General features: G+C 43.0%; 41 protein-coding genes. 32 read left to right on the top strand and 9 right to left on the bottom strand.

Annotation, left to right across the window (positions count from 1 at the left end; genetic code table 11):
- The 10 genes from AM629_RS12550 to AM629_RS12510 form a co-directional block, all read left to right on the top strand.
- On the top strand, positions 1 to 1,180 hold a 1,180-nt coding region (locus AM629_RS12550; protein ID WP_235525472.1), incomplete at its 5' end, for a thioesterase domain-containing protein.
- Between the two features lie 814 nt (positions 1,181 to 1,994).
- Positions 1,995 to 3,203, top strand: a complete 1,209-nt coding sequence (locus AM629_RS12545; RefSeq protein ID WP_054479410.1) for an aspartate aminotransferase family protein — start codon at positions 1,995 to 1,997, stop codon at positions 3,201 to 3,203.
- 24 nt (positions 3,204 to 3,227) lie between these two features.
- Positions 3,228 to 4,256: an arginine N-succinyltransferase gene (astA, locus tag AM629_RS12540; RefSeq protein ID WP_235525473.1), complete on the top strand. Its 1,029-nt coding sequence runs from the start codon at positions 3,228 to 3,230 to the stop codon at positions 4,254 to 4,256.
- Positions 4,257 to 4,261: 5 nt separating this feature from the next.
- A complete protein-coding gene (gene astD, locus AM629_RS12535) occupies positions 4,262 to 5,737 on the top strand; it encodes a succinylglutamate-semialdehyde dehydrogenase (RefSeq protein ID WP_054479418.1) in 1,476 nt (491 codons plus the stop codon).
- 27 nt (positions 5,738 to 5,764) lie between these two features.
- Positions 5,765 to 7,108, top strand: a complete 1,344-nt coding sequence (gene astB / locus AM629_RS12530; protein WP_054479406.1) for an N-succinylarginine dihydrolase — start codon at positions 5,765 to 5,767, stop codon at positions 7,106 to 7,108.
- A gap of 12 nt (positions 7,109 to 7,120) precedes the next feature.
- Positions 7,121 to 8,107, top strand: coding sequence for a succinylglutamate desuccinylase (astE, locus tag AM629_RS12525; protein ID WP_054479405.1), 987 nt, complete (start codon positions 7,121 to 7,123; stop codon positions 8,105 to 8,107).
- A 97-nt stretch (positions 8,108 to 8,204) separates the two neighbouring features.
- Positions 8,205 to 9,659 (top strand): amino acid permease, encoded by a 1,455-nt coding sequence (locus AM629_RS12520; RefSeq protein ID WP_054479403.1) that lies wholly within the window; start codon positions 8,205 to 8,207, stop codon positions 9,657 to 9,659.
- Positions 9,660 to 10,249: 590 nt separating this feature from the next.
- Positions 10,250 to 10,495 carry a hypothetical protein gene (locus AM629_RS24635; protein ID WP_235525471.1) on the top strand — a complete coding sequence of 82 codons (246 nt, stop codon included), beginning with the start codon at positions 10,250 to 10,252 and terminating at the stop codon, positions 10,493 to 10,495.
- Between the two features lie 9 nt (positions 10,496 to 10,504).
- The gene (locus tag AM629_RS24630; protein WP_235525470.1) at positions 10,505 to 10,897 is read left to right on the top strand and encodes a hypothetical protein; all 393 of its coding nucleotides are present in this window, start codon (positions 10,505 to 10,507) and stop codon (positions 10,895 to 10,897) included.
- A 293-nt stretch (positions 10,898 to 11,190) separates the two neighbouring features.
- Positions 11,191 to 11,841, top strand: coding sequence for a hypothetical protein (locus tag AM629_RS12510; RefSeq protein ID WP_054479402.1), 651 nt, complete (start codon positions 11,191 to 11,193; stop codon positions 11,839 to 11,841).
- An 83-nt stretch (positions 11,842 to 11,924) separates the two neighbouring features.
- On the opposite strand, the gene AM629_RS12505 is transcribed toward AM629_RS12510, so the two are convergent.
- From AM629_RS12505 to ackA, 3 genes are all read right to left on the bottom strand, one after another.
- On the bottom strand, positions 11,925 to 12,320 hold the full coding sequence (locus tag AM629_RS12505; RefSeq protein ID WP_054479400.1) for a type II toxin-antitoxin system HicB family antitoxin: 396 nt from the start codon (positions 12,318 to 12,320) through the stop codon (positions 11,925 to 11,927).
- A gap of 322 nt (positions 12,321 to 12,642) precedes the next feature.
- Positions 12,643 to 14,769, bottom strand: coding sequence for a phosphate acetyltransferase (gene pta, locus AM629_RS12500; RefSeq protein WP_188093381.1), 2,127 nt, complete (start codon positions 14,767 to 14,769; stop codon positions 12,643 to 12,645).
- 84 nt (positions 14,770 to 14,853) lie between these two features.
- Positions 14,854 to 16,056, bottom strand: a complete 1,203-nt coding sequence (ackA, locus tag AM629_RS12495; protein ID WP_054479396.1) for an acetate kinase — start codon at positions 16,054 to 16,056, stop codon at positions 14,854 to 14,856.
- A 393-nt stretch (positions 16,057 to 16,449) separates the two neighbouring features.
- On the opposite strand from ackA, the gene yfbV reads away from it, so the two are divergent.
- Positions 16,450 to 16,905 (top strand): terminus macrodomain insulation protein YfbV, encoded by a 456-nt coding sequence (gene yfbV, locus AM629_RS12490; RefSeq protein ID WP_054479394.1) that lies wholly within the window; start codon positions 16,450 to 16,452, stop codon positions 16,903 to 16,905.
- Positions 16,906 to 17,102: 197 nt separating this feature from the next.
- Complete coding sequence (locus tag AM629_RS12485; protein WP_054479392.1) at positions 17,103 to 18,935, top strand: SLC13 family permease; 1,833 nt, start codon at positions 17,103 to 17,105, stop codon at positions 18,933 to 18,935.
- On the opposite strand, the gene yfbR is transcribed toward AM629_RS12485, so the two are convergent.
- Positions 18,932 to 19,525, bottom strand: coding sequence for a 5'-deoxynucleotidase (gene yfbR / locus AM629_RS12480; protein ID WP_054479390.1), 594 nt, complete (start codon positions 19,523 to 19,525; stop codon positions 18,932 to 18,934). The two genes, AM629_RS12485 and yfbR, sit on opposite strands and share 4 nt — an antisense overlap.
- 848 nt (positions 19,526 to 20,373) lie before the next feature.
- Positions 20,374 to 21,588, bottom strand: a complete 1,215-nt coding sequence (locus tag AM629_RS12475; RefSeq protein ID WP_054479388.1) for a pyridoxal phosphate-dependent aminotransferase — start codon at positions 21,586 to 21,588, stop codon at positions 20,374 to 20,376.
- A gap of 815 nt (positions 21,589 to 22,403) precedes the next feature.
- Between AM629_RS12475 and hexA the strand changes: the two genes are divergently transcribed.
- The 14 genes from hexA (at position 22,404) to nuoN (ending at position 39,065) form a co-directional block, all read left to right on the top strand.
- Complete coding sequence (gene hexA, locus AM629_RS12470; protein ID WP_054479387.1) at positions 22,404 to 23,333, top strand: transcriptional regulator HexA; 930 nt, start codon at positions 22,404 to 22,406, stop codon at positions 23,331 to 23,333.
- Between the two features lie 708 nt (positions 23,334 to 24,041).
- Positions 24,042 to 24,491: an NADH-quinone oxidoreductase subunit A gene (locus AM629_RS12465; RefSeq protein WP_072161882.1), complete on the top strand. Its 450-nt coding sequence runs from the start codon at positions 24,042 to 24,044 to the stop codon at positions 24,489 to 24,491.
- Between the two features lie 16 nt (positions 24,492 to 24,507).
- Complete coding sequence (locus tag AM629_RS12460; RefSeq protein ID WP_015833663.1) at positions 24,508 to 25,182, top strand: NuoB/complex I 20 kDa subunit family protein; 675 nt, start codon at positions 24,508 to 24,510, stop codon at positions 25,180 to 25,182.
- A 132-nt stretch (positions 25,183 to 25,314) separates the two neighbouring features.
- A complete protein-coding gene (nuoC, locus tag AM629_RS12455; RefSeq protein ID WP_152911999.1) occupies positions 25,315 to 27,114 on the top strand; it encodes an NADH-quinone oxidoreductase subunit C/D in 1,800 nt (599 codons plus the stop codon).
- Positions 27,115 to 27,116: 2 nt separating this feature from the next.
- Positions 27,117 to 27,665 carry an NADH-quinone oxidoreductase subunit NuoE gene (nuoE, locus tag AM629_RS12450; protein WP_054479381.1) on the top strand — a complete coding sequence of 183 codons (549 nt, stop codon included), beginning with the start codon at positions 27,117 to 27,119 and terminating at the stop codon, positions 27,663 to 27,665.
- Entirely contained in the window at positions 27,662 to 29,026 is a 1,365-nt protein-coding gene (gene nuoF, locus AM629_RS12445; protein WP_054479379.1) for an NADH-quinone oxidoreductase subunit NuoF, read from the top strand. The genes nuoE and nuoF overlap by 4 nt, the downstream gene beginning before the upstream one ends.
- A 75-nt stretch (positions 29,027 to 29,101) precedes the next feature.
- A complete protein-coding gene (gene nuoG, locus AM629_RS12440) occupies positions 29,102 to 31,825 on the top strand; it encodes an NADH-quinone oxidoreductase subunit NuoG (protein WP_152911998.1) in 2,724 nt (907 codons plus the stop codon).
- The gene (gene nuoH / locus AM629_RS12435) at positions 31,825 to 32,802 is read left to right on the top strand and encodes an NADH-quinone oxidoreductase subunit NuoH (RefSeq protein WP_054479375.1); all 978 of its coding nucleotides are present in this window, start codon (positions 31,825 to 31,827) and stop codon (positions 32,800 to 32,802) included. The genes nuoG and nuoH overlap by 1 nt, the downstream gene beginning before the upstream one ends.
- Positions 32,803 to 32,816: 14 nt before the next feature.
- Positions 32,817 to 33,359, top strand: coding sequence for an NADH-quinone oxidoreductase subunit NuoI (nuoI, locus tag AM629_RS12430; RefSeq protein WP_015833669.1), 543 nt, complete (start codon positions 32,817 to 32,819; stop codon positions 33,357 to 33,359).
- A gap of 12 nt (positions 33,360 to 33,371) precedes the next feature.
- Positions 33,372 to 33,917: an NADH-quinone oxidoreductase subunit J gene (nuoJ, locus tag AM629_RS12425; protein WP_054479373.1), complete on the top strand. Its 546-nt coding sequence runs from the start codon at positions 33,372 to 33,374 to the stop codon at positions 33,915 to 33,917.
- A complete protein-coding gene (gene nuoK / locus AM629_RS12420; RefSeq protein ID WP_015833671.1) occupies positions 33,914 to 34,216 on the top strand; it encodes an NADH-quinone oxidoreductase subunit NuoK in 303 nt (100 codons plus the stop codon). Before nuoJ ends, nuoK begins: the two co-directional genes overlap by 4 nt.
- Positions 34,213 to 36,060, top strand: a complete 1,848-nt coding sequence (gene nuoL, locus AM629_RS12415) for an NADH-quinone oxidoreductase subunit L (RefSeq protein ID WP_054479371.1) — start codon at positions 34,213 to 34,215, stop codon at positions 36,058 to 36,060. The genes nuoK and nuoL overlap by 4 nt, the downstream gene beginning before the upstream one ends.
- Before the next feature lie 20 nt (positions 36,061 to 36,080).
- On the top strand, positions 36,081 to 37,601 hold the full coding sequence (gene nuoM / locus AM629_RS12410) for an NADH-quinone oxidoreductase subunit M (protein WP_054479368.1): 1,521 nt from the start codon (positions 36,081 to 36,083) through the stop codon (positions 37,599 to 37,601).
- Positions 37,602 to 37,607: 6 nt separating this feature from the next.
- On the top strand, positions 37,608 to 39,065 hold the full coding sequence (gene nuoN / locus AM629_RS12405; RefSeq protein ID WP_054479366.1) for an NADH-quinone oxidoreductase subunit NuoN: 1,458 nt from the start codon (positions 37,608 to 37,610) through the stop codon (positions 39,063 to 39,065).
- Positions 39,066 to 39,195: 130 nt separating this feature from the next.
- Here nuoN and AM629_RS12400 read toward each other — a convergent pair whose 3' ends face one another.
- Together AM629_RS12400 and AM629_RS12395 are read right to left on the bottom strand one after the other, a co-directional pair.
- A complete protein-coding gene (locus AM629_RS12400) occupies positions 39,196 to 40,257 on the bottom strand; it encodes an alpha-xenorhabdolysin family binary toxin subunit B (RefSeq protein ID WP_054479364.1) in 1,062 nt (353 codons plus the stop codon).
- A gap of 45 nt (positions 40,258 to 40,302) precedes the next feature.
- Positions 40,303 to 41,529, bottom strand: a complete 1,227-nt coding sequence (locus AM629_RS12395; RefSeq protein ID WP_054479362.1) for an alpha-xenorhabdolysin family binary toxin subunit A — start codon at positions 41,527 to 41,529, stop codon at positions 40,303 to 40,305.
- A 1,173-nt stretch (positions 41,530 to 42,702) separates the two neighbouring features.
- Here AM629_RS12395 and menD point away from each other — a divergent pair.
- The 5 genes from menD to menE are packed head-to-tail and all read left to right on the top strand — an operon-like array spanning position 42,703 to position 48,371.
- Entirely contained in the window at positions 42,703 to 44,376 is a 1,674-nt protein-coding gene (gene menD / locus AM629_RS12390; RefSeq protein WP_054479360.1) for a 2-succinyl-5-enolpyruvyl-6-hydroxy-3-cyclohexene-1-carboxylic-acid synthase, read from the top strand.
- Positions 44,373 to 45,152, top strand: coding sequence for a 2-succinyl-6-hydroxy-2,4-cyclohexadiene-1-carboxylate synthase (gene menH / locus AM629_RS12385; protein ID WP_054479415.1), 780 nt, complete (start codon positions 44,373 to 44,375; stop codon positions 45,150 to 45,152). Before menD ends, menH begins: the two co-directional genes overlap by 4 nt.
- A gap of 2 nt (positions 45,153 to 45,154) precedes the next feature.
- On the top strand, positions 45,155 to 46,012 hold the full coding sequence (menB, locus tag AM629_RS12380; protein ID WP_054479358.1) for a 1,4-dihydroxy-2-naphthoyl-CoA synthase: 858 nt from the start codon (positions 45,155 to 45,157) through the stop codon (positions 46,010 to 46,012).
- The gene (gene menC, locus AM629_RS12375; RefSeq protein WP_054479413.1) at positions 46,012 to 46,983 is read left to right on the top strand and encodes an o-succinylbenzoate synthase; all 972 of its coding nucleotides are present in this window, start codon (positions 46,012 to 46,014) and stop codon (positions 46,981 to 46,983) included. Before menB ends, menC begins: the two co-directional genes overlap by 1 nt.
- Positions 46,971 to 48,371, top strand: a complete 1,401-nt coding sequence (menE, locus tag AM629_RS12370; RefSeq protein ID WP_054479356.1) for an o-succinylbenzoate--CoA ligase — start codon at positions 46,971 to 46,973, stop codon at positions 48,369 to 48,371. The genes menC and menE overlap by 13 nt, the downstream gene beginning before the upstream one ends.
- A 311-nt stretch (positions 48,372 to 48,682) precedes the next feature.
- On the opposite strand, the gene AM629_RS12365 is transcribed toward menE, so the two are convergent.
- On the bottom strand, positions 48,683 to 50,125 hold the full coding sequence (locus AM629_RS12365; protein WP_054479354.1) for a catalase: 1,443 nt from the start codon (positions 50,123 to 50,125) through the stop codon (positions 48,683 to 48,685).
- Between the two features lie 274 nt (positions 50,126 to 50,399).
- Between AM629_RS12365 and AM629_RS12360 the strand changes: the two genes are divergently transcribed.
- Positions 50,400 to 50,942, top strand: a complete 543-nt coding sequence (locus AM629_RS12360; protein WP_054479352.1) for a YfaZ family outer membrane protein — start codon at positions 50,400 to 50,402, stop codon at positions 50,940 to 50,942.
- Between the two features lie 56 nt (positions 50,943 to 50,998).
- Here the strand turns inward: AM629_RS12360 and tyrP are convergent, their stop codons facing one another.
- On the bottom strand, positions 50,999 to 52,204 hold the full coding sequence (tyrP, locus tag AM629_RS12355; RefSeq protein ID WP_054479351.1) for a tyrosine transporter TyrP: 1,206 nt from the start codon (positions 52,202 to 52,204) through the stop codon (positions 50,999 to 51,001).
- Positions 52,205 to 52,694 lie beyond the last annotated feature (490 nt).

Here is a 52,694-nt window from a genome sequence, read left to right as displayed (position 1 = left end):
GTTTCCATTGACGCCTAACAGTAAGCTGGATCGTCTGGCGTTGCCGGCGCCGGACGGAGAGGCGTTTGCCCGTCAGGTTTACGAGGCCCCGCAGGGAGAAACGGAAATCGCGTTGGCGGCGATTTGGTGTGAGTTGTTGGGCGTTGAGCAGGTCAGCCGGTACGATAGTTTCTTCGCTCTGGGCGGTCATTCACTGCTTGCCATGCGAATGATAAATCTTGCTGCGGGTCGGGGTTTGGTCTGTACATTGAATGCTTTATTCCAATTCCCGGTGCTGACCGAACTGGCGGCAAAAATCACATTAGATTTGCTATCTCAGCCACAAACCAGCGTCATATCGGTGCGATCTGGTGGAGCAGGATTGCCTGTGTTCTTTGTTCCTAGTGGGACGGGTGACTATTCCTATGTCTTTGGGTTGGCTCAGAGTATCCAATCAGGCTACCCGATTTATGCGCTGCCTTGGCCGTCCATCAATGAAAAACCGATGGCGACTATGGAGGAGCAGGCGGCAAGAATGATCACCTTGATGAAGGCGGTTCAACCGGAAGGACCGTACCAGTTATCGGGCTACTCTTCCGGTGGGATATTGGCTTATGCGATTGCCCAGCAGCTTTTGAATGCCGGTGAAATGGTTAATTTCCTCGGGCTGATTGATACGCCGGCTCCTCATTATTTAGGTGAGCAGATAGCGCAGCCTAAATATCAATTCTTTACTGAATTGGTCAGGCAATTAGGGGAAGGACACGCTGAAGAGATTGCGGTGTTGTACCAGCGAATTGATGAACTGAGTTTGGTGCAGTTTATTGCCGCTGCGCAGGAACTGGCGTTATATCCATCCAGTTTGTGTCCTGATTTAATCGCAGGACGTTGGGAGCAGATAGCGCATTATGCGCAAATAGTCAGGGATTATGAGCCACAGGTATTAACAATAACGTTGCATCAGTTCTATGCAATGGAATTTTGCTCACTTTCTTCTGTTATGGATGAAGAACCGGAGTCTTTAAATATAGAACCGTCGTTAGGTTGGGCACGAGTCGTCCCTGATGCTTTACTTCACTTAATAGCTATTCCGGGTAACCATTTCAGCTTATTGGAGGATAACGAGAATAAAGTCATTTTAGTTAAAGCCCTTAATATGACACTGGCAATCAACGGTAACGGGGAGGTTTTGCCATACTGATATATTAAGAAATATTGAATAATTTAGCGTTGGTGTGATAATCCGGTATATATTGCTTATACCGGATTTTTCTTGATTAAAACAGTATAAGGAAAGTGATAGTTACAAGAGAATAATTTTCTCCATATAGGACCTGATCTGTTTATCTAATTCAGATAAATCATTGAGATAAGGCATGATACGATCAATTTTTTATAAATAATCTGGCTAGGCGGTAATGCCGTTATTATTTGCAATATAAGAGGGTTTAGATATCACTAATCTTCTGAGGTGGCAGTTAATTTTGTATTAAGTGATAGTCAGATTGTTCACTTATTTTGTTATTTTATTGATAGAATTAGCTTGGTTATTACAAAATTAGAACCCGTCAAATTTTATTTCACATTCGAGTAGGTCAATTTCAAACGTTATTGATGAATAATTATTTATTTATTCTTTTCACCTATATACAGTAGGTTTAATTTATTCACTATTTATTCTTTTATTATTCACATTTAGTGCATAAGTCGTGCATAAAAATACTTTTTGGAATTTTGAACGGGATCAAAAAGTATTTTTTTTGTTTATAACTTGTGTTGACTTTGTTAAGCGCGAGCAACAGTATCTGTCCAATGACTGAGGGATTGTTTTTCGAAAATATTTATAATAATTATAATATTAACGAAATCATGTAATCTTATTTATCTTTTAAAACTTTTTAGAATTCCTTTCCCTCAGTATTTATTAATTAGTCATACCAGTACGAGCTGAAAAGTAGCGAAAGTTATATTTTTTATTTCGTTCAGACGCTCTCTATTTTAAGGGGAAATGATCCATGTTAGAAAATATTCAGAGAAGTTGGTTTGATCACTATATGGTACCTTGTTTTTCGCCTGCTAAGTTTATCCCTGTTCAGGCCAAAGGCTCGAAAGTATGGGATCAGGATGGAAAGGAATATATTGATTTTGCTGGTGGAATTGCGGTTAATTCATTAGGACATGCCCATCCTGAATTAAAGGATGCGCTAATTTCTCAGATTGAAAAAATATGGCATATAGGAAATGGTTACACGAATGAGCCAGTTCTTAAATTAGCAAAGAGACTTGTGGAAAATACTTTTGCTGATAAAGTGTTTTTCTGTAATTCAGGTGCAGAAGCTAACGAGGCAGCATTAAAGTTAGCCAGAAAATATGCTGCTGATAAGTATGGAAAAAATAAAAATGAGATTATCTCATTTAACGATTCTTTTCATGGCAGAACATTATTTACCGTTACAGTTGGAGGGCAACCAAAATATTCACAAGATTATGCACCTCTTCCTCAAGAAATTACTCATCTTCCTTATAATGACTTGTCTGCGATCAGGGAGCACATCTCTGAAAATACTTGCGCGATTATTGTTGAACCTATTATTGGGGAGGGTGGAGTTATTCCCGCAGATCCTAAATTTTTGCAGGAATTGCGTACCTTATGTGATCGCTTTCAGGCACTACTTATTTTCGATGAAATTCAAACTGGAGTAGGTCGTACCGGATATCTTTATGCTTATCAGGGGTATGGCGTGGAGCCTGATATTCTGACCAGTGCAAAAGGTCTGGGTGGGGGTTTTCCTATTGGTGCTATGTTGACGAAACAACATATTGCAGAAGCCTTTCAACCCGGCACGCATGGTACAACTTTTGGCGGTAATCCTCTGGCCGCAGCAGTCGCTAATAAAGTGCTTTCGATTGTTAATCAGACAGAATTTCTTGCCGGAGTTCAACAGCGCCATGATTATTTTATGGATAGATTATCGAAACTTAATCAGCGTTATCAAATATTCAATTGCTTGCGGGGCAAAGGGCTGCTTCTGGGGGCTGAATTGCATAAGAATTGGCAAGGTAAGGCGAAGCAGTTGACCAATATTGCAGCAGAGGAAGGGTTGATTGCATTGATTGCCGGGCCGGATGTATTGCGCTTTGCGCCTGCATTAAACATTGAATTTGCTGATATTGATGAAGGTCTGGTTCGTCTTGAAAGTGCCATTATGCGGTTTGTCGGTTAATAGCAGATTGAAGGTGACGTTATGATGCTTTTCCGAACTGTCCAGAATAGTGATTTAAAGGGGATTCAGGCTTTATCCGAACGAGCTGGTATAGGTCTGACATCTTTGCCAAATAACTTGGATCAATTACGTTCACGTATTTCACGTAGCGTTGATACTTTCGCTGGAAAACTGACCAGAGCCAAGCAGGGATTCTTTTTTGTGTTGGAAGATACCAGTGCGAATCGCGTAGTAGGCGTAAGTGCTATAGAAGCGGCGGTAGGACTGGAGGAGCCGTTTTATAACTTTCGGGTACAGAAAACGATTCGTTCATCACGTGAGTTGGGCGTTTATAAGGCTATTGAAGCGTTAACTTTAGAACAAGATCAGACGGGTAACAGTGAATTATGTACCTTGTTCCTAGACCCGGAATATCAGAAAGGAAAAAATGGCACATTTCTCTCTAAAGCGCGTTTTCTCTTTATCGCCGCATTTAGGGATCTGTTTTCTAAAGTAATATTCGCTGAAATGCGTGGCGTTGCCGATGAGCAAGGAAATTCACCTTTCTGGAACTCGCTGGGACAACATTTTTTTGGCATTCCTTTTTCTCAGGCAGATTACTTAACCGGTATTGGCTCGAAAACTTTTATTGCGGAACTCATGCCCCTGCATCCGGTTTATATATCCTTATTACCCCCCGAGGCGCAGAAGGTGATCGGGCAGGTTCATGAGAAAACTGTCCCAGCCCGTGCAATTCTTGAGAAAGAAGGTTTTTCCTATCAAGGCCATATCGATATTTTTGACGCAGGGGCTTTACTACAGGCTGAGATCGACCGGATACGCGCAGTAAAAGAGAGTCGGCTTGTTACTGTCAGCAAAGTTAAGTCAGTCATCCGCAACGATGGAGTTGCTTGCATCGTTGCCAATCAGCACTTTAGTGAATTTCGAGCGCTTTTACTGAATATTGCGTATGACTGCGAGGAGCTTTCTCTAACACCCGTTGAAATGGATGCACTTCAGATCAGTGATGGGGAGCAGGTGCGACTCGTCAGTCTCTTTCCAGAGGAAAACTAATTATGATGAATCATAAAGCACATTACATTGGGGGAAGATGGGTAGAGGGGCTGGGTGAATCGATAACCAAATTCTCTCCAATAGATCAACAGATCCTGTGGCAAGCTAACAGCGCCGATGCCTCTCAAGTCAGCGCTGCTTGTCAATCTGCCCGTGAAGTATTTTACGCTTGGTCGCATTTGCCGGTCAGTGAGCGAATTAATGTCGTCCAGAAGTTTGTCGCTTTGTTGAATGAAGATAAAGAAGCCCTCGCCCGTGTTATCAGTCAAGAAACCAGTAAACCATTATGGGAAACACGTACTGAAATACAATCCATGATAGGTAAAGCGACTATTTCCATTGAAGCATGGGAACAGCGTACAGGAGAATCGGAAATCATTATGCCGGATGGTCGGGCGTTATTGCGTCATCGTCCCCACGGTGTGATGGCGGTTTTTGGTCCGTATAATTTCCCAGGTCATTTACCCAATGGTCATATTATTCCCGCACTGATCGCGGGTAATACGCTGGTGTTTAAACCCAGTGAGCTAACACCGATGACCGCTGAAGAAACCGTCAAACTGTGGGAAAAAGCAGGTTTGCCCGCAGGGGTGCTTAATTTGGTTCAAGGTGCGCGTAATACAGGGACCGTATTGCTGGAGGATAAACAGCTCGATGGTGTGCTGTTTACAGGGAGTGCTAATACTGGCTTTCACTTTCACCGCGTGTTTGGTGGTCAGCCTGAAAAAATGTTGGCACTTGAAATGGGAGGAAATAATGCACTGATCGTTGATGCTTGTGATGATATTGATGCTGCTGTTTATACCATTGTGCAGTCAGCATTTATCTCCGCAGGTCAACGTTGCACCTGCGCCCGCAGATTGTTGGTAAAAAATGGTGCACATGGAGACGCAGTAATTAAACGTCTGGTGGAAGTGACTAAACAGATTGTGCCATCCCATTGGGATGCACAACCTCAACCTTTTATTGGCGGAGTCATTTCTCTGCAGGCTGTTCAGAATTTGTTGGAAGCGCAAGATCGGCTACAAAAACTTGGTGGGATTTCTTTGGTTTCGTTGGAGCAACTTGCCCCTCAATCAACGTTGCTGGCACCAGGGATTATTGATGTTAGTCAGGTAGTCGAGCTACCTGATGAAGAATATTTTGGTCCGCTACTGTCCCTCATGCGTTATGACACGTTTGATGAAGCGTTAACAATCGCAAATAACACCCGGTTCGGGCTGGCTGTTGGTTTAATTTCGCCAGATGCTTTCTTGTTCCAGCGTTTGTCAGAAGATGCGAGAGCCGGAATTGTGAATTGGAATAAACCGCTGACAGGGGCTTCCAGCAAAGCGCCTTTCGGTGGTATTGGCGCATCAGGAAACTTCCGGCCCAGTGCTTATTATGCTGCTGATTACTGTGCCTGGCCGATGGCATCCCTTGTTACCGATAAACTCTCTTTACCTGAAACGCTTGCTCCGGGAATTCATTTCCCTGATTAACTTAATACCATTTTTCCAGAGGTATCTATGTCTGGTTTTGAAGTAAATTTTGATGGGTTGGTCGGTCTGACCCATCATTACGCGGGGCTTTCCGTGGGTAATAAGGCATCTATCTATAATAGGGATAATGTGTCTAACCCACGTAAAGCCGCGTTGCAAGGGTTGATGAAAATGAAATCTCTGGCTGACATGGGATTCTTTCAAGGGGTGTTTCCACCACAACAACGTCCTAATATTCCCGCGTTGCGTAATTTAGGTTTTGCAGGCAGTGATGAGCAAGTACTCCAGAAAGCGGCTCAATATTCTCCTGTGTTGTTATCAAAGCTGAGTTCTGCGTCATCAATGTGGACAGCAAACGCGGCGACAGTGTCACCTTCCGCAGATAGTGCTGACCAGCGAGTGCATTTCACAGTGGCAAATTTAAATAACAAATTGCATCGTTCACTGGAAGTAGAAACGACGGCAGCCGCGTTAAAAGCCACTTTTGCGAATCAAAACTACTTTATTCATCATCGTGCTCTACCACAACATGAAGACTTTGGTGATGAAGGGGCGGCCAACCATAATCGTCTCGGTGGTGACTATAATATGCCGAGCGTGCAGGTATTTGTTTATGGGCGTAGCGTGCTGCGTGGTGGTCCGATACCCCAGCTTTACCCCGCGCGACAAACACGGGAAGCCAGTGAAGCTGTTGCACGGTTGCATCAACTTAATCCGGCCCAAACCGTCTTTGTGCAGCAAAAACCTGTCGCCATTGACAGTGGTGTTTTCCACAATGATGTCATTGCAGTGAGCAACCGCAATGTCCTCTTTCATCATCAATATGCTTACCTCAATCAGGCTCAGGCTCTTGCTGAAATTAAGGAAAAAATGGCGGCGTTGGGACATGATTTTGTCGCGATTGAAGTGCTTTCTGAGCAGGTCAGTATTAAAGATGCGGTTGATTCTTATCTCTTTAATAGCCAGTTACTGAGTAAAACTGATGGAAAAATGATGATCGTTGTTCCTGAAGAGTGCCGTCAAAATGCTGTCGTCTGGGATTATTTACAGTCACTGATTGTGCAAACCTCTTCACCCATTAATGAAGTCTGCGTTTTTGATCTTCGGGAAAGTATGCGTAATGGCGGTGGTCCAGCATGCTTACGTCTAAGAGTTGTGTTAAATGATACCGAATTCAGCGCTGTCAATCCTGCAACATTGATGAATAACCCACTTTATGATCGCCTGACTAAGTGGATAGAACAGCATTATCGCGATCAATTATGTTCCAGTGATCTGGCTGATCCTCAATTACTTCGTGAAGTTTATACCGCTCTGGATGAGCTTACGCAGATCCTGAAATTAGGATCAATCTATGAATTTCAACGCTAAATTGGAGTGGATATGGATCTGTTAACGTTATTGCTTGAAAAGAAACTTGCCGATCATTTAACGTTTCCGGAAACAATCAGTGCGAGTTGGTTGGCAGAAGGTGTACTGCAACTGATTCCCTGTGAAGGGAAAAATCGATCTCTGGTGATTTCTGCGGGTATTCATGGCAATGAAACGGCACCTATTGAAATATTAATTCAATTATTGGCACAGTTGGCTGATGGCACGCTAACATTAGAAAATAACTTATTGATCATCTTCGGTAACTTGCCCGCTATGCGTGCGGACCGACGTTATTTGCACAATGATTTGAACCGAATGTTTGGTGGTCGTTATCTAAATTTCCCACTGGGAAATGAGCGGTTGCGTGCAGCTGAACTTGAAAATGTTGTGAGTCGTTTTTTTGCTGAACCTTCGGTATCTTCTACAAATATTCGCTGGCATATTGACTTGCATACAGCGATACGGGCCTCTCATCATGAGCAATTTGCGTTATTACCCGCTCAGGGCCGTCCTTTTTCTGCTGAGTTTATGCAATGGTTGAGTGATAGTGATATTGAAGCACTGGTTTATCACAAAGAAAAAGGAGGGACTTTCAGCCACTTCCTGGGAGAAAAATTTGGCGCAGACAGTTGCACGATGGAAATTGGCAAAGTAATGCCTTTTGGTAAAAATGATTTAAAAAGATTTCAGAAAATCATTGCGGCTCTTTATAGCTTAATCGCTTATTCACAAATAACTGCACGCACTAAATCTGAGCTGAAACATTACCGAGTAGTTGATTCGATTATTAAGAGTGATGACAGTTTTCAACTTCATATACCTGCCGATACCATGAATTTCACTGAATTACCTGAGGGATTTGAAATTGCCAGCCAACGGGATCGCCATTGGAAAATAACATCCTCAGTAAACTTTATATTATTTCCTAATGCTGAGGTTGCTAATGGATTACGGGCGGGATTGTTACTTGCTCTAAATAAAAAAATAACTAAATAAAATATTACGACATTTTCTTTCTGAAGCAATGGTACTTTCTTCTTCAGAAAGAATTCAGCAGTGTGCTTCTTCGCTTTAATGACAGACGGGTATTATCATGATAAAAAATAATAAAACTCAACAAAATCTTTCGGCAGAAAATTTTACTGATTCGCAAAAGCTTCATCGAGGTCTGAGTGCACGTCATATTCAAATGATTTCTATTGGCGGTGCTATTGGTACCGGATTATTTATGGGATCGGGCAAAACTATTGCCGTATCTGGAACATCAATCGTTATTACCTATGCCGTTGTCGGTTTTTTTGTGTATATGGTGATGCGAGCTATGGGAGAATTACTGCTCACTAAATTAAATTATCGCTCTTTTGCTGATTTCGTATCTGATTATTTGGGGACGAAGGCAAGTTTTTTTCTCGGCTGGACTTACTGGATGAGTTGGATTGTATCCTGTATTGCTGATGTGGTGGTTTGTGGCGGATACATTCAATATTGGTTTCCCGGTGTTTCTCTTTGGGGGCCTGCATTTTTAACCTTGGGTTTACTTTGTACTTGTAATCTTCTTTCTGTCCGGTTATTCGGTGAAGCTGAATTCTGGTTTGCGATTATTAAAGTCATTGCGATTTTAGCGTTAATTATTGTGGGTATCGGTATGGTGATGATAGGTTGGAAATCACCAGACGGTATGACGGCATCTATTAATAATCTGACTGATCCATCAGTATTCCTGCCGAATGGTATTTTTGGTTTTTTTGCCGGTTTTCAGATAGCGATTTTTTCTTTTACCGGGGTTGAACTTGTTGGCACGATGACCGCAGAAACAAAAGATCCAGAAAAAATATTGCCGAAAGCCATTAATAAGATTCCGATGAGAATTTTTATTTTCTATATTTTTTCAATGTTAAGCATTATTGCTGTGACTTCTTGGGGACGTATTTCATCTGAAACTAGCCCTTTTGTGACGCTATTTGCCTTGGCGGGTTTGCCAGCGGCGGCTGCAATTGTTAACTTTGTTGCATTAACGTCGGCAATGTCTTCTGCTAATAGTGGGTTATATGCTTGTACACGTATGCTTTATGGGTTATCAACGGAAAGAAATGCTCACCAGAAATTTAAAATTCTTTCCCGTAATACTGCGATTCCAGTACATAGTTTGATATTTTCTTGTTTCTGTATGATAGTTGGCACATCACTTTTATTTGTCGTACCGGATGTCATGCGATTATTTACTATTGTGTCAACGGTTGCTTCTATTATGGTTATTTATAGCTGGTGTATGATATTAGTGGCCTATTTAGCTTATCGTAAACACCATCCTGAATTGCATAAACGATCAATATTTAAGATGCCTTTGGGAGTGCCGTTGACGTGGATCACTCTGATTTTTTTCATCCTTACAATAGTGATAATGGTTTTTGATCCCGATACCTTGGTGGCACTCTGTGGTACACCTTTGTGGTTTATCGCGTTAAGTATTCTATGGCGCGTGAAAAAGAAAAATGAAGCACAGGAAGAACAAGGTTATCAGATAGAGAAAGAGGGTTTTCGTCCATAATGAGGATGATTTACACCTTCATATTTAGCTGTTTTGGCATTCAAATAGGTTTTCCATGCTAAGTACATCATTAGTTTAATTCAGCACCGAATGTTCATAACTTCGGTGCTTTTTTATTGGTAATAAATTTTAAGTGAATTTATCCATGTTACCGGGAAATAAATATTCATGATAATATTTATTTGAATTATATAGATAGTCATAATTGCAATTATATGATATTTCTTATGTTATTGTGGAATAATAAATAAGCGAATTTTATTACATATGACATTGTAATAACTGAATAATTATCTATTTTATATATTATTGAAATCATCTTTTTTTATGTTTTTTTCTTGTTTTTAATTTAATTATTATGGGGATTGTTTTTTTGATTTAGTCATCTGCCTTTATTTAAGATGGTTAATGAAAAAATAAATGAATTGAATCATATAGTTTATGTTGTTAGTTTGTTTTGTAATATTTACAATTACATTATACATTAAGTCATTATATGTTGGGAAAGATCATAGATTTATTAATAACAGCTATGAAGTATTTTTTATTTGTTTGGTTGTCAAGATTATCAATAAAACAAGGAGAAAAATATGATCTTTAATAAAAAAGTTTTTCAGATTTCCCCTTTATTATTCGTTAGTAGTCAATTTAGTGTGGCATGTAATATTGACCCAAGGGTGGAAAATATAATAAAAAACTATGGATTACAAGAAACTAAATTGATGTCTATGTATAAAAAGTGCGAATTTGATGTGGTGAATACTGGAAATAGAATTATATTAACTAATAATGAATCCAGAAATAGTGATGAGCGCGCAGAACTAGCGATATATTGATATAGAGGAATGGGAATAGATGAATATAAACTATTTGATAGCAATAAGTATACAAGAGTTCCTTGTGCTAACATTCCGAATCGCTTTTTTAGAGTTTCTCCTGAATATACTTATGCGAAAAGCTATCCGATGAGAGAGGATAAAAAATTTGTTATAGAATTTAGAATGATAGAAACAGGCTGGTTGTATCATGAATTTACAACTAAACATAACTGCGAAATTAATATTGAATCAAGAGGAGAATCATATGGGCTTGGTGAAATAACTACATTTATAAAAGATGAGTCAAATTGTGAGCCTAAAGGTTATAAAATGGGGGATGAATTCAACAAGTGGTTATCAGAAAAGCCAGTTAAAATAGAGACGACAATTTCTTATGTACAATTACCAATATCGAAATAATCCTTAAATCTGTCCTGTGATTATATAATTGTTGGTTTTTTTCTTTTATGCCGTTATTATATTGTTTTACATATATTCTAATAAAATATTTTTTAATTTAATCATGCTGGAATTTGTTTTTGTTTTTTCTAATTAAATAATCTACCTTATTTAGGTCAGATAATATAACAGTGTGGATTAATACAGTAGGTTAATTAATTTTATATTATCTGCAATAAGTGTTTTTCTAAATATATAATAATGAAATCAATTTAATTAGGTACCGAAAACATAAATAGACCAAGGAGATAGATATGAATTTAAATAAAAAAGCTTTCCTTATTTCCCCGCTTTTATTAGCTATTAGTAGTGTCAGTATGGCATGTATGAAAGATCCGGAGAACATTAGAAATCAGGTAAAAGATGCAATAACGGCAAACGGATTGGCAAAAACCAAAGTAATGTCTTTATATACAAATTGTGTTCTTCGAGTTAAAGACAACACACCGAATAAATTGACACTAAAGAATGGTAAAACTGCAAATAGTGATAATGTAGAAGAAAAATCGATGTACTGGTATCGAGGAATGGAGACAAAGGAATATCAAACATTTGATAAGAATAGGAACGAGAAAATTTCTTGCGTTCAAGAAAAAAGTTTCTGTGGAATTGCGCCTCAATTCACTTACTCACAAGGTTATCTAACCAATAAAAAACCGGGTGTTGTTATTGAATTTAAGACGGAAAAGGCAGGCTGGTTATATAATGACTTTACAACTAAACATGGATGTAAGACTAAAGCTGAAGGAGGAGGAACATATGGGCTTGGTGTAACAGGAACATCGGCAAGTTGTGATTCTGCATATAAGCAAAGCGGAATAGGAAATATATTTAATGGGTGGTTATCAAGTAACAAAATACAAGCTCAGGTCGCGTATGTATTATTACAGAAAAAGAAAAAATAGGCTTCTCTGTGCTGAAACCATGCAATTATCAATCTTAAATTTGCGCAGGTAAAAATGTGAAGTGCCGCATATATGCGGCACAATTAAACTGTTTTTTGTAGTTCATTGCGTGCGGCCTGAGCTAGAAAACCACTTCTGCTACCATACTCAGGATGATCATGAACAATCGTATCAATACGATGTAATAAACGGTGTGGCAAGGTAATATTGCTCCGTTCTGCTTTGCCATCGAATTTATCCATATTGACATCGACTAAGATCCATTGACCATCAATATACTTACCCATGTTTTCAGCGAGATGTTCTTGCATTGTTCTGGCTTTCGGCAGCTCTGATTCATTTTGCGTTAATAATTCAAAATGTACCTCAATAGCGCTTTTAGCATCTTGCCAGGTTTCTTCCAGTGTATCGCCAGCAAAATAACAGCCGGGTACATCAGGAAACCAGCCGTTTGCACTGCTGTCTGTATCAATTTCAATAAAAGCGGGATATACCCGTCATCTTTCAAGTTGCTGCTTTGTTGGCTGCGTTCACTTACCCCAGTCACATCGTTATCTATGCTCCTGGGGATGCGTTCACTTGCCGCCGCACTGCAACTTGAAATCCATAGGGTATAACATATTTTTTCTCCTTAATTTGAATGTTTCGAGTTACTTCATTAGAGAACATTATATTTAATAAATTGGCATAATTTTCCAATCTTATCTCTTTCTGGAGATAAAAAGAAAATAAAAAGGCTGAATCCAGTGAGTACAGGATTCAGCCTTTATCAGTTACTAATCTGCTATGGATAAGAAGCGGTTACGCTTCTCCCTGTGCTGATTGAATCGCAGTCAGTGCGACAGTGTAAACAATATCGTCTACCAAAGCGCCACGGGACAAATCGTTCACTGGTTTGCGCATACCTTGCAGCATTGGCCCGATTGAAACCAGATCCGCAGAACGTTGTACTGCTTTGTAGGTGGTGTTACCGGTATTCAGATCAGGGAAGATGAACACGGTAGCTTGACCGGCAACCGGTGAGTTGGGTGCTTTGGATTTCGCTACATCTGCCATGATTGCGGCGTCATATTGCAATGGGCCGTCAATGATCAAATCTGGACGTTTTTCCTGCGCTAAACGAGTTGCTTCACGAACTTTTTCAACATCACTACCTGCACCAGAGTTACCGGTAGAGTAGGAGATCATGGCAACACGTGGCTCGATACCAAATGCTTTAGCTGAATCTGCCGATTGAATGGCGATTTCAGACAGTTGTTCAGCCGTTGGATCTGGGTTGATCGCACAGTCACCGTAAACCAGAACTTGTTCTGGTAGCAGCATAAAGAATACGGATGATACCAATGAGCTACCCGGTGCAGTTTTGATTAACTGCAATGGTGGGCGGATGGTGTTTGCTGTGGTGTGTACTGCACCGGAAACCAAACCGTCAACTTCGCTCTGTTCCAGCATCAGTGTACCCAGAACAACGTTATCTTCCAGTTGTTCACGTGCAACGACTTCAGTCATACCTTTGTTTTTGCGCAGTTCAACCAGACGCGGAACATAACGCTCACGTACGGCAACCGGATCAACAATTTCGATACCGGTACCCAATTCTACTCCTTGAGCAGCAGCAACACGACGGATCTCTTCGGGATCGCCCAGCAGAATACATTGCGCAATACCACGGTCAGCACAGATAGAAGCTGCTTTCACGGTACGAGGTTCATCACCTTCCGGTAGCACAATCCGCTTGCCTGCTTTGCGTGCCAGTTCTGTTAATTGATAACGGAATGCTGGTGGAGACAGACGGTGTGGGCGTTCAGAATTCGCTGTCAGGGAATCGATCCACTCTTTATTGATATGTTGGGCAACATAGTTTTGCAGCTTTTCGATACGTTCATGGTCATCTGCGGGCACTTCCAGGCTGAAACTTTGCAGGCTCAGGGAAGTTTGCCAAGTGTTGGTGTCAACCATAAAGACTGGCAGGCCCGTTCCAAAAGCGCGTTCACACAATTGTTTAATGGGTTCATCGATGGCATAACCTCCGGTCAACAGAATTGCACCGATTTCAATACCATTCATGGCAGCCAGACAGGCTGAAACCAGAACATCTGGGCGATCAGCAGAAGTGACCAGCAGGGAACCCGGACGGAAATGTTCCAACATATGTGGAATGCTACGTGCACAGAAAGTCACGGATTTCACCCGACGGGTTTTGATCGCACCTTCATTGATAATACGGGCGTTCAGGTGTTTTGCCATATCAATTGCGCGTGTTGCAATCAGGTCAAAACTCCATGGAATGCAGCCGAGAATTGGTAGCGGACTATTTTTGAATAATGTATTTGGATCGATGTTAGCAACTATTGCTTTAGAGGATTCATCGAAAATTTCTGACAGGTCAGGTCGGGTACGGCCTTGATCGTCAACTGGCGCATTCAGTTTGTTAATAATAACACCGGTGATGTTCTGGTTTTTGCTGCCACCAAATTCAGCACGAGCCAGTTCAACACGTTCTTTTAACAGTTCCTGGGAGTCATTACCCAGCGCCAGTACGAACACAATTTCAGCGTTCAGGGTTTTGGCGATTTCATAGTTCAGAGACTGAGCGAATGGATGTTTACGAGTTGGAACCAGACCTTCAATCAGGATAACTTCTGCGTCTTTGGTGTTTTCGTGGTAAAGGGCCACGATCTTTTCCATCAGCACATCTTTCTGATTCGTCGTCAGTAAGGATTCCACATAGGCCATATCCAGCGGTTCAGCGGTTTTAATGCTGGAATGAGAGCGGATGATTGTGGTGGTCTGGTCTTGTGAGCCACCGCAACGAGCTTGGGCTATGGGTTTGAAAACACTCAGGCTGACGCCTTTTTGCTCCATTGAGCGGATCACACCTAAACTAACACTGGTCAAGCCGACGCTGGTGCTGGTAGGGATCAACATAATTGTACGGGACACGGAAACCTCTTTACGGTGGCTCGTTGGTCAAAAGAGTACCGCCAGCATGGGCTGGCGGTTGGCAAAATATTACGCAGTCAGACGCGCTGCATCTTGAGCGATCACTAATTCTTCATTGGTTGGGATCACTAAAGCAAGACGGCTGTTGTCAGTAGTGATAGGACCGGATTTACCGAAACGGGCGGCCAGGTTACGTTCATGATCATATTCAAAACCTAACAGAGCCAGCTTTTTCAGTACTAATTCACGAACCAGCGCTGAGTTTTCACCGATACCACCGGTAAAGATAATTGCATCCAGATGGCCTTCCATCAATGCGGAATATGCACCAACATATTTAGCCAAACGATGGCAGTAGACATCCATAGCGCGTTTAGCATCGGCTTTGGTTTCGTAGTTATCTTCTATATAACGGCAATCGCTGGTGACTTCAGTCAGACCTAGCAGGCCAGATTCTTTGGTCAGCAGTTTGTTGATTTGTTCAACGCTCATGCCCAGAGAGTCATGCAGGTGGAAAATGATAGCCGGGTCGATATCACCGCTGCGGGTACCCATTACCAGACCTTCCAGCGGCGTTAGTCCCATAGAAGTGTCAACACATTGACCATTAACGATAGCAGAGATGGAACCACCGTTACCCAAATGGCAAACAATGACATTCAGTTCTTCAACCGGTTTGTTCAGCGTTTTTGCTGCTTCACGGGAAACGAAGAAGTGGCTGGTTCCGTGGGCGCCATAGCGACGAATACCGTGTTCTTTATATAGATTGTATGGTAATGCATACAGGTAAGCTTCTTCCGGCATTGTTTGATGGAAAGCGGTATCGAAAACGGCAACGTTTTTGTCAGTCAGGTGTGGGAACCCTTTTTTCGCTTCTTCAATGCCAATCAGGTGAGCAGGGTTGTGCAATGGTGCGAATGGAACCGCATCTTTAATCCCCTGAATAACTTCTTCATTGATGGTGACCGAAGAGGTGAATTTTTCACCACCATGAACAATACGATGACCGATTGCGGCGATTTGGGCAGAAAGTTCTGGTTTTTCAGCCAGAATAGTATTAACAATAAAGTTCAATGCTTCACTGTGGGCTGCACCAGCACCTAAAGCGGCTTCATGTTTTGCACCATCCATTTTCCACTTAATACGGGCTTCAGGTAGGTTAAAACATTCAGCTAGACCAGAAAGATATTCTTCACCGTTAGCAGGATCGATGATAGCAAATTTCAGAGAAGAGCTACCGCAATTGAGGACCAGTACCAGCTTACTTGACATGGAAATACCTATATCGTGTTTGTCAATGAGTCTTACAGATAAGACATGTGATTAATAAAACGTCAATTACTCATCAGCGTAGCGCATAATAGTGATGACATTAAATGATTAACATCATGCTAAGTGCAAAGAGCATGATGATAAGGTGTAAATTTTCAAAAAAACCTTTTTTTGCTGCCCTAATGTTAAGATATAAGGTGATTTGTTAACAAAATGAGCCTAAATGCAGTGAAAAAGGTAAAAAATGCCGCTTTACCGCTGTGTTCAGCATAAAAGTGGGTGTAGGATACCGATAGCTAGCAGTAAAGACAAAATATACTTAATCCTACAAAAAATATTTTATCATTTACAACCTTTTTTTAAAAATTATGTTTTAAATTGATCGAGGTCATGATGAACGCAATGCCTCCTGCCAGTGGCGGATGGATAAAGAAGATGCAACTGGGTCAAAAATATATGAAGACCTGGCCGATTGAGAAGCAACTGGCGCCAATGTTTCCTGAAAACCGGGTTATTAAGGCAACCCGTTTTGGTATCCAGTTTATGCCACCATTGGCTATTTTTACCCTGACGTGGCAAATCGCTTTGGGTGGTCAACTTGGCCCCGCTATCGCGACTGCACTATTTGCATGTAGTTTGCCAATACAGGGGTTATGGTGGTTGGGGAAACGGGCATCAACACCATTACCTGTGGCATTGCTGAAATGGTTTCATGAAATCCGTGATAAATTTGCCGAAGCAGGTATTGCAATGGCACCTGTGCAGCAAACGCCTACTTATCAATCTCTTGCTGAAATTCTCAAACGGGCATTTAAACAACTTGATCGGTCGTTTTTTGATGATATTTAGCTGGAAAATATCATGAGATTGGATCAGGTCGATTGGTGTTTGAAATCGGTGATTGAGAAATCAGCAGATAAAATAGCGGCTCATGGCAAAAAACAGGCATGTTGTTGATCGTAATTAGAGATTTTCCCCCAATAAAATAGTCTACTAATCAAGATGAAGTTTTCGACATATCTTCTTTTTCGTTGATAGAGGCCATTTTGAATAGTGAACTCTTGTGGGTATTGACCCTGTTATTGATAGCTATCGTTCTTTTTACCACCAATAAATTGCGTATGGATATTGTTGCGTTATTGGTGATTATTGCATTTGTCATGAGTGGAACGCTGACACTGGGTGAAGCAACCAGTGGTTTCAGTGATCCCAATGTCTTACTGATAGCGGCCTTGTTTGTTATTGGTGAGGGGTTGGTGAGAACGGGTGTCGCTTATCAAATGGGGGACTGGTTGGTAAAAGTTGCCGGAAACAGCGAAACCAAGATGTTGGTTTTATTGATGATGACTGTTGCGGGGCTTGGTGCTTTCATGAGTTCTACAGGGGTCGTCGCGATTTTCATTCCCGTTGTGCTCAGTGTTGCGGCAAGAATGCAAATTTCTCCAGGGCGGTTGATGATGCCTCTGAGTTTTGCCGGGCTTATCAGTGGAATGATGACGTTGGTAGCGACGCCGCCTAATATGGTGGTTAACAGTGAGTTAATCCGTGAAGGGCTGCCTGGTTTCAAATTTTTCTCAATTACACCTATTGGTTTTCTGATTCTGTTTGCTGGCATTAGCTATATGTTGATTGCTCGTCATTGGCTGGGAAGCAATCAGCCGGATAAGGGGCGTGACAAATGGAACCGCCGTACTTTCCGTGATCTTATCCGCGATTATAAATTATCCGGTCGTGCTCGTCGTCTGGCAATCCGGCAAGATTCCCCGTTGATTGGCTTCTCTCTGGATGAATTGAATCTGCGCGCCCGCTATGGGGCTAATGTCGTTGGTATTGAGCGTTGGCGGCGCTTCCGGCGTGTTATGGTTAACGCGACTGGGAATACAGAACTGAGAGAACGAGATGTATTGCTGATTGATATGTCAGACAGTGACGTGGATTTGCGGGAGTTTTGCAGTGAGCAATTATTGGAGCCGATGGTGCTGCGTGGAGAGTATTTTTCTGCGCAATCCCGTAATGTGGGTATGGCTGAAGTATCGCTGATCCCGGAGTCAGATTTGCTGGGTAAGTCTCTACGCGAGATGAGTTTTCGTACCTGTTATGGTTTGAATGTTGTTGGCATCCGGCGTGATGGTGAGCCGTTGTTGGGCAAACTGGTGGATGAGCCACTACAACTTGGGGATATTTTACTGGTTATTGGTGACTGGAAATTGATCAGCGTCCTGAAAACCAAAATGCGCGATTTTATTGTACTCAATCTGCCCGTTGAGATTGAGGAGGTGGCACCAGCAACATCACAGGCTCCACATGCACTTTTTAGTCTGGTGCTGATGGTTGCCATGATGTTGACTGATGAAGTACCCAATGTGATTGCCGCATTGATAGCTTGTCTGTTGATGGGAAAATTCCGCTGTATTGATATGGAAAGTGCTTACCGATCCATTCACTGGCCTAGCATAATTCTGATTGTCGGCATGATGCCATTTGCATTGGCGTTACAGAAAACGGGTGGGATTGATCTAATTGTCCGTGGTCTGATGGATATTGCCGGTGATATGGGGCCAAGGGTGATGTTGTTATGTCTGTTCGTGCTTTGTGCCATTATTGGTTTGTTTATTTCTAATACGGCAACGGCGGTATTAATGGCACCGATAGCTATTGCGGCTGCGCGTGAAATGGCTGTATCACCCATGCCATTTGCCATGATTATTGGTGTGGCAGCTTCTGCCGCATTTATGACTCCAGTTTCATCACCCGTTAATACTTTGGTTCTTGGCCCAGGTGGTTACAAATTCTCTGATTTTGTCCGTCTGGGGGTGCCATTTACCCTGTTGGTGATGGTGATAAGTGTGCTGGTTATTCCTTGGTTGTTCCCATTTTAATGTGGGATATCGAGGCTAATTTCGTCGAGTGACAGGCTAAACCCCGGTACAAAAACTTGCATAAAATAATCCATCTCTTGGCTGTGGCGATCAGCCAAGGTTTTTTCAAGCCGGGTTTTTGCCAGATTGAATTCACTGTTACCTGCCGAAAGTTCTTCCAGACATTTGAGATAAGCACACAGGGAATCGGCTTGTTTAACAATAAAAATTTCTTCTTCTGTATGCTGGCTGTCATCCAGTATTGAACGGAAATCTTCTTGCAACTCTGTTGGTAGCATTTCCAGCAATCTCTTTTGCGCGATTTTTTCTATCTTTTTGTACTCACGAGCAATATGTGGATTGTGATATTTGACTGGGGTCGGTAAATCCCCGGTGATAACTTCGCTGGCGTCGTGATACATGGCCAGCAACGCGATACGTTCAGCATTCACATTGCCGTTAAATTTGCGGTTTTTGATGATAGCTAAAGCGTGAGCGACGAAAGCAACCTGTAGACTATGCTCGGAGACATTTTCTGTACGCACATTGCGCATAAGCGGCCAACGGTTAATCAGTTTCAAACGGGAAAGGTGGGCGAAAAAGTGGCTCATAATCATCTCTTACAATGGAACATCGTTTTTGTTGTGAGTGGTTGGCAGAGATATACCTGTTATCTTTCAAGTTGCCTCTTTGTTGGCTGCACTCACTTACCCCGGTCACAGAGTTCTCTATGACATAGTTCTTTATAACATAGTTATCTATGCTCCCGGGGATTCGCTCCCTTGCCGTCGCGATCCATCTTGAAATCTATTGGGTATAAGTAAATTTTGAAGTCGCTTGTTAATTTATCCCTGACTTTAAGCAGGAAATACTCTTAGCTAACACATTAACAATATTCGTTAACTGGAGACCAGCAGTATAACATCCCCAAGATGACTGGTTAATTTACATTTACTATTACCGGAAACGTTATAATCGTAATGGAAATATTTTTTAAAAGAAATTTATTTTTCCATTCCATTTTGCATACAAATTGTATACAAATATTTCACCTAATTTACAATAGGTCACTATTACTTCAAGTACTCTTTTTTATCAAGTTTAACAAATGCAATGTTTAATTCTTTTTTGTCTTTAAAAATCCTTATATAATCACTATAAGACCCCTATAAAATAAAAAAAATTAACCTTTGTTACCGGTAAAAAATGAAAATTTACTGGCTTTATTCTGTAAAGAACTATCATCTTATGTCAGTAAAGCAAGTATTGGAAATTACTATCAAGGATCTGTATCTGGCAGGTGATGTTTTGTCAGTGAAGAAGAATTAAGCAAACTAATTTGTTGGTTGTAGAAGAAATGGGTTTTCTTCTACAACTGATAAAACTCATGGTGTGGATATGGCGTGAATAATGCTCATTATCAGTAGGACTTACGTTTTAACAAACGGCTCTGATTTTTTTACTGATGATATTTGCCAATAAATCTGGCGAATTTCTGAATCGCCATTTCCAATTCATCGAGTCTTGGCAGTGTCACTATGCGGAAGTGATCAGGTTCTGGCCAGTTAAATGCGGTTCCCTGCACTAACAAAACCTTCTCCTGTAACAAGAGGTCAAGTACCATTTTCTGATCATCGTGAACGTTAAAACGCTTAGCATCAATTTTTGGGAACATATATAAAGCCCCTTTGGGTTTCACACAGGAAACGCCGGGGATTTGATTAATTAATTCCCATGCATGGTTACGCTGCTCATATAAACGACCACCAGGTAAAATGAATTCGCTGATACTCTGATAACCACCTAAAGCGGTTTGAATCGCGTGCTGCATTGGCACATTTGCACATAAGCGCATTGATGCCAACATTTCTAAGCCTTCAATATAACTTTTAGCGTGCTTTTTCGGACCGTTTAATACCATCCAGCCTTGACGAAAACCTGCCACGCGATATGTTTTAGATAATCCGTTAAACGTTACCGTTAACAGATCTGGAGCGAGTGCAGCAATTGAATGATGCTCGGCATCGTCATATAAGATTTTGTCGTAAATCTCATCAGCAAAAATGATTAAATTATGCTGACGCGCTATTTCAACAATTTCCAATAGCAATGCTTTGCTATATACAGCACCCGTTGGATTATTGGGGTTAATAATCACAATTCCACGTGTACGGGGAGTAATTTTGTTACGGATGTCATCCAGGTCAGGAAACCAATCTGAGTTTTCATCGCACATATAATGTACGGCTTTACCGCTAGAAAGTGAAACGGCTGCGGTCCAGAGAGGATAATCAGGAGCAGGAACCAGCATTTCATCGCCGGTATTCAGTAATGCTTGCATTGCCTGAACGATTAATTCAGAAACACCATTTCCAATATAAATATCTTCAACACTCACATCCAGCATATTGCGGGCTTGATAGTGTTGCATGATGGCTTTACGCGCAGAATACAAGCCTTTTGAATCTGAATAACCCTGTGCTGTTGGTAAGTTACGGATAACATCTACCAAGATTTCATCTGGTGCTTCAAAACCAAAAGGTGCTGGATTACCAATATTTAACTTGAGGACTTTATTACCTTCTTCTTCCAGGCGTTTAGCTTCTTTGAGCACAGGTCCGCGGATGTCATAACAAACATTATCGAGTTTGCTGGATTTTTTAACTGTTAGCATTGAGAATTTTACCTTAAATCTTGGTAGAAAATGGGGTTCGTTAGCATATAGTGTGTAACATTTAATGTACTCTTCCCGCCTGACGTTTTGAAGGTGTGTTGATATATTTGGTTAAAATGATTGTGTTAGTAAGGATGTGGTTGTTTTAGTGTCTTTTTATGCTCATTAAGTTGGATTTAAATTCTTTATTTTTAAGTATTATTGGATTTATGTTCTTTGATGTTGTTGTTTTTTAGTGTGGAAATGAGATGTTTTTAACGTTAAAGCAGTGTGTCTGGCGATTACGGGGAGAAAATGCGCATAGCTCAATTTGCCAATAAAAATCATTATGTTTGTATAATTTATTCTTATGTATAAGATTTGGCTTGAATTGGCAATTCAGTACTATATATTTTAGAAAGTTCGAACAATATTTTTGAGCATTTCTGGAAACTAGTTGTAAATTTATCTGAATAGGATTATTAAACATTAACAATATTGAAGATTTTTACTTTATATTTAGTTTTTCTGATATAACTTATGTTATTCTTTGACGTGAGTCAGAAAACAAAATAATCAAACTAGAAATCACATATAGGGTGTTGTAAATAGGGATTGTCCTCAGTTCTATTTAGGAATCCGAGTAACTTTTGCTAAGAAGAGGAGAAAATAAAACCCACAATGGGTTCAATAGGTAAAAAAACAGCAGTAAATCTTTGCCCTATTTAATAGAGTAGAGTACTGTCTAATCATCGATGTTATTTAATTTGATAGTGCTTACGTAAAAACACCAGGTTAGTTAGTAATTAAAATCAAAAAAAAGTGATGAATAAACAATGATAAATGCAAATCGTCCGATAATGAATCTCGATCTCGATCTGCTAAGAACTTTTGTTGCTGTTGCTGATTTAAATACTTTTGCAGCAGCAGCAGCAGCAGTATGCAGAACGCAATCGGCTGTAAGTCAGCAAATGCAACGTTTGGAGCAGTTGGTAGGTAGAGAGTTGTTTGCCCGCCATGGCCGTAATAAGCTTCTTACAGAACATGGTCTTCAACTTCTTGGTTATGCAAGACAAATTCTGCGCGCTAATGATGATGCCAGCGCATCATTGACCTATAGCGATGCAGAAGGTGAGTTGAGAATCGGGGCATCCGATGACACTGTGGATACACTGCTCCCTTTTCTGTTAAATCGTATTGCTTCTGTTTATCCGCGTATGGCAATAGATGTTCGTATAAAACGAACTCAATTTATTGAAAGTATGTTGGATAACCATGAGATCGATTTGGCACTGACCACCGCGAAGATCAGTCACCACCCAAGGACTGTTTTGCGCTCAACCCCAGTATTATGGCATTGCGCTCCAGATTTCCAGCTACAGCCAAACGAACCTATTCCGCTGGTTGTGATGGATGAAACTAACCCATTTCGCCAGTTAGCATTAGATACGCTGGATGAAGTGGGAGTGTCGTGGCGGATTGCTTATGAAGCGGCTTCTTTGTCTGCGGTTCGCACAGCAGTCAATGCGGAAGTGGGGATTACTGCCCGTCCTTTAGAAATGCAAAATGCTGATCTGCGTATTCTAGGTGAGAGTGAAGGACTTCCTCGTTTGCCTGAAACCCAGTTCTCTCTATATAGACATAGTAATGAACAAAATGAATCTGTTCTGACTGTTTTTAGTGCAATAGAGAATAAGAAAACACCATACACGATATCTAGTCTTGCTGAAGAGCCTTCTGATGGTGACGATAATATCGATGAGTAATATCTGAAACATTCACCCTTAGCTAATACCTCCATTATGGATGATCAGGAGGTATTAGCATCTCAAATATATTTATAAGTAATTATCAACTAAACACACCTTATTTTACCGTTATGCTAATTGCTGAATATACGGTAGCTTTTTTCCTAATTTCCTTATGATTTGGTTAACAAATTGTTACTTTGTTAACAAGGTAATAATTTGTTTAATTGATAAAATAAGAATTTCTATAGTTAATTAGAGCATTTCTCTTATCGATGTATAAGAAAATATAATTTCTTCAGATTTGAATGAATTATCATCAGCATTCAAAATTTTTTCTGCTAAATTGTGTACTTGATCAAAGAAATATTCCCTATGAGACAGTGGAAAGGCAGGTTTTTCCTGAGATAATGATGTAGTAAAAGCGAGTTATCGGTTAAACTAGTTTCCGCTGCTGTTTATGTGTCAACTGACTGACACGTTTTAGCAGCTTGGTAGCACAATCCGTTAAGATCAAGTTTGCTGTTTGTAAATAAATGTTAGATTAATTTTGTCATAACAGACAAAATATTGTTGAGAGGAGTAAAAACCAAGAAGATCCACTCCATCAATCATTGATTAGTAGTGTTTCAGATTTGGTTGTTACCCCTTCCCTTGAATCGATGTGGTGCAACACTGCCAGACAAAAGAGCAGACATTTTTGACACCACTTTTGATGAGTAAGCAATGAGTATGTCAACATCCACTGAACTCTTTGCCCATCACTGGGCATTCGCGGTATTTCTTTTAGGTGCTTTCGGTCTGTGTGCTTTGATGCTGTTAGGGGCGTTTTTCTTGGGCGGGAAAGCTAAAGCCCGGGCAAAACACATCCCTTATGAATCAGGTATTGATTCTGTCGGCAGTGCTCGTCTCCGCATGTCGGCAAAGTTCTATCTGGTCGCCATGTTTTTCGTCATCTTCGATGTTGAAGCTCTGTTCTTATATGCATGGTCAGTCTCCATTAAAGAGAGTGGCTGGTTAGGCTTTATCGAAGCAAGTATTTTCATTTTGGTGTTACTGGCAGGCTTGTTCTATCTGGTACGTATCGGTGCGCTGAATTGGACGCCATCCCGATCAAGTCGCCAGGTAAATAAACCAAGTGTTGTAATTAACACTAATAACAGTCATCCGCAGTAATAGCGAGGCATTAAAGATGGATTATACGCTCACCCGCATAGATCCGAACGGTGAGAATGACCGTTATCCCCTGCAAAAACAGGAAATTGTCGCTGATCCACTAGAACAACATGTCCACCGTAGTGTTTACATGGGCAAACTGGAGCATGCTCTGCATGATTTGGTGAATTGGGGGCGTAAAAACTCCCTGTGGCCCTACAACTTCGGTCTTTCCTGTTGTTATGTGGAAATGGCGACATCATTCACTGCTGTTCATGACGTTGCCCGTTTTGGGGCTGAAGTTTTACGTGCATCGCCTCGTCAGGCAGATTTTATGGTGGTAGCTGGAACCTGCTTTACCAAAATGGCTCCGGTTATTCAGCGCCTTTATGACCAGATGCTTGAACCGAAGTGGGTTATCTCCATGGGAGCATGTGCTAACTCTGGTGGTATGTACGATATCTACTCTGTGGTGCAAGGAGTCGATAAATTCATCCCCGTTGATGTTTATATCCCTGGTTGTCCTCCCCGCCCTGAAGCTTATATGCAAGCTCTGTTGTTGTTACAGGAGTCTATCGGTAAAGAGCGCCGTCCATTGTCGTGGGTAGTGGGAGATCAAGGGGTTTACCGTGCCAATATGCAGTCAGAAAGAGAACGTAAGCACGGGGAACGTATTGCAGTGAAAAATCTGCGTACACCGGATGAAGTTTAAAAATCTGCTTTTTAGGCAGTAGGCGTTATTGGTACATGACAGACAAAACAGCCTAATGAATGTGACCAGAGCAATGTGTTGCGATACTAATCCTGATCAAAACAAACACTGATCAAAGCGTTGTGGTGAAAAATGATGATAGATCAGATAGCGCAAGAAAGCGCCCGGCCTGCGTGGCAAACTCATGACCATCTTGATGATCCGGTAGTGAGCGAACTGCGTAACCATTTTGGCCCGGATGCCTTTACTGTTCAGCCAACTCGTACCGGTATACCGGTTGTCTGGGTGAAGCGTGAACAATTACTGGAAGTAATGACTTACCTGAAGAAGCTGCCTAAACCTTATGTCATGCTATTTGATTTGCATGGCATGGATGAACGTCAGCGTACTCACCGCCAGGGTCTGCCAGATGCAGACTTTTCTGTGTTTTATCACCTGCTTTCTATTGAGCGTAATCGCGACATCATGTTGAAGGTTGCGCTCAGTGAGAAAGACCTGAATCTCCCGACTGCAACGCCTCTATTCCCAAATGCCAATTGGTATGAGCGCGAAACATGGGAAATGTTTGGGATTGTCTTTAATGGTCATCCGAACTTACGCCGCATTATGATGCCACCAACTTGGGAAGGGCATCCGTTGCGTAAGGATTATCCGGCTCGTGCGACAGAGTTCAATCCTTTCGAGCTGACCAGGCAGAAAGAAGATCTGGAAATGGAAGCATTGACTTTCAAACCAGAAGAATGGGGGATGAAACGCGGTACTGAGAATGAGGATTTCATGTTCCTTAACCTTGGGCCTAACCATCCTTCTTCTCATGGTGCATTCCGTATTATTCTTCAGTTGGATGGTGAAGAGATTGTCGATTGTGTACCTGATGTTGGTTACCATCATCGCGGTGCGGAAAAAATGGGTGAGCGTCAGTCTTGGCACAGCTATATCCCTTATACCGACCGCATTGAATACCTTGGTGGCTGCGTCAATGAAATGCCTTATGTACTCGCGGTGGAAAAACTGGCTGGTATTGAAGTGCCGGACCGGGTGAAAACCATTCGTGTCATGTTATCGGAGCTATTCCGTATTAACAGTCACCTGTTGTATATCTCGACTTTTATCCAGGATGTTGGCGGGATGACGCCAGTGTTCTTTGCCTTTACTGACCGACAGAAAGTTTATGATCTGGTGGAGGCTATTACAGGCTTCCGTATGCATCCGGCATGGTTCCGCATTGGTGGTGTTGCTCATGACTTGCCGCGGGGTTGGGATAGATTGTTGCGCGATTTGCTGGACTGGCTACCTAAACGTCTTGATTCCTATGTGAAGGCGGCACTGAAGAACAGCATCCTGAAAGGCCGTTCTATAGGCGTTGCTGCCTATAATTCTAAACAAGCTCTTGATTGGGGTACGACTGGAGCAGGCTTACGGGCAACGGGGGTTGCGTTTGATGTGCGTAAATGGCGCCCATACTCCGGTTATGAAAACTTTGATTTTGAAGTGCCAATTGGTAATAACGGTGATTGCTATGACCGTGTGATGTTGAAAGTAGAGGAAGTGCGTCAGAGCCTACGTATTCTGAGGCAGTGTCTGGACAATATGCCTGAAGGCCCATTCAAAGCAGATCACCCACTAACGACTCCACCACCAAAAGAACGTACTTTGCAGCATATTGAAACCATGATTAATCACTTCTTACAAGTGTCATGGGGGCCGGTAATGCCAGCAAATGAGTCTTTCCAGATGATTGAAGCAACCAAGGGTATCAACAGTTACTATCTGACCAGTGACGGCAGTACCATGAGTTATCGTACTCGTATCCGTACACCGAGTTATCCGCATTTGCAGCAGATTCCTTCGGTAATCCGCGGTGGTTTGGTCTCTGACCTGATCGTGTATCTGGGCAGTATCGATTTTGTTATGTCTGATGTGGATCGCTAACTATGCAAAGAGAAATTAACGCGAATGAGCAACAGGCGCGCCTTGATGTGGTTAACGTGACAGTGTCTCAGGCAAAAGCAGATTTTGTGCTGAGTACCGAAGAGCACGATGCTATTGAGCAGGAAAAACACCACTATGAAGATCCGCGCGCTGCTTCTATAGAAGCACTGAAAATTGTGCAGAAGCATCGTGGTTGGGTGCCGGATGGTGCCATTTATGCGATTGCTGATGTTCTTGGTATTCCAGCCAGTGATGTTGAAGGTGTGGCAACGTTCTACAGTCAGATTTATCGCCAGCCAGTGGGCCGTCATATTATCCGTTATTGTGACAGTGTGGTTTGCCATATTACTGGTTATCAGGATGTTCAAGCTGCAATTGAAAGACATTTGAATATCTGTCCAGGGCAAACTACACAAGACGGGCGTTTTACGCTGTTGCCAACGTGTTGTCTGGGTAACTGTGATAAAGGTCCGACCATGATGATCGATGACGATACTCACAGTTCTGTAAAACCTGAAGAGATCGAAAAGTTATTGGAGCAGTATCCATGACAGCATATTCAGGAATAAAAGAAATGATCCGTACTGCGGAGACCCATCCTCTTACCTGGCGTTTACGTGATGACAAACAGCCAGTATGGTTGGATGAATACCGTAGTAAGAACGGTTATCGCGGTGCTGAAAAAGCACTGAAAAGCATGGCTCCAAATGAAGTGGTTTCTCTGGTAAAAGATGCCGGGTTGAAAGGCCGTGGCGGTGCAGGTTTCTCCACTGGCCTTAAATGGAGCCTGATGCCAAAAGATGAAAGCATGAATATCCGTTATCTGTTGTGTAACGCAGATGAAATGGAGCCGGGTACTTATAAAGACCGCTTGCTAATGGAGCAACTTCCTCACTTGCTGGTGGAGGGGATGCTGATCAGTGCATTTGCCCTGAAGGCTTATCGTGGTTATATCTTCCTGCGTGGTGAATATGTGGAAGCGGCTGTGCATCTGCGTAAAGCCATTGAAGAAGCCAAAGCAGCAGGTTTGCTGGGTAAAAACATTATGGGCAGCGGTTTTGATTTTGAGCTGTTTGTTCATACTGGGGCAGGGCGTTATATCTGTGGTGAAGAAACTGCACTGATTAATTCACTGGAAGGCCGCCGGGCTAACCCTCGTTCAAAACCTCCATTCCCAGCAACTTCTGGTGCATGGGGTAAGCCAACATGTGTCAACAATGTTGAAACCTTGTGTAATGTTCCCCCAATTTTAGAATACGGTAAAGAATGGTATATCGGCTTGAGTGAAGGCAAAAGTAAAGATGCCGGTACCAAACTGATGGGTTTCTCTGGTCGGGTGAAAAATCCGGGATTGTGGGAGCTGCCATTCGGTGTCACTGCTCGTGAAATTCTTGAAGATTATGCTGGTGGTATGCGTGACGGCCTGAAATTCAAAGCATGGCAACCCGGTGGTGCAGGAACAGATTTCCTGACTGCCGAACATCTGGATCTGCCAATGGATTTCGAAAATATCGCTAAAGCGGGCAGCCGTCTGGGAACTGCATTGGCAATGGCTGTTGACCATGAAATTAACATGGTTTCTCTGACGCGTAACCTTGAGGAATTCTTTTCCCGTGAATCCTGTGGCTGGTGTACACCGTGCCGTGATGGATTGCCATGGAGTGTGAAAATTCTGCGCGCAATAGAGCGTGGAGAAGGACAGCCAGGGGATATTGAAACGCTGGAGCAGCTCTGTCGCTTCCTTGGGCCGGGTAATACATTCTGTGCCCACGCACCGGGAGCTGTGGAACCATTACAGAGTGCCATCAAATACTTCCGTGATGAATTCGAAGCTGGAATTGTGACCAAAGACTATGGAAACACCCACCTGATTGCGGGTATCCAGTCAAACCTGCTAAAGCAGCGTTGGTAATGGATTCTTCACGAAATTAGCAGAATTTTTGATTAACACTTGCTGAAAAGCAGGTCACTTGGAAGCATGCTGACTATGGCTACGATACATGTAGACGGCAAAAAATATGATGTAGACGGGGCTGATAACCTGTTACAAGCTTGCCTCTCTTTAGGGCTAGATATTCCTTATTTTTGCTGGCACCCGGCGCTGGGAAGCGTTGGCGCTTGCCGCCAGTGTGCGGTAAAGCAATATCAAAATGCGGATGATACGCGCGGTCGTCTGATTATGTCCTGTATGACTCCGGCAATGGATGGCACCTTTATCTCTATTGACGATGAAGAAGCTAAACAGTTCCGTGAGAGTGTGGTTGAGTGGTTGATGACTAACCATCCGCACGATTGTCCCGTGTGTGAAGAAGGGGGCAACTGTCATTTGCAGGATATGACTGTGATGACGGGTCATACATTCCGTAAATACCGTTTCACTAAGCGTACTCATAACAATCAGGAACTAGGGCCGTTTATTTCTCATGAAATGAACCGCTGTATTGCCTGCTATCGTTGTGTTCGCTATTACAAAGACTATGCTGACGGCACTGATTTTGGTGTCTATGGTGCTCACGATAACGTCTATTTTGGTCGCCCTGAGAGCGGCACTCTGGAAAGTGAATTCTCCGGTAACTTGGTAGAAATTTGCCCAACCGGGGTATTCACGGATAAAACCCATTCCGAGCGTTATAACCGTAAATGGGATATGCAGTTTGCGCCAAGCATCTGCCAGCAGTGCAGCATCGGTTGTAACACCAGCCCGGGGGAGCGTTATGGTGAATTACGCCGTATCGAGAACCGTTATAACGGTACGGTAAACCACTATTTTATGTGTGACCGCGGTCGTTTCGGTTATGGTTATGTGAACCGTAAAGATCGGCCTCGTCAGCCACAGCAATTACGTGGTGATCACTGGATCGCACTTAATGCTGAACAGGCAATGCAGGGTGGGGCAGATATTTTGCGCCAGGCCAAAAATGCCATTGGTATCGGCTCACCTCGTGCCAGCCTGGAAAGTAATTTTGCACTGCGTGAGCTAGTGGGGGCGGAAAACTTCTATAGCGGAATCTCTGCTGCTGAACAGCACCGCCTTGATATGATGCTGGAAATTCTTCAGCAAGGTGGTGTTTATACGCCATCACTGCGTGAAATTGAAAGCTATGATGCGGTGCTGATTTTGGGTGAAGACTTAACCCAGACGGGTGCTCGTATGGCACTGGCGGTTCGTCAGGCGGTGAAAGGCAAAGCCCGTGAAATGGCAGCTGCCCAGAAAGTCGCTGACTGGCAGATTGCGGCTGTGATGAATATTGGTCAGCGTGCTAAATATCCCCTGTTTGTGACTAACGTAGATGATACTCGTCTGGATGATATTGCTGCGTGGAATTACCGTGCACCGGTTGATGATCAAGCTCGTTTTGGTTTCGCAATCGCTCATGCATTGGATAACACTGCGCCGGCGGTTGAAAATCTGTCGGATGAACTGAAAGCTAAAGTGGATATGATTGCGCAGGCATTGATTGGCGCGAAGAAACCACTGATTATCAGCGGTAGTAACGTTGGTAATGACGCTATCATTCAGGCGGCGGCCAATGTTGCTTGGGCACTGAAAGACAAAGGTTCAGATGTGGGGTTATCGTTTGTTGCCATTTATGCGAACAGCATTGGATTGGCAATGATGGAAGCTCAGCCATTGGATGCGGCTTTGCGACGCATAAGCAGTGGTAAATCTGATACGGCTATCGTGATGGAAAATGATCTCTATCGGCATGCCGCAGAGGATCAGGTAGACAATGCTCTGAACAATTTGAAAAGCTTGGTTGTAGTTGACCATCAGCGCACTGCTATCATGGATAAAGCCCATTTGGTTCTGCCGGCTTCCAGCTTTGCAGAAAGTGACGGTACATTGGTGAATCAGGAAGGCCGAGCGCAGCGTTACTTCCAGGTTTTCGAACCCTCTTTCTATGACAAATCAGTGGTGATGCTGGAGAGCTGGCGTTGGTTGCACTCCCTGCATGCAACTTATACCGAACGTCATTTGGATTGGATTCAGCTTGACCATGTTATTGATGCCTGCGTTGCAGTGATGCCACAACTTAAAGGCATTGTTGATGCGGCACCAGATTCTACATTCCGTATTCGTGGTCAGAAGTTAGCGCGTTCACCGCACCGTTACAGTGGTCGTACCGCTATGCTGGCAAATCTTAGTGTACATGAGCAACGTCAACCACAAGATATTGACTCGCCGTTTGCTTTCTCGATGGAAGGTAACAATAGCCCTGATGCATATCGTCAACAGATTCCGTTTGCATGGGCACCGGGCTGGAACTCACCGCAGGCTTGGAATAAATTCCAGTCGGAAGTGGGGGGGCATCTGCGCTTTGGCGATCCCGGTATACGCTTGATTGAAGCAACTGACGGTGGTCTGAACTATTTTGATCAGATTCCGGCGGAATTTACTGTACAGGATAACCAATGGATAGTGGCTCCTTACCACCACCTGTTTGGCAGTGAGGAATTAACCCAGCGTTCTGATGTGATTCAGGAACGTATGCCGGAGCCTTATGTGATGCTCAATAGTAAAGATGCGGATCAACTGGGTGTGAAAATCGGTTCTATTCTGGAGTTTGATTGTTTTGGTCAGCAACTGCGTTTGGCAGTCCGTCTGAGTGACAATCTTGCTCAGGGGCAGATTGGTTTACCAATGGGAATGCCGGGCATTCCTCCAGTCATGGCGGGTGTTTCAGTGAATAATTTGCGGGAGGTTGTATGATGAATTGGCTAACCCCCGAAGTTATTGATGTGCTGATTGCTATTCTGAAGGCAGTGGTGATCCTATTAGTGGTGGTTGTTTGTGGGGCTTTAATGAGCTTTGGTGAACGTCGCTTGCTGGGATTGTTTCAGAACCGTTATGGACCAAACCGCGTAGGTTGGGGGGGATCATTACAGATCGTCGCTGACATGATTAAAATGTTCTTTAAAGAGGACTGGGTCCCCCGTTTTGCTGACAGACTGATCTTTACCTTAGCACCAGTGATTGGTTTCGTTTCTCTGTTGCTAGCGTTTGCCATTGTACCGGTCACCCCGACTTGGATGGCCGCAGATCTGAACATCGGTATTTTGTTCTTCATGATGATGGCAGGTCTGGCTGTCTATGCGGTCCTGTTTGCTGGATGGTCAAGTAACAACAAATACTCGTTACTGGGGGCGATGCGTGCTTCTGCACAAACCCTGAGTTATGAAGTGTTTATCGGCCTCTCTTTTATGGGCGTTGTTGCTCAGGCAGATTCCTTCAATATGGTAGATATCGTCAATGCACAGGAACACATGTGGAATATCATTCCCCAGTTCTTTGGTTTCCTGACTTTTGCTATTGCTGGTGTAGCGGTGTGTCACCGTCACCCATTTGACCAGCCGGAAGCAGAGCAGGAGCTGGCTGATGGCTACCACATTGAATACTCCGGTATGAAGTTTGGCCTGTTCTTCGTTGGTGAATATATCGGTATTGTCACGGTTTCTGCCCTGATTGTGACAATGTTTTTTGGTGGTTGGCATGGTCCATTCCTGCCGCCGTTTGTCTGGTTTGCGCTGAAAACAGCATTCTTCATGGTGATGTTCATCCTGATACGTGCATCTTTACCGCGCCCACGTTACGACCAGGTAATGGCATTTGGCTGGAAAATCTGTTTGCCGCTGACCTTACTTAACCTGCTGGCGACTGCGGCAGTGATTTTGTACAACGCTCAATAAGGGGGGAATGAACCATGACATTGAAAGAGTTAGTGGTTGGTTTCGCCACCCAGGTACGCAGTATTTGGATGATTGGCCTGCATGCCTTTCATAAGCGCGAAACCCAAATGTATCCAGAGGAACCGGTTTATCTGCCACCCCGTTACCGTGGCCGTATTGTGCTAACGCGTGATCCGGATGGTGAAGAGCGTTGTGTTGCTTGTAACCTTTGTGCGGCAGTTTGCCCGGTGGGGTGTATCTCATTGCAAAAGGCTGAGCATAAAGATGGTCGTTGGTATCCAGAGTTTTTCCGCATTAACTTCTCACGCTGCATTTTTTGCGGTCTGTGTGAAGAAGCTTGTCCGACTACTGCGATCCAATTAACACCAGATTTCGAAATGGGTGAGTTTAAACGTCAGGATTTGGTGTATGAAAAAGATGACCTGACGATTTCAGGTCCAGGTAAATATCCTGATTATAACTTTTACCGTAAGACAGGTATGGCAATTGACGGCAAATCAAAAGGTGAAGCCGACAACGAAGCGAAACCCATCGACGTTAAAAGTCTGTTGCCGTAAGGAGCGATATTCATGGAGTTTACGTTTTATACCGCTGGACTGGTTGCTATATTGGCAACTATCAGGGTGATTACCCACACTAATCCGGTACATGCGCTTTTGTATCTGATTGTTTCTCTGCTAGCACTTTCAGCGGTGTTTTTTTCGCTGGGTGCTTACTTTGCTGGTGCGCTGGAAATCATCGTCTACGCTGGGGCCATTATGGTGCTGTTCGTTTTCGTGGTGATGATGCTTAACCTTGGCAAGTCTGTTGTTGAACAAGAACGTATCTGGCTGAAGCCGCGTACCTGGATTGGTCCAGGTATATTGTCAGCGGCGCTGCTTGTCGTACTTGTGTACGCCATTATCAATGTTTCTCATGGCAATATTGCTGACAATATCACGGGTGAAGTTATCAGCGCTAAAGAAGTGGGTATCAGTTTATTTGGTCCGTATGTACTGGCCGTTGAACTGGCTTCTTTGCTGTTACTGGCGGGTATGGTGGTGGCGTATCACATTGGTCGTGAACACAAACAAGGTGAAGTGCTCAGCAACCGAAATTCGGAGGAACAACCATGATACCTCTTCAACATGGCCTGATTTTGGCGGCAATTTTATTTGTTCTGGGCCTGACTGGGCTTATCATCCGCCGCAATCTGTTATTTATGTTAATTGGGCTTGAAGTGATGATTAATGCTGCGGCGCTGGCTTTTGTTGTGGTAGGCAGCTATTGGGGCCAGCCAGATGGTCAGGTGATGTTCATTCTGGCTATTAGTTTGGCGGCAGCAGAGGCGAGTATCGGCTTGGCGCTGTTATTACAGCTCTATCGTCGTCGCCAGAATCTGAATATTGATATAGTCAGTGAGATGCGCGGATGAACTTACTCTATTTAACAATTCTGTTGCCACTGTTAGGATTTTTGCTGTTGGCATTTTCCCGTGGCCGCTGGTCTGAAAACACATCAGCCACCGTTGGGGTTAGTTCTATTGGCTTGGCTGCATTGGTGACTCTGTGGGTTGCTATTGATTTCAACAGCCAGAATGTGGCGGGTGATCTGGTTTACAGCCAGAACCTGTGGAACTGGATGGAAGTTGGGAATTTCAGTATTCCTTTCACATTGGTTCTTGATGGTTTGTCTCTTACCATGCTGAGTGTGGTAACCGGCGTTGGTTTCCTGATCCATATGTATGCTTCATGGTATATGCGCGGTGAAGAAGGGTATTCTCGCTTCTTTGCTTATACCAACCTGTTTATCGCCAGCATGGTGATACTGGTTTTGGCGGATAACTTGATGCTGATGTATCTCGGTTGGGAAGGGGTAGGGCTGTGCAGTTATTTACTGATTGGCTTCTACTATACCAACCCAGCAAACGGTGCTGCCGCAATGAAAGCCTTTGTCGTTACTCGTGTGGGTGATGTATTCCTAGCTATCGGCATGTTCATTCTGTATGACAATCTGGGAACACTGAACTTCCGTGAGTTAGCGGTTTTGGCTCCGCAACATCTGGAAGCGGGTTCTTCTGTGATTACTTGGGCAACGCTGATGTTATTGGGTGGTGCAGTAGGTAAATCAGCTCAGTTGCCGTTACAAACCTGGTTGGCCGATGCAATGGCAGGCCCGACCCCCGTTTCTGCGCTGATTCACGCCGCAACCATGGTAACCGCAGGGGTTTACCTGATTGCTCGCAGCCATGGTCTGTTCCTGATGGCGCCGGAGATTTTACAACTGGTTGGTACTATCGGTGCCATCACTCTGGTGTTAGCTGGTTTTGCTGCGCTGGTGCAGACAGATATTAAACGTGTGTTGGCTTATTCAACGATGAGCCAAATTGGATACATGTTCCTGGCGTTGGGTGTTCAGGCATGGGATGCTGCAATCTTCCACTTGATGACTCACGCATTCTTTAAAGCGTTGCTGTTCCTGGCATCTGGCTCCGTTATCCTGGCGTGTCACCACGAACAGAATATTTTCAAAATGGGTGGGTTACGTAAATCCATTCCGTTGGTTTATATCTGCTTTTTGGTTGGTGGCGCGGCGTTATCAGCACTACCCATTGTCACGGCGGGTTTCTACAGTAAAGATGAAATTCTGTGGGGGGCAATGTCACATGGTCATATCAACCTGATGTTGGCGGGTTTGGCTGGTGCATTTATGACGTCACTGTATACCTTCCGAATGATTTTCATTGTGTTCCACGGTGAAGCGAAAACCAAAGCTCACCCTGTTAAAGGTATTACCCATCATCTGCCATTACTGGTATTACTGGTGCTCTCCACCTTCGTGGGTGCGCTGATTGTACCACCATTGGTAGGTGTGTTACCGGAAGACCATGTAACGAGTGATACAGGCAAAATGATGTTGGAAGTGATTTCCGGTGTGGTTGCTGTTGCCGGTATTTTGCTGGCGGTAGCCTTGTATCTGGGTAAACGTCGATTAGTGAATAGTGTGGCACAAAGTTCTCCGGGCCGTTTCCTGTCTGTATGGTGGTTTAATGCTTGGGGCTTTGATGTTTTGTATGACTGGGTATTTGTTAAGCCGTTCAAGAACATTACACATTTATTGCGAAACGATCCGCTAAATTCACTAATGAATATTCCCGCAGTGTTATCACGCTGGAGTAACAAAGGTCTTAGCCTGAGTGAAAACGGACAGGTCCGTTGGTACGTTGCCTCTATGGGGTTGGGTGCAGTGCTGGTTTTAGCTCTGCTGCTACTGGTTTAATTTAAGGGACACATTGCGCCATGCTATTACCTTGGCTAATTCTTATGCCCTTCATCGGTGGTCTGCTGAGTTGGCAGGCTGAACGCTTTGGTACCCGTGTACCGCGTTGGATAGCGTTAATCTCGATGGGGTTGACTCTGGTGCTCGCTCTGCAATTGTGGTTGCAGGGGGGCTATACCTTGGCTAATCCGCAGGGAATACCTCAATGGCAATCAGAATTTCTTATGCCGTGGATTCCACGTTTTGGCATCAGTATTCACCTTGCTTTGGATGGTTTATCTCTGCTGATGGTGGTATTGACCGCACTGCTGGGCCTGATGGCCATTCTCTGTTCCTGGACAGAGAATCAGCCTTATCAAGGTTTCTTCCACTTGAACTTGCTGTGGATACTCGGTGGTGTGATGGGGGTGTTCCTCGCTATCGACATGTTCCTGTTTTTCTTTTTCTGGGAAATGATGTTGGTACCGATGTACTTCCTGATTGCATTGTGGGGCCACAGAGGCTCAGGAGGTAAGACCCGTATCACTGCGGCGACTAAGTTTTTCATTTATACCCAGGCGAGTGGTCTGGTGATGCTAATTGCGATTATGGCACTGGTACTGGTCCACTATAACGCGACGGGCGAATGGACATTCAGCTATGAAAAACTGCTGAATACACCGATGTCACATACCGTTCAATACTTGCTGATGCTAGGCTTCTTCATTGCTTTTGCTGTAAAAATGCCAGTCGTGCCTTTACATGGGTGGTTACCTGATGCGCACAGTCAGGCGCCAACAGCGGGTTCTGTTGACCTGGCAGGTATCTTACTGAAAACAGCGGGTTATGGTTTGTTGCGTTTCGGTTTGCCACTCTTCCCGGAAGCTTCCCATGAGTTTACGCCTATCGCTATGTGGTTAGGTATACTTGGGATCTTCTATGGTGCATGGATGGCATTTAGCCAGACAGATATTAAGCGCTTGATTGCTTATACCAGTATCTCTCATATGGGGTTTGTGTTAATCGCGATCTATTCTGGCAGCCAGCTTGCTTATCAGGGGGCAATTATTCAGATGATTGCTCATGGTTTGTCAGCTGCGGGTCTGTTTATTCTGTGTGGTCAGCTTTATGAGCGCTTACATACCCGTGATATGAATCTTATGGGTGGCTTGTGGAAACGTGTGCAGTTCTTGCCTGCGTTATCGCTGTCCTTTGCGGTTGCGACACTGGGAATGCCGGGAACCGGTAACTTCGTCGGTGAATTTATGATCCTGTTTGGTAGTTTTAGTGAATTTCCGTTAATTATAACGATTTCTGTGTTTGGTCTGGTTTTCGCTTCTGTCTATGCGCTGTATATGATGCAGCGTGCTTATTACGGTACGCCAAAATCAGATGAACCACTAAGACGGATGGATATGCGAGAAATATCCATTGTAATGGTGCTGTTGGTATTACTGGTGATTATGGGTTTCTACCCACAACCTATCCTTGATACTTCAGCGGCAGCGATGGATAACGTCCAGACCTGGTATTCAGCTTCAATTTCAACTACAAGGCCGTAATTCGCCATGACAATAACTCCTCAACAACTGATCGCGCTGTTACCGCTGTTGATCGTCGGATTGACGGTAGTCGTTGTGATGCTGTCCATTGCGTGGCGACGCGATCACTTTATTAATACAACTCTGACCGTGATAGGTTTGAACCTGGCGCTGTTGTCCCTCTATTTTGTCGGACAGCAGGAGGCAATGGATGTCACTCCGCTGGTTCATGTCGATAGCTATGCTATGCTCTATATTGGTATGGTGCTGGTTGCGAGTCTGGCAACGTCTACTTTCGCCTATTCTTGGTTGGAAAATTATCCAGATAATAAAGAAGAGTTCTACTTGCTGGTGCTGATTGCAACAGTAGGCGGTATTCTACTGGCCTGTGCAAACCATCTGGCATCATTGTTTATCGGCATTGAGTTATTAACTTTGCCGTTGTTTGGTTTGATTGGCTATGCATATCGTCAGAGACGCCCGCTGGAAGCCGCTATTAAGTACATGTTGCTGTCTGCGGCAGCCTCTTCTTTTATGCTGTTTGGTATGGCATTGCTGTATGCGGAATCGGGCGATCTCTCTTTTTCTGCGCTGGGGCATCGTTTGTCCGACAGTTACATCTATCAACCATTGATACTGGCCGGTCTGGGTATGTTGATTGTTGGCCTTGGCTTCAAATTGTCTCTGGTACCATTCCATCTCTGGACACCAGACGTCTATCAAGGAGCACCTGCACCGGTTTCTACCTTTCTGGCAACAGCTAGTAAGATAGCGATTTTTGCCGTAGTGATACGTCTGTTTGTTGAAGCACCAATGGCAGACAGTGAAGCATTGCGTACGGTATTAGCTATCATTGCGATTGCTTCTATGCTGTTCGGTAACTTGATGGCGCTGACGCAGACTAATATTAAACGCCTGCTCGGTTATTCTTCTATTGCTCATTTAGGTTATCTGCTGGTGGCTATGGTGGCGGTACAGAATCATCAGCTGTCAGAAGAAACAGTGGGTATCTATCTGGCAGGTTATCTGTTTAGCAGTATCGGTGCATTTGGTGTCGTTAGTTTAATGTCCAGCCCATATAAAGGGCCAGATGCAGATTCCCTCTACTCATACCGTGGCCTGTTCTGGCATAAACCTATCCTGTCGGCAGTTATGACGGTGATGATGTTGTCACTGGCGGGTATCCCAATGACGTTTGGCTTTATTGGTAAGTTCTACGTGATTGTATTGGGTGTGAAGGCTGAACTGTGGTGGTTGACTGGTGCTGTGGTGGTAGGTAGTGCTATTGGGCTTTATTACTATCTACGGGTGATGGTTAGTTTGTACCTGCCTGCACCGAAAGCCCTTAACCGTGATGCTCCAAGGAACTGGGCATTGACTGCCGGTGGGATGGTTGTTCTGATTTCTGCATTACTGGTATTAGCGTTAGGTATCTGGCCTCAACCGCTGATTGATGTAATACAGCAAGCGAAAATTATTCTCTAAATAATCAATCGATTGTGATGAATTATTTGGAATAATTAAAACCCGGTAAGGTTGTCCTTACCGGGTTGTTTTACGTTCAATATCTTGAACGACACCCTATGCGGGTTATATCAAGGGCAGGGAATTGCGCTTAGTGCAGTATCATTGTGTGATATTGCAGTGCCAAATCATCAAGGAAAGCTAGTTGGTTGTTTATAAGTTTGGGCAAATCTTGTTGGCTGGTTTTATTGTCTGTTGTTTCCTGTAATTGGTTGGCAAAGGTAGTCCATATCTGTTCTAGTTTAGTTGCCTGGAGTAGTAGGGTAGTGCGTTCTTTGTCAATTTGATGCGCATTTTCTATACCAGCAATCCGTTGCTCTACGCCTTTTAATTGGGTTTTTAAATCGTCGCAATCTTTGCCTAATTGAGAGATTTGTGCGTCTAATTTGATTCTGGCATCAGCTAGCTCAATATATTTCAGCCCGGTGGAAATATGACCTAGGATTTTTTTAGCGATCTCGACACCCTGTTTGATCGCCTGTTTGATAAGCTCTTTTTTAGGGCTATCCAGGTTCAGTTTGTCCAGTTCACTGGCATTGGGAATATAGTCCTTAAACATATCGGCTAGATTATATTGGCGAATAATATCTTGGCTTTCGATGATTTTGTTGCGATTTGGGAGCAGTTTGGCCTTATTTTGCTCTTTCTGGGTGATATCGGCCTGTAATTCCTCTTTTCTTTCCTGCTCTTCTTTCAGACTCTCCTCCAGGCGCTCTACAATGATGACATTGCGAACATCGGCAATTTTGCTAGCCATTATGTTAGCTTCTTTATGTAAGTTGGAAATGACGTTCTTGATATCTTTGTTCAGACTGCTGATCTCCTCTGAACGAGCCTCCAACAGGGTATTTCGTGTCTCCTCATCCAGCTCAGGGTTTTCCAGAGCGGTATCAATTTCGATGAGAGTTTGGAAATAGTCTTGAGGAGGAAGTTGTCTCAGGACGGCTTGTAGTTGAGGTATAGAATCGCGAGCGGCTTCATCGATATCACGGCTATATACGCCTATCCGCAGAATTTTTTCCTGGATGATTTCAATGCCTGATTTTTGCTGGTGTGCTAAACGCCAGATGTTTTTCACCGCTTGGCTCAAAGTTTTTACGCTGATTTCTGGATAAGTAATAGTTTTCTGAGGGAAAGTGATGATTTCTGTCATTTTTGTGCTCCTTTTTTCTATAATTCTGTGTAATACGGGAAACGATTAGTTATAGCGATGTTTGTATTCTTTCAACGCTTCATCGAAAACCTTGACTAATTGTTTGGCGGAACCTTCTACCTCTTTCCAGGGGCTTATTACTTGCTGGAATTTAGTTATAAAAGAGGTCAGGTTTAGTGCATCGTTAATTTGGGTGAATTTATCTTTAGAGGCATTGAGCTGGGTCAGCATGGATTGCCACATGTAATCCAAATGATTTAGTGCGACTTCTGCATCCAACAAACGGGTATCCATATCGCTAAAATCAAGGGATAAATTAGTAATGGATTTTTGCAGTGAGCGTTTACCTTTAATGTTTTCTTCCAGGCTACGCACTTCTTCGATCAGCATGTTTTTCCGCTTTCGTACTTCTTCTGCTTTGGAGCCAAAGATGCCGCCAGTAATCGCAAGACCTATAATCCCTCCGGCGATACCGGAAAAAGCCAGACCCACAAATTTGTTGTAATCTTGCCTAAGTTGGTCGATTTCTGCTTTTTTCTCGATGATCTTTTCGTCCAGATCTTCAATGTTGACCGACATTTTATTGTCTTTCATTAGCTTTCTTTTGCTTTCAACCTGTGGTTGTAAGCCCATAGCAATACTGCCGTTTGTCAGTCTGCCGCCGATAAGTTTTAATTTAAAATCGGATACTTCGTTTTTGACCTTTTCGGTTTTCTGCCGTTGTTTCTCGATGTCGTTCTTCATGGTGTCGAGGATTTCTCCCAGAGCATATGAGACTTCTTTGTCTTCGTGGGTGTAGGTTATCTCGGCAAGTTGTCTATTTGAGATGTTTCCCAATTTTTTCTTGATACGTTCAATAATTGGCATCTCATTGATAATACTGATTATATTATCTCCGGTTTCGGTAATTTGTTTACCAACAACTTCTAGATCTATGCTCTGTTGCAGAACATCTTTTTCTACTTCACTCCAGCTAAGTGAGTGGGTACGGATTTCTTCAAATAAGGCATGAATATCCTCGGGTTCTAATCCAGCGATATTGACTTGTTGGTAGCCAAGATAACTTTTCACTTGCTCAATATTAAAAGGTAGTGATAGCCCTTTCTTAACATATAGTTTGATATTAATCAGGTCTTCTTTGGTAAATATTCCGCCGGGGCGTGCAACACCTTCTTGTTTACCAGTCAGTAATTGTAAGGTAGCTAAGGGAATATCTGTTTCGTTCAGTATCTTTTCCTCTGGAAGTTGAGCTAATAACATATATTTCTCCATTAATAGTTCTTGCTTTATTGAAAAATTATTAAATACATCAAGGCACAACCGGAAGTCATAATACTCATGTTGTTAAATTCACGTTGTATTTTTTATTGAATAATCTTAATTAAAAATACATAAGTTTATGGGGTTGATTGTTGAAAAAATAGTTTAATTCATGAGTTTTATTAAATATTTTTTTACATGACTATTAATTTTAAATAAAATTATTCATGGTTTTTTTATATCTGATATATGGAATTAAATAGCGTAAATTATTATTTTATTAATTTAATGTAAAAATATTATTTTTTCTTTCTTGTTTATATGGATTAAATATCTTTTTTTTATTGACATTAGAATGTAGAAATATAAATTATTTAAATGTGTTTTTTAAAAAAATTCATTTAAAACAATTGGTTGTATTTTTATGGCGTGGTGATTACATGATCTCTATATTTTTAATTTAAAAGGTAGTTAATATGGTATTCTTGTAAAGAGTAAGTCAGGTGTTTTTTAATTTATTATTTATGGCTTGTTTAAAAAATAGATGGAATTGTGTTCTATTTACCTTAAGTCATTGAATAAAGGTTTTGATTTATGCCCAATAGATTTCAAGATGCATCGAGACGGCAAGGGAGCGAATCCCCGGGAGCATAGATAACTATGTCATAGAGAACTCTGTGACCGGGGTGAGTGAGTGCAGCCAACAAAGAGGCAACTTGAAAGATAACAGGTATATAATATCTTAATTAAATCCTTAATTGTTCATATAATGGTTAAAATTAACAAATAAGGTGTATGTTTTTATAATTCCATTTGGCTATTGTGCAAATAAAATATATTTTTATAGAAAATGTTTTTTCAAAATATAAATGTTTATTTCTTGGTTGATAATAACGGTATTTATTTAGTAAATTTTTCGTAGTAAATAAAAGAACCGTTTTTTTGTAAATTGCATATACCCAACAGATTTCATTTCTTCTGACAACCGATTGCAGTACTTACTGGCTGCAAGTCAGTTTCCACAGATCTGGGGGCTGAATGCCTGGGATCGTTACTGAAAGGTGAGTAAGTTAGCAAAAATGTTTTCCGATTAACTGTCAATTCATTGAACTAGGATAAAGAAATAATTATCCATGTCGTTAGTATACTGATAGTCAGCTTTTATAAATATTTTCTGAGTAAAATATGTCAAACAGCGCATTTAACCGCCGCTGGGCGGAACTTTTATTGGAAGCACTTACTCGCTACGGATTACGTCATGTTTGCATTGCGCCAGGTTCACGTTCCACACCTTTAACAATGGCCGCCGCGTCAAATAACAAACTGATTTGTCATACTCATTTTGACGAACGCGGATTAGGACATCTGGCACTGGGATTGTCCAAAGCAAGTAAAGAGCCTGTTGCTGTTATCGTGACTTCTGGGACCGCAGTGGCAAACCTCTATCCTGCATTAATTGAAGCCAGTTTGACGGGCGAACGGATCGTTTTCCTTACTGCCGATCGGCCTCCAGAATTGATGGATTGTGGTGCGAATCAGGCTATCCGTCAGAATGGTATTTTTGCTTCTCATCCATGCCAAACAATTTCTTTGCCAAGACCAACAGCTGATATAACGGCGAGCTGGCTAGTTTCTGTTATAGATCATGCTATGGCGAATTTGCAACATGGCGCTTTGCATATTAATTGCCCATTTGCCGAGCCATTATATGGTAATGAAGAACCTCCATATGATGAGTGGTTGCGACAGTTAGGCGATTGGTGGAAAAGCAACAAACCTTGGTTGAGTCAACCAGTCGCGAATGTTGTGGCAGAAGTTCAGGATTGGCACTATTGGCAACAGAAGCAGGGCATTGTATTGGCGGGTCGAATGAGTGCTCAAGAGGGCGTTAAGGTGGCTAAATGGGCAAAGACATTGGGCTGGCCGTTGATTGGCAATGCGCTTTCACAAACCGGCCAGCCATTACCTTGCGCCGATTTATGGTTGAATAATCCTCATGCACAGGAAATTTTAGCTCAGGCGCAATTGGTAGTGCAGTTTGGTTCCAGCCTGACAGGAAAACGTTTGTTACAGTGGCAAGCTAAATGTCAGCCAGAGGAGTTCTGGATTATTGATGCAATACCGGGGCGGCTTGATCCCGCTAATCATCGTGGCAGAAAATTAACCTGTAATATTGCTGACTGGTTACTGGTTCACCCGGCACAATCGCGTACACCGTGGGCAGAAGAGCTTATAATCTGGTCAGAGAAAGCGGTTAATTGCGTCAGGGCAGCACTGGCAGGGAAATTCAGTGAAGCAGCTGTGGCTTATCGATTGAATGAATTATTACCTGAATACGGGCAGTTATTTGTGGGTAACAGTCTGATAGTTCGTCTGATAGATGCATTGGGACAATTGCCAGCAGGCTATCCGGTCTACAGTAACCGAGGGGCAAGCGGTATTGATGGATTGATTTCTACTGTGGCAGGCGTACAGCGAGCAACGGCAAAACCAACTTTGGCTATTATTGGTGATTTATCTGCCCTTTATGATTTGAATAGCCTGGCATTATTGCGTCATCCTTCCTCTTCAACAGTATTAATCGTCGTTAATAATAACGGTGGACAAATTTTCTCTTTACTGCCGACGCCGGAAGAGGAAAGACAGCGTTTTTACTGCATGCCTCAATACGTCAATTTTGATCATGCTGCCGCTATGTTTGGCCTGAAATATGTTAGCCCACAAAGCTGGACTGACTTGAAGCAGTGTACTGAACAAGCATGGCAACAAAATGAAACGACATTGATTGAACTGAAAGTACCAGATAGAGAAGGCGCTGAGTGTTTGCAACAGCTTTTAAAACAGGTGGTTATGCTGTGAATCTGGTTTGCCATAAGTTCAACAGTCACAATGATCGCCCGTGGCTGGTTTGGTTGCATGGATTATTGGGCCGTGGTGATGAATGGTTGCCATTAGTGAAGCGGTGTGCTCAGTATCCCTCATTGATAATAGATTTACCCGGTCACGGCGATTCCGCAGAGGTGCAGATAAAAGATTTCACAGATATGAATCGTCTTTTGTCGGAAACGTTAAGAGAACAGCAAATTGATCAATATTGGTTGATTGGTTACTCCTTGGGTGGACGCATTGCTATGAATTATGCCTGTTATGGTGATATTCGGGGGCTATGTGGGTTGCTGGTTGAAGGCGGAAACCCGGGTTTGCTTTCCCGGCGGGAGCGCAATGATCGTCTCAACCACGATAGAGGTTGGGCCAGACGTTTTCGTTCCCAGCCGATTGAACAAGTTTTGTCTGATTGGTATCAGCAGACAGTATTTTCTGATCTATTACCTGAACAGCGCCAGCAACTGATTAAAGTACGCCGCCAGAATAATGGCAATTGTGTGGCTGATATGCTGGAAAATACTTCGCTTGGACATCAACCTTGGTTGGTTCCTGTACTGCAACAACTGACATTACCTTTCATGTACTTGTGCGGCGAAAATGATAAGAAATTCCAGCAATTGGCAGAACATTATGCCTTACCCCTGCAAACTATTCAGCATGTTGGGCATAATGGCCACAGAGCGAACGCGACAGCGTTTGCTACGGCAGTAAACCATTTTTTATCACTCTTTGATTATAAGGAATTATGAGTATGATTTACCCGAGCGAAGAAGAACTTTACGCCCAAATTGAATGGCAGGACTGTTCCGAAGGGTTTGAAGATATTCTTTATCACAAATCCACCGATGGCATTGCTAAAATCACCATCAATCGCCCGCAAGTACGTAATGCGTTCCGTCCGTTGACGGTTAAAGAGATGATGCAGGCATTAGATGATGCCCGTTATGATGGTTCTATCGGTGTGATTATTCTAACCGGTATGGGTGAAAAAGCCTTTTGTGCTGGTGGTGATCAGAAAATCCGGGGTGACTACGGAGGCTATAAGGATGCCAATGGTATGCATCACCTGAATGTATTGGATTTTCAGCGCCAAATCCGTAATTGCTCAAAACCGGTTGTTGCTATGGTTGCTGGCTATGCTATTGGTGGCGGTCATGTATTGCATTTGGTGTGTGATCTGACTATTGCCGCTGATAACGCTATTTTTGGTCAGACCGGGCCTAAAGTTGGCTCTTTTGACGGCGGTTGGGGGGCGTCTTATATGGCGCGAATTGTCGGTCAGAAAAAAGCGCGCGAAATCTGGTTCCTGTGTCGTCAGTATGATGCTAAACAAGCGTTAGAGATGGGGCTGGTTAACACGGTTGTACCTTACGCGGATCTGGAAAAAGAGACTGTTCGTTGGTGCCGTGAAATGTTGGAAAATAGTCCAATGGCTCTGCGTTGCTTGAAATCTGCTCTGAATGCTGACTGTGATGGTCAATCTGGATTGCAGGAACTGGCAGGTAACGCCACGATGCTTTTCTACATGACAGAAGAAAGTCAAGAGGGACGAAATGCCTTCAATGAGAAACGCAACCCTGATTTCAGCAAATTTAAACGTAACCCATGATGCGTACCGCAACTTTATACCGATTCAGCTTGCCGATGGAAACAGGCGTTGTCCTGCGATATCAGCGGCTTAAAACCCGTGACGGCTTTCTGGTTCACTTGCAGGAAAATGGTCAACAGGGATGGGGTGAAATTGCACCTCTGCCCGAATTCAGCAAGGAAACGCTTGAGCAGGCGGGTGAAACTGCTACGACATGGCTTAAACAGTGGTGTCTTGGTGCTGAGTCTGACGAAAGTGAATTACCTTCTGTGGCATTTGGAATTAGCTGCGCAATAGCTGAATTACAGAGTAAATTGCCGGAAGAAGCTGATTACCGGAAAGCACCACTGTGTAATGGTGATCCTGATGAACTGATTGTTCGTCTCAGTGAAATGAGTGGGCAAAAAATCGCCAAGGTAAAAGTCGGGCTGTATGAAGCAGTACGTGACGGTATGGTGGTTAATGTTCTGTTGGAAGCAGTACCGGATTTAGCTTTGCGGCTGGATGCTAACCGTAGTTGGAATCGTGTTAAAGCGGATGGCTTTGCTAAATATGTGAATCCTGATTACCGCCACCGAATTGCCTTTTTGGAAGAACCTTGTCAAACCGCGAAAGAATCGCTTGCTTTTGCCCGTGATACAGGGATCGCCATTGCATGGGATGAAAGTGTCCGTGATGAAGGCTTTAAAGTAGAGGCTCAGAAAGGGGTTGCCGCTATTGTTATCAAACCCACGTTAGTTGGCAGTCTTACCCGCTGTTGTCAGTTGATTTCAGCTGCGCACAATGCTGGATTAGAGGCGGTGATCAGCTCCAGTATTGAAACCAGTTTCGGCCTGAGTCAGCTTGCCCGCATTGCTCATTGGTTGACGCCTGCGACTATTCCTGGGTTGGATACGCTGGAATTGATTCAGTTTCAGTTAGTGCGTTGTTGGCCGGGTAGCACGATTCCAGTAAAAGGATTGGACGAGTTAGAAATCGCATGGTGCAGTTAAATCCATTTACCCAGTGGCCGTGGCGCTACTGGGCATCTCTTAATCCTGAACATATTGCCATCAGATTGCCTAATCGCTCTCTAAACTGGCATCAGTTGGTGACTTCTTTGGATGCAATAGCGGCCAATTTTCGCCAACAGGGGGTCGTTGAAGGAAGCGGAGTCATGCTGCGGGGGAAAAATAGCGAAGAGATGCTGTTTTGTTATCTTGCAGCACTACAGTGTGGTGCGCGGGTGTTGCCACTGAATCCTCAATTGCCTGAAATACTCCTGTCTGAATTACTGCCACATTTGAAGATTGATTTTGTTGCTGATTTCTGTGGTGATGATTTGCTCGTTATAAATTCCAGTCCTCTTAATTGGCAAAGTAACTCACTGAATTCTGATGATAGTGCTGCTGCATGGGATGCAATGCGCCCAGCCAGTATGATTTTGACTTCCGGCTCTTCTGGATTGCCTAAAGCGGCTGTTCATTCAATCTATGCCCATCTTGCTAGTGCGCAGGATGTACTTTCTGTGATGAATTTCCAACAGCAAGATAGTTGGTTGCTTTCATTGCCGTTGTTTCATGTATCTGGTCAGGGGATTATTTGGCGCTGGTTAATGAAAGGAGCTTCTTTGGTACTGAGAAATATTAATCCACTGGAGCATGCTTTGGCAGATTGTACACATGCTTCATTAGTGCCGACTCAGCTCTGGCGGTTACTGGAGCAGTCACAAAATCCGCTACCAAATTTGAAAGAAGTGCTTTTGGGTGGTGCTATGATCCCGGTTGCATTGACTCAAAGGGCAGAACGGAGAGGCATTCGTTGTTGGTGTGGTTATGGCTTGACGGAACTGGCTTCAACGGTATGTGTTAAACGAGCAGATGAGTTTTCTGGTGTGGGAAATCCACTGCCGGGTAAGGAAATTCGGTTGATAAATGAGGAAATTCATATTCGTTCTGATAGCCTTGCCAGAGGATATTGGCTGGATGGTAAATTACAACCATTGACTGATAGTGATGGTTGGTTTCATACCCGAGATCGGGGAATGAGGCAAAATGGTGAATTACGAATACTTGGCCGGATGGATAATCAATTTTTCAGCGGTGGAGAAGGCATTCAACCGGAAGAAATTGAGCGGGTGATTAATACCTATCCACAAGTAAAGCAAAGTTTTGCTGTTCCTGTACCCGATCCTGAATTTGGTTATCGTCCCGCTGTTGTTATCGACAGTAATTCATCTGAGGTCATTGATTCATTGCCCGAATGGCTGATTGATAAACTGGCTTCTTTTCAGCGTCCAGTGGCTTACTATCTGTTACCTCATCAGTTTAAAAATAGCGGTATTAAAATTTCCCGTCAGCAAATCAAAAAATGGGTGTTGGATTTGCCAGGTTTATATTGAGCTATTTTGATTTGTATTTTGTGTGGTGAGATGGATATCCATCTCTGAGTGCAATATTAAACATAAATGATAACAAATTATCCTGCCATCTTTTGGACTCACTATCTGGGGTAATGAAAAAATCATATATCCATCTATACCTGTTATCTTTCAAGTTGCCTCTTTGTTGGCTGCACTCACTCACCCCGGTCACAGAGTTATCTATGATGTGGCAAAAGCTGATGATGTAAATAGGAATTGAACTCTGCTACTGCCCATTATTTATCGTGTAATAATGGGCAGAGATTGTTAAAGAACAGCGTTGCTAGAAATTAGCCTTTGATTTTTTTCAGGGCTTTTTCAACACCATCACCGTATTCTGGGTGAACTTTTCTAAATAGCTCAACCTGACGACGTTGAGTATCTTCATGTGCTTGCGATAGCTCACTGGCGATACGATCAAACATACGTTGATGCTCTTTACTGTTTATTAACATAAACAGTCTACGAGGCTGGCTGAAATAATCTTCATCTTGACGATGGTTCCAGTTGTCAGCATCTCCTTCTAAAGCTAATGATGGATGTTTGAATTCAGGTTGTTCCTGGAACAACCCAGCGTTGTTTGGTTCATAAGTCACAGTATTGCCGCTGTTACCGTCGACACGCATTGCACCATCACGGTGATAATTATGGAACGGACAACGAGGAGTATTGACCGGAATTTGATGGTGGTTAACGCCAAGACGATAACGTTGAGCATCACCATAAGAGAACAGGCGACCCTGTAACATCTTATCAGGGGAGAAACTAATACCGGGTATGACATTAGCAGGGTTAAACGCGGCTTGTTCAACTTCTGAGAAATAGTTTTCAGGGTTACGGTGCAGCTCGAAATAACCGACTTCGATCATTGGATAGTCGCCGTGAGGCCAGACTTTTGTCAGATCAAATGGGTTGTATGGTACTGTAGCCGCTTCTTTTTCTGGCATTATCTGAACTTTCAGTTTCCAGCGCGGATAATCGCCTTGTTCAATGGCTGTAAACAAGTCGCGCTGAGAACTTTCACGATCTTTACCGACTAGCGCTTCCGCTTCTTCATCCATTAAGTTCTTAATGCCTTGCTGGCAACGGAAATGGAATTTCACCCAGAAACGTTCATTATCTGAGTTGATAAAGCTGAATGCATGGCTACCAAAACCGTGCATATGACGGAAAGATTTAGGCATACCACGGTCACTGAAATCAATGGTTAGTTGGTGCAGTGATTCAGGCTGGTGAGAGAAAAAATCCCATTTATAGGCAGGATTACGTAAGTTGGTATGTGGATCACGTTTAACAACATGGTTAAGATCTGGGAATTTCAGGGGATCACGAAGATAAAATACCGGCGTATTGTTACCCACTAAATCCCAGTTACCTTCTTCTGTATAGAATTTGAGTGCAAAACCACGAATATCACGTTCAGCGTCGGCTGCTCCGCGTTCACCGGCTACTGTTGAAAAACGGGCAAACATTTCTGTTTTTTTGCCTATTTCAGAGAAAATCTTAGCACGGGTATATTTGGTGATATCGTTAGTGACAACAAAGGTTCCATAAGCTCCAGAGCCTTTGGCGTGCATACGACGCTCTGGAATAACTTCACGATCAAAATGGGCCAGTTTTTCTAAAAACCAAACATCCTGCAACATCATAGGGCCGCGTTGTCCTGCGGTAATGACGTTATTGTTGTCAACGACGGGAGCTCCTGCAACCGTTGTAAGTCCTCTCTTTTTCATCACACTTCTCCTGTTTTACATGAAAAAAAACAGCGGGATCGCTGATAAGGAAAATGTTTTGGTCAACAGATTAAAATTTTATTCTGATATTATTTTTTTCTTTATTGTTGAGTAGAAAAATTATTTTATATGAGTAATGATTGCATTAAATAAACTCAATAAACAAATCCACACATATTTAGTAAGTATAGATGATTCATTTGTTTTTGTTGTCCATTGATTGAATTGTGTTTAAGTAAAATACTTAAGATTAAGTAAATAAAGGGGAAATATCATGAAGGCTTATCTTATTGCGGGAACGACCAGTTTGTTATTAATTACTGGATCAGCAAATGCGATTTCTATTAATCTTCAAGCTGGTCGTCATTTTACCAATACTTCAGCTGCAATTGGTGATAATAGTGCTGGATTATCTTTTAATGGTAACTGGGCACGTAGTGATCATAATGGGCACTTGGGAAGTTTTGGCACCGCATTTAGCCTGCCTGTTGGTCCGTTAACCGCCAGTGTTGGCGGTAAAGCGCTTTATTTATCACCTAAAGATGGAAAAGATGGCGGGGCATTGGCTGGAGGCGTCGGTTTGAGCTGGGCTGTTACACCGTCTTTATCCCTGTATGGTGAAGTTTACGGTGCTCCGTCTGGTTTAACTTCCGGTATTGATTCTTATACTGAGGCAAATGGGGGTTTGCGTTTTACAGTATTTAAACCGCTGACAGTGGATGCAGGTTATCGAATGATGAATATGAGAGGGAAAGAGGGGGATCGGGATAACAAACTGGCTGATGGATTTTATGTTGGTGTCGGTTTGAATTTCTGATCCACTTTTATGAAATTGTCCACACTATTTCTGATGTGGACAATTTCCATGCCTGATTAACCCACTTCTGGCAGTAATCCGCTAACAATACCAATCTGGATAGCAATAACGGCAATCCCGCAAAGAAACACTAGAACCAAAGTGGGCTTTCCGCCTTTGACCCGATAAGCTCTTTGTTCAATTTGGCGGCTACGCCATGCCAGCATTGAAGGCAAAAGCAGAGCGAGAATAGACAGCGCTACTGCCGCGAAAGTCAGAGCCATAACAAAGTTTGGATAGTATAAAGCGCAAAGTAACGGTGGAACAAAAGTCACTACACCTGTTTGCAGGCGGCCTGTCGCATTTTTGCGGAGTTTGAACAGATCTGCTATGTAATCGAACAAACCTAAAGAGACGCCAAGAAATGAGGTTGCTAGAGCTAAGTCGGCAAATAGATGGACAGCAAGCTCTACTCGAGGAGTCGCGACAACTTCTCTCACCGCTTGTAATAGTCCATTTAACCCCGATTGTTCTGACAGAATTCCGACAAAAGTATGGGAAGAAATTGCTCCCAGTGTGGTTAATTGCCACAGGATATAAGCCGCCAGTGGGATAGCACTCCCGATGACAAATATCTTGCGTAACTTACGGGTATCGCCCCCCATATAACTCACAATACTTGGCACACTGCCGTGAAAGCCAAAAGAGGTGAATACTACAGGAATGGCAGATAATACTAAGCCCCGCTCCAAAGGCATTGAGAGCAAGTTAGTACTTTTTATATGGGGCATCATGACTGTCAGCATAATAATCAGGAAGATGATTTTTGCGGTAAACAACAGGCGGTTCACCATATCAACAGATTGCGTACCAATAGAAACAACGCCGCCGGCCACAATAGTGAAAGTCAGTATCCCAAATGATACGGAAACAGGTTTATCCAGCCATGAAGAGAGGCTGCCTGATAGCAATTCTCCGGCACCACTGATATAAGCTGTTGTCAGAGCATACATCAGGAATAGCATACTGAAACCGGTAAGCCATTGACCGCCGCGCCCCAGATAGCGTTTTGCTAGTGTTCCCAACCCGGTATTTGCCGGGTTGTACTGGTAAACTTCCACCAGCAATAAAGCGGTATAGCTCATTAAAACCCAAAGAGCGACTAACATCACAAACGTTGTACCAAAGCCAACACCCGCCGCCGCCAGTGGCATAGCCAGCATTCCTGCACCAATTGTTGTTCCCGCTACGATGAAAATACTGCCAAGAGTGCGATTCTTCACGCTTTCCTCTGTTTCTGAATTGATTGAAATAGTTATAGAAAGGTAGGCTAAAGGATCAATTTATTTCTGTCAAATAATGGTTACACTAAGTGTAAATAAATAATTACATTCTATATTTTTGTATTAATCTGAGTTATGTATTTTATTAAATAGAAAAAGTTACTTGTTCTATTAATTTTAAAAAAGCCAGATTTTATTAAAACTTAAATAATATTTATTTTCATTATAGGAGCTTGCTATGGCCCGATTGCCAGGCTATCGGCGTAATACCATCACACGAAAACTGAAAGAGTCAGGTCGGGCGTAAGGAAACAATATCTCCAGTCTTATCGTGATTTTTCGGAATTTAATATATCTAATTCACCATTAACAGCAGTAAATAACTGATCGCTGATCACATTTCACACTATTCATTCTGACGGTCAATTAATTTCACATTAGAATAGTTTGATGATGTCACTATTAAATCATCAATATTCTCTGTGGAAAG

Source organism: Photorhabdus heterorhabditis (assembly GCF_001280945.1).
Classification (GTDB): Bacteria; Pseudomonadota; Gammaproteobacteria; order Enterobacterales; family Enterobacteriaceae; genus Photorhabdus; species Photorhabdus heterorhabditis.
This window is presented reverse-complemented; position numbering and strand designations above follow the sequence as displayed.

Bases quoted from the DNA above. Each gene is read 5' to 3' on its own strand.
- AM629_RS12510 (WP_054479402.1), top strand. From the start codon at position 11,191: ATGAATTTAAATAAAAAAGCTTTCCTTATTTCCCCGCTTTTATTAGCT.
- menC (WP_054479413.1), top strand. From the start codon at position 46,012: ATGCGTACCGCAACTTTATACCGATTCAGCTTGCCGATGGAAACAGGC.
- AM629_RS12460 (WP_015833663.1), top strand. From the start codon at position 24,508: ATGGATTATACGCTCACCCGCATAGATCCGAACGGTGAGAATGACCGT.
- AM629_RS12465 (WP_072161882.1), top strand. From the start codon at position 24,042: ATGAGTATGTCAACATCCACTGAACTCTTTGCCCATCACTGGGCATTC.
- AM629_RS12475 (WP_054479388.1), bottom strand. From the start codon at position 21,588: ATGCTAACAGTTAAAAAATCCAGCAAACTCGATAATGTTTGTTATGAC.
- ackA (WP_054479396.1), bottom strand. From the start codon at position 16,056: ATGTCAAGTAAGCTGGTACTGGTCCTCAATTGCGGTAGCTCTTCTCTG.
- nuoL (WP_054479371.1), top strand. From the start codon at position 34,213: ATGAACTTACTCTATTTAACAATTCTGTTGCCACTGTTAGGATTTTTG.
- nuoF (WP_054479379.1), top strand. From the start codon at position 27,662: ATGACAGCATATTCAGGAATAAAAGAAATGATCCGTACTGCGGAGACC.
- pta (WP_188093381.1), bottom strand. From the start codon at position 14,769: ATGTTGATCCCTACCAGCACCAGCGTCGGCTTGACCAGTGTTAGTTTA.
- astA (WP_235525473.1), top strand. From the start codon at position 3,228: ATGCTTTTCCGAACTGTCCAGAATAGTGATTTAAAGGGGATTCAGGCT.
- nuoH (WP_054479375.1), top strand. From the start codon at position 31,825: ATGAATTGGCTAACCCCCGAAGTTATTGATGTGCTGATTGCTATTCTG.
- yfbV (WP_054479394.1), top strand. From the start codon at position 16,450: ATGAACGCAATGCCTCCTGCCAGTGGCGGATGGATAAAGAAGATGCAA.
- nuoN (WP_054479366.1), top strand. From the start codon at position 37,608: ATGACAATAACTCCTCAACAACTGATCGCGCTGTTACCGCTGTTGATC.
- nuoM (WP_054479368.1), top strand. From the start codon at position 36,081: ATGCTATTACCTTGGCTAATTCTTATGCCCTTCATCGGTGGTCTGCTG.
- nuoC (WP_152911999.1), top strand. From the start codon at position 25,315: ATGATGATAGATCAGATAGCGCAAGAAAGCGCCCGGCCTGCGTGGCAA.
- nuoI (WP_015833669.1), top strand. From the start codon at position 32,817: ATGACATTGAAAGAGTTAGTGGTTGGTTTCGCCACCCAGGTACGCAGT.
- nuoG (WP_152911998.1), top strand. From the start codon at position 29,102: ATGGCTACGATACATGTAGACGGCAAAAAATATGATGTAGACGGGGCT.
- AM629_RS12360 (WP_054479352.1), top strand. From the start codon at position 50,400: ATGAAGGCTTATCTTATTGCGGGAACGACCAGTTTGTTATTAATTACT.
- yfbR (WP_054479390.1), bottom strand. From the start codon at position 19,525: ATGAGCCACTTTTTCGCCCACCTTTCCCGTTTGAAACTGATTAACCGT.
- AM629_RS12395 (WP_054479362.1), bottom strand. From the start codon at position 41,529: ATGGAGAAATATATGTTATTAGCTCAACTTCCAGAGGAAAAGATACTG.
- nuoK (WP_015833671.1), top strand. From the start codon at position 33,914: ATGATACCTCTTCAACATGGCCTGATTTTGGCGGCAATTTTATTTGTT.
- hexA (WP_054479387.1), top strand. From the start codon at position 22,404: ATGATAAATGCAAATCGTCCGATAATGAATCTCGATCTCGATCTGCTA.
- astB (WP_054479406.1), top strand. From the start codon at position 5,765: ATGTCTGGTTTTGAAGTAAATTTTGATGGGTTGGTCGGTCTGACCCAT.
- AM629_RS12520 (WP_054479403.1), top strand. From the start codon at position 8,205: ATGATAAAAAATAATAAAACTCAACAAAATCTTTCGGCAGAAAATTTT.
- nuoJ (WP_054479373.1), top strand. From the start codon at position 33,372: ATGGAGTTTACGTTTTATACCGCTGGACTGGTTGCTATATTGGCAACT.
- AM629_RS12400 (WP_054479364.1), bottom strand. From the start codon at position 40,257: ATGACAGAAATCATCACTTTCCCTCAGAAAACTATTACTTATCCAGAA.
- AM629_RS12545 (WP_054479410.1), top strand. From the start codon at position 1,995: ATGTTAGAAAATATTCAGAGAAGTTGGTTTGATCACTATATGGTACCT.
- menB (WP_054479358.1), top strand. From the start codon at position 45,155: ATGATTTACCCGAGCGAAGAAGAACTTTACGCCCAAATTGAATGGCAG.
- AM629_RS12365 (WP_054479354.1), bottom strand. From the start codon at position 50,125: ATGAAAAAGAGAGGACTTACAACGGTTGCAGGAGCTCCCGTCGTTGAC.
- AM629_RS24635 (WP_235525471.1), top strand. From the start codon at position 10,250: ATGATCTTTAATAAAAAAGTTTTTCAGATTTCCCCTTTATTATTCGTT.
- nuoE (WP_054479381.1), top strand. From the start codon at position 27,117: ATGCAAAGAGAAATTAACGCGAATGAGCAACAGGCGCGCCTTGATGTG.
- AM629_RS24630 (WP_235525470.1), top strand. From the start codon at position 10,505: ATGGGAATAGATGAATATAAACTATTTGATAGCAATAAGTATACAAGA.
- astD (WP_054479418.1), top strand. From the start codon at position 4,262: ATGAATCATAAAGCACATTACATTGGGGGAAGATGGGTAGAGGGGCTG.
- menD (WP_054479360.1), top strand. From the start codon at position 42,703: ATGTCAAACAGCGCATTTAACCGCCGCTGGGCGGAACTTTTATTGGAA.
- astE (WP_054479405.1), top strand. From the start codon at position 7,121: ATGGATCTGTTAACGTTATTGCTTGAAAAGAAACTTGCCGATCATTTA.
- menE (WP_054479356.1), top strand. From the start codon at position 46,971: ATGGTGCAGTTAAATCCATTTACCCAGTGGCCGTGGCGCTACTGGGCA.